This is a genomic window from Acidovorax soli (genome assembly GCF_014207955.1).
Lineage (GTDB): Bacteria > Pseudomonadota > Gammaproteobacteria > Burkholderiales > Burkholderiaceae_C > Acidovorax > Acidovorax soli_A.
On record NZ_JACHLK010000015.1, the window covers coordinates 1 to 56944 of the forward strand.

A 56944-nucleotide genomic window follows, 5' to 3' on the forward strand; every position below is an offset into this window, starting at 1 on the left:
GCCGTCAGATGCGAGACCCCACTCACTTTGTGGCAAGGGCTACGGACTGCGCTGCGCATCATCGGCAGGGGGGGAGGCGTCCATACCATCTCGCTACGTTCTTCGAACTCCGCTCAAACAGCATCGACGAGCTAGAAGACGAAGCGTGTGTGTCCTTCGGCACACACGCCCACCCCAGCTCCTGCGCTTCTCGGCGCAGCCAGAGGGGTGGGGAGCGGGCTCAGGGACGGCTGCTGCGCAGCTGCGCCTGGGGTCGATTCGCGCTGCGCGCTGCCGACGGGCGGCGAGCCGAGCGCAGCGAAGGACCACAGGCCGAGCGACGCGATGGCCCGTGTGGGGCCCCCAATCCCTTCTGGACGTGCCGAGAAGCGCAGGAGCTGGGGTGAGCGCGTGCCGAAGGACACGCGCATCGTTGTCTAGCTCGCCGAAGCTGTTTGACCGGAGCTGCCTCTAAGAGGCAGCGCAGGGAGTTCTTCGGCGCACCCCAGCTTCGAGCATCGCAGGTTGCCCGTAGCGGAGCGAAGGGACACGGACAGCAGGGTCGCTTTCTCTTTGGTGACTTTCTCTTGGCGAGACAAGAGAAAGTTACTGCGCCGCCGGGCGCACATCCCGGCTCCCGCCCTGCGAAGAGGCATGCCAGCGGCAAGGGCCGAAGAAGCTCGCTCAGAACGGATAGTGCCGCGCCGCAGTCTGCACCGTAATCCAGCGCAACTCCGTGAACTCCCGCACCCCCGCCATCCCCCCAAACCGTCCCCATCCCGAGTTCTTGACCCCGCCAAACGGCATCTGGCCTTCGTCGTGCACTGTCGGTCCATTGACGTGGCAGATCCCCGACTCGATGCGCGCAGCCACGTTCCAGGCACGGGCGATGTCGCGGCCGAAGACGGCGGCAGACAGGCCGAACTCGTTGTCGTTGGCGCAGGCGATCGCTTCCTCCACGCCCTTCACGCGCACGATGGGTTTGAGCGGGCCGAAGGATTCCTCGCGGTAGACGTCCATCTCGGGCGTCACATGGTCCAGGATGGTCGCGGGCATCAGCGTGTTCTCGCTCTTGCCGCCGCACACCAGCTTGGCACCCTTGGCCAGGGCGTCGTCGATCAGCGCGTTGCAGCGCAGCACGGTGGCCATGTCCACCACCGAGCCCAGCACCACCGGGCCCTTGCGCGGATCGCCCAGCGGCAGCGCCTGGGCACGCGCCGCGAAGCGGGCCACGAAATCGTTGGCGATGGCGTCATCCACCACGATGCGCTCGGTGGACATGCAGATCTGGCCCGAGTTGGCGAACGAGCCGAAGATGGCCGCATCCACGGCCGCGTCCACATCGGCATCGTCGAGCACCACCAGCGGCGCCTTGCCGCCCAGTTCCAGCACCGTGGGCTTGAGGTACTTGGCGCAGGTCTGCGCGACGATGCGGCCGACCTTGGTCGAGCCCGTGAAGTTCACGCGGCGCACGGCCGGGTGGGCCACGATGGCCTCGACCACTGCGCCGGCATCGGCCGGTGCATTGGTCACGAAATTCACCACGCCTGCGGGGAAACCGGCCTCCTGCAGGGCCTCGATGATCAAACCATGCGTGGCGGGGCTCAGTTCCGAGCCCTTGAGGATCACGGTGTTGCCGCAGGCCAGCGGCGTGGCGATGGCGCGCGTGGCCAGGATGATGGGCGCATTCCACGGCGCGATGCCCAGCACCACGCCTGCCGGCTGGCGCACGCCCATGGCCAGGCTGCCTGGCACGTCGGAGGGGATCACCTCGCCCGCGATCTGCGTGGTCAGGGCGGCGGCCTCCTGCAGCAATCCTGCCGCCAGGTGCACGTTGAAGCCGGCCCACAGGCCCGAGGCGCCGGTCTCGGCCGCCATGGCGGCGGCAAAGGCCTCGCCCTTGGCTTCGAGCGCATGCGCAGCCTTGAGCAGCAAAGCCCGGCGCGCATTGGGGCCCAGCGCCGACCAGGCGGGGAAGGCCTTGGCGGCGGCATCGGCAGCCGCCTTGGCGTCGGCCACCGTGGCGGCCGGGGCGGTGGTGGCCACGGACCCGTCCAGCGGGTTGCGGCGCTCGAAGGTGGCGCCGCCCGTGGCCTGCACGCGCTCGCCGTTGATCAGCATGGAAATGGCAGTCATGGAATCAATCTCCTGAACAACAAGGAAAGAAAGAACAAGAAGGAAGAAGAAAAAGGAAGGACGGGGAGTGATCAGGCCACGCCCAGATAGGCCTGCCGCACTGCATCCGATTGCAGCAAGCTCGATGCCTCGCCCGAGGCCACGATGCGCCCGCGCTCCAGCACATAGCCGCGCTGCGCCACCTGCAGCGCCTTGCGCACGTTCTGCTCCACCATGAGCACGGTGACGCCCTGCGCGGCAATGCGCTGCACGATGGCGAGCAGCTCGTCCACCATGCGCGGTGCCAGGCCCAGCGAGGGCTCGTCCAGCATCAAGAGGCGCGGGCCGCTCATCATGGCGCGGGCCACGGCCACCATCTGCTGCTCGCCGCCGCTCATGGTGCCGGCCAACTGCTGGGCGCGTTCCCTCAGGCGCGGAAAGTCTTCGAAGGCCTGGGCCAGGCGCTCGGCGCGCACGCGCGCCGGCACCAGCCAGCCACCGAGCTCCAGGTTCTCGGTCACCGTCATCTGCGGGAACAGCTGGCGCCCTTCGGCCACCAGGGCCAGGCCGCGCTGCACGCAGGCCGTCGCGTTCAGGGCCGGTACGGCCTGGCCGTCGAGCTGCACCGTGCCCTGGCGCGGCAGCAGCCCCGCCAGCGCCTTGAGCAGTGTGGTCTTGCCCGCGCCATTGGGGCCCACGATCACGGTGATGCCGGGCTGGGCTTCCAGCGACAGGTCCTGCAGCACCTGGAAGCCGTTGTAGCCGGTGGTCAGGCCCTGTACGGAAAGCTGTGCGCCGCTCATGCCGTTGCTCCTTCGCTGCTGGCCGCCATCTCATCGCCCAGGTAGGCCTCGATGACCTCCTTGTTGCGCACCACCTCGGCGGGTGTGCCGTCGGCGATCTTGCGGCCCTGGTGCAGCACCAGCACGCGCTCCACGTACTTGAGCAGGGTGGTCACCGCATGCTCGATCCACACCACCGTCAGGCCCCAGTCATCGCGCAGGCGGCGGATGCGCTGGGCCATGGCGTCCACCTCGGCCTCGGTCAGGCCGGCAGCCACCTCGTCGAGCAGCAGCAGGCGCGGGCGTGTGCCCAGGGCCATGCCGATCTCCAGCAGGCGCTGCTGCGAGGGCGTCACGTCGGCGGCGGGCCGCTCGGCCAGGGCCGACAGGCCCAGCATGGCCAGGATCTCGTCCTCGCTGCGCAGGCCCGCGGGGCCCTGGCGATGGCGGCCCGCGAACTGCATGCCGAAGCGCACGTTGTCGCGCACCGTCATGTCGGGGAACACGCGCGGCGTCTGGAAGGTGCGCGCGATGCCATGGGCCGCATAGTGGTGCGGGCCCTTGCCGGTCAACTCGTCAGCCCCGCTCACCAGCCGGCCCGAGGTGGGCGGCTGCACGCCCGAGATGGCGTTGAAGAACGTGGTCTTGCCCGCACCGTTGGGGCCGATGATGCCGATCAGTTCGCCCGCATGCAGCGCGGCGCTCACGCCGTCCACGGCGGTCAGCCCGCCAAAGCGCACGGTCACGCTGTCAATGGTCAACAGGGCTTCAGACATGGCCGGCCTCCGCAGCAGCTGGGGTGGTTCGCTTGCGTTGCCACAGCGTGGCCAGCCCGTTGGGCAGGTACATCACGCACAGGATGAGCAGCAGGCCCAGCACCATCATGTAGCCGTACGGCAGTTGCAAGCGCAGCGTCTCGGCCAGCAGGCTGAACACGATGGCCGCGAGCACCGGGCCGCCGATGCTCGCCGCGCCGCCGATCAGCGCGATCAGCACCGTCTGGAAGCCGATGAAGGGGCTGAACACCGCGGCCGGCTCGATGTAGGTCCAGCGCACGGCCATGGCGGCGCCCACGGCGCCGGCAAAGGCCGCGGTGATGCCGAAGCCCGCGATCTTGGCCAGGCGCGTGTCCACGCCCAGGGTCTGGGCGCGCTGCTCGTCGGCACCGATGCCCGAGAGCGCCAGGCCGAAGCGGCTGCGCTTCACGGCAATGGCCGTGGCGACGGAGCCCGCCGCGATCAGCAGCACCGTGAGGTACACCGTCTCGTTGCTGGGCACCACGGTGAGCACGCGGCCCACGGTGCCAGAGACCTGTTTCTCGACAAAGGTCACCGCGTGGCGGATCAGCTCCGTCATGCCGAAGGTCAGCACCGCGAAGTAGGTGCCGCGCAGGTGCAGCACGGCCGCGCCCATGACCACGGCCACCACGGCGGCGATCACGGCGCCCGCCACGATCACCAGCGGCCAGGGCAGGCTGCCCAGCAGCGTGGCGCTGGCGTACGCGCCGATGCCGAAGAAGGCCGAGGTGGCCAGCGACAGGTAGCGCGTGGCGCCGCAGAACAGCGACCAGCTCGTGGCCAGCGCGATGTACATCAGGCAGCTGAGCAGCACCGAAGCCACGAACTCGGACACCAGCCAGGGCAGGGTGCCGACCACGGCCGTGCCCGCGGCGAGCGCGAGCCAGGGCTTGTTGGAATGGATCGTCATTTTTTCGAGAAAAGACCGTTGGGGCGCCAGATCAGCACGCCGATAAACACCGCATAGCTCAGCAGCATCTTGAGAGAGGGGCTGCTGAAGTGCATGCCCAGGGCCTCGACCACGCCCAGCAGCAGGCCGCCGGCCAGGCTGCCCGCCAGGCTGCCGAAGCCGCCCAGCGTGATGACGATCAGCGCCGTCACGGTATAGGGCTCGCCCATCGAGGGAGAGATCTCGTAGGTCATCGACAGCAGTGCCCCCGCCACGCCCGAGAGGCCGAGGCCAATGCCGAACATCATGGGGTGCAGGCGCCGCGTGTTGATGCCCACCAGCTGTGCGCCCGTGGGCGACTGCATCAGCGCCCGCACGGCCTTGCCCAGCAAGGTGAGCCGAAGCAGCGCGATCAGCGCGGCCGACAGCGCCAGCGCCACGCCGAACAGCACCAGCTTGTTTTCGGTGAAGCGCATGCCCGCCACCTGCACCGGGTCGGCCAGGTACTCGTAGCCGCGCAGGTCGCCGCCCCAGATCACCAGGGCGGTGTTCTGCACCAGGAACATCAGGCCGAAGCCCACCATCAGGCTGCGCGCCTCGAACACGTCCACGTTCGGCGCGCGCGCCGCCAGGCGCTTGAAGCACAGCGCGTGCACTACCACACCCAGCACGAACAGCGCGATGAAGGCGATGGGCATCAGCAGCAGGGGCGACCAGCCCCAGGCCGTGTGCGCCCACCAGGTGATGAAGGCGCCGAGCATCAAAAACTCGCCATGCGAGATGTTCATGATGCGCATCAGCCCGTACTGCAGGTTCAGGCCCATGGCCACCAGCGCATAGATGCCGCCGGTAATGAGGCCACTGGCGACCAGTTCGGCCCAGGAAGTCAAAGACACTTTGTTATTTCCACGCAGGTTTGTTGGTGTTGAGCTGCGCCGTGGCGCGCTCCTTGGGCCAGACCACCTCGAAGTCGCTGCCCTGCCACTGGCTCACGGTGCCGGGGATGGAGGCGTTCTCGCTGCCCGCGAAGCGGATGCCGCCGAGGATGGTCTTGAACTCGTTCTTGGCGATGTGTTCGCGCAGCGCCTTGCGGTCCAGGCCCACCTTCTCCACGGCCTGCTGCAGGATCTGCAGGCCCGCCCAGGCATGGCCGCTGGCCCAGCGGTCGGGTTCCTTGCTGAACTTCTTCACGTGGGCGTCGAAGTAGGCCTTGGCCTCGGGGCTGGTCTTCACGCTCCACGAGCCCATGCCGATCACGCCCTCGGTGTTGGCGGCCATCACGTTCTTGTACAGCTGGAAGGCCGTGCCCACCGAGGCGTAGAAGAACTTGGGGTTGAGCCCCACCTCGCGCGCCTGGCGGCTGGCCAGGATGGTGTCGGGCGGGTAGGTGATGCCGATGAAGGCATCGGGGTTCAGGTCCTTGATGCCGCGCAGCACGGGGGCCAGGTCTTTCACGCCCAGCGGGTAGCTCTTGCGCTCCACCACCTGGATGCTGGTCTTCTTGAGCGCGTTGTTCAATGCCGCGAAGTTTTCGAGGCCGAACAGGTCGTCCATGTAGACGATGGCGACCGATTTGACGCCGTTGGCCACCAGCATGTCCACCAGCGCGCCCATCATCTTGTCGGGCTGTTGCAAGAGCGAGAAGAAGTAGGGCAGGTTCATGTCGATCAGCTTGCGCGACAGCGCCGTGGGCGCCAGCAGTGGGTAGCCGAAGCGGTTGGCCAGCGGTGCGATGGCGAAGTTGGCGCCCGAACCCCAGGGCGGCAGGATCAAATCCACCTTGTCGCTGCCCATGAGTTTTTCGAAGGTGCGCACACAGGTCTCGGTTTCGCTGCGGTCGTCGTAGCCGATGAGTTCGATGGGGCGCTTGGTGCCCTTGACGGACAGGCCGCCGGCCGCGTTCACCTGTTCGGCCCACAGCAGGTAGTTGGGTTCCTGGCTGACCTGGGCGCCCGCGGCCCAGGGGCCCGTGCGGGCGATCGCGTAGCCGATGCGCACGGGGCCCGACTGGGCCAGCAGGTGGGGGGCCACCGACAGTGCGCCCACCGTGGCGGCGGCGCCCTTGATCCATTGGCGCTTGGATTGTTGAACCATTTTTCTGTCTCCTCGGATGGGCAGCCCGCGCAGTGCAGGCCGTTGACCGATGGTAGGAAGAAGGGTTCTGGCCTGCTGTGCTGAGCGTGCACAAAACGCTGGTCCCAGCGTGCACGGGCCAGCGGGTTTACCCGGATTTCCGCAATGCGCAAGGGATTAGCCTGCCGCCGATAATCGCGGGGAACCCGCCTCTGCACTGGAGACACCATGGCCCACCCCCTGACCGAGGTATCCACCGACACCGTGGCACCGCGCGACCGCCTGCACCTGTGGGGCGATGCGGTGTGGCGCCTCATTGGCGGGCTGGAGTCCGATGCCTTCGGCGACGAGGCCTTTGCGGGCCACATCACCTCGGGCCAGGCGGGCTACGTCAACCTCTGCCAGCTCGACGTCAGCCGCCACCGCGTGGTGCGCACCCCCAGCCTGATCCGCGGCAGCGACCGGGCCTACATCAAGGTGGTGGCCCAGCTCGAAGGGCGTGCCTGCTTCGAGCAGAACGGCCGCCAGGTCTGGTTGTCTCCGGGCGAATGGAGTGTGTACGACACCACGCGCGCCTATGCCGTGAGCAACCCCGATGCCGTGCGCCAGATGGTGCTGATGATCCCCAAGGAGCACCTGCCCGAGCGCCGGATGCGGCTCGACGACCTCATGGTGCAGCGCTTTTCGGGCACCACCGGCGTCTCGCGCCTGGCTTGGGACACCATGCGCGCAGCCTTCACCGAGCTGCCCACCATGTCCGACGCGGCCGCCGATGGCGTGGCCGACGTCATCACCCACCTGGTGCAGCTGTCGCTGCTGGAGCGCAATGGCCAGCACAGCGCCATGTCGCAGCGTGAGGCGCTGCGCGACCGCATAGGCCAGTACATCGACCGCCACCTGGCCGACCCCGACCTCAGCATCGACCGCATCGCCCAGGCCCTCAACTGCAGCCGCCGGCACCTGTACAACGCCATGTCCGACGATGGCGACACACTGGCCGCCACCATCCAGCGGCGCCGGCTGGAAGCCTGTTTGCGCGAGCTGTGCCACCCTGCGCACACGCACCGCTCGGTGACGGACATCGCCCTGGCCTGGGGCTTTCGCAACAGCGGGCATTTCAGCCGCGTGTTCAAGGCCCACACGGGCTGCAGCCCGAGCGAGTACCGGGCACGGGCTACACAGCCCCACTGAACAGCACAGGCCCTTTTTCAGGGCTTTCTTTTTGCGTTGCAGCAATTCTTTACATAGGCTTGACGCATTGACTATCTTCGCGAAGGCGTGGCTCCGCACAATGGACGCAACAACCCGGAGCACAGCTTTTCATGCGTCTTTCTTCCCCGACCGGTTCCCGCCGCCATGCACCACCCCGCTGGCCAGTGCTGGCGCTGGCCGCCGCCCTGGCGGGCTGCGCCGGCCTCACGCCGCAGGATGCGCGCCTGCCCGATGCGCCCGTGCCGGCCACCTGGTCCACGGGCAACAGCACCACCGCCCCCGCCACCCCGCTCGCCCAGTGGTGGCAGCGCCTGGGTGATGCGCAACTGACGGCGCTGGTCGAGCAGGCCCTGGCGGCCAACACCAGTGTGCGCACGGCCCAGGCCGCACTGCAGCAGGCGCGCGCCCAGGTCGATGTGCAGGCTGCGGGCCTGGCACCCCAACTGGGCGCCTCGGCCTCGGCGCAGCGCAGCCGCTCGGGCAACAGCGGCACGGGCAACAGTTTCCAGCTGGGCTTTGACGCGAGCTGGGAGCCCGATGTGTTTGGCCGCGTGCGTGCCGGCGTGAATGCCAGCGAAGCCGATGCCCGCGCCGCCGAGGCCAGCCTGGCCGACGTGCAGGTGTCGCTGGCGGCCGAGGTGGCTGTCAACTACATCGAGCTGCGCAGCCTGCAGCAGCGCCTGGCCATTGCGCAGAGCAACCTGGCCAGCCAGGGCGAGACGCTGCAGATCACCCAGTGGCGCCTGCAGGCGGGGCTGACCACCTCGCTCGTGGCCGAGCAGGCACGCGCAGCATCGGAACAGACCGCTGCGCAGATCCCCGCGCTTGAGGCCAGCCTGGCCCAGTCGCGCCACAGCTTGGCCGTGCTGACGGGGCAGGCGCCCGCCGCGCTCGATGCCCAACTGGCCGCCAGCGCCGCCGTGCCCCAGGCGCCCGAAGGGCTGGCCCTGGCCATCCCTGCCGAAACCCTGCGCCAGCGCGCCGATGTGCGCGCGGCCGAGCAGCGCGTCCGCGCCGCGCTGGCCCGCGTTTCACAGGCCGAGGCGGCGCGCTACCCGGACTTCGGCATCAGCGGATCCGTGGGCCTGCGCGCCCTCACGCTGGGGGCATTGAGCGGCGGCAGCGCGGTGGCGGCATCGCTGCTGGGCAGCGTGTCGGTGCCCCTGCTCGATGGCGGTGCCAACCGCGCCCAGGTGCGTGCGCAGGAGGCCAGCCTGGAGCAGGCGCGCATCGCCTACCAGGCGGCGGTGCTCGCCGCGCTCAAGGACGTGGAAGACGCCCTGGTCTCCCTGCGCGGCAACCGCGAACGCCTGGTGCGCCTCACGGCCGCGGCCGACGCGGCCGGCAATGCCGCGCTGCTGGCCCAGCAGCGCTACCGCAGCGGGCTGATCGACTTCCAGGCCGTGCTGGAAACCCAGCGCACCCTGCTTTCCACGCAGGACGGCGTGGCCACCACGGTGGCCAGCGTGTCTGCAGACCATGTGCGCCTGTACAAGGCGCTGGGCGGCGGCTGGCAGCCGCAGTAGCCGCCTACCGCTTCTCTTTTCGCCAGCCACCTGGAGGCCCCGCGCACGCAGCGCGGGCACCTGGCAGCCATAGCCCGCCGACCCGGCGCACCGCGCGTGCGCGGGCGGTGCCGGCCTCTTTTTTCCTGCATTTCACCCGAGGCGATTGATTGCCATGACCGATACCCCCCAGGATGCGCAGCCCCGTACGGCTGCTGCCACCACCACCGCCAGCCGACCCCCCGCCGACCTGCAGGCCCTGCTGGGCGGCGAGCCGCCGCGCCGCTGGTACCGCCGCACCTCGCTCTGGCTGGGCGTGGCCGCCATCGCGCTGGCAGGCGCCGGCTTCTATGCCTGGCAGCAGCACAAGGCCGCCAATGCCGCCCCCGTGTACGTGACCGAAGAAGCGAGAAAAGGCGACCTCACGCTCACTGTGGCGGCCAATGGCACGTTGCAGCCCACGCGGCTCGTGACCATCGGCAGCGAGCTTTCGGGCACGGTGCGCCAGGTGATGGTGGACGTGAACGACAAGGTCAAGAAGGGCCAGGTGCTGGTGGAGCTCGATACCGCCAAGCTCGACGCCCAGGTGCTGCGCTCGCGCGCCTCGCTGGCCTCGGCCCAGGCGCGCCTGGCCCAGGCCAGCGCCACCACCAAGGAGTCCGTGGCCGCACTGGGCCGTCTGGAAGAGGTGGCGCGCCTGTCGGGTGGCAAGGTGCCGTCCGCCGCCGAACTGGACACCGGCCGCGCCACACTGGACCGGGCCCGCGCCGACGAGGCCAGCGCCCGCGCCACGGTGGACGATGCGCGCGCGGCCCTGTCCACCGACGAGACCAGCCTGTCCAAGGCCTCCATCCGCTCGCCCATCGACGGCGTGGTGCTCACCCGCTCGGTGGAGCCAGGCAATGCCGTGGCGGCATCGCTGCAGGCCGTGACCCTGTTCACCGTCGCCGAGGACCTCACGCGCCTGCGCCTCGATGTGAGCGTCGACGAAGCCGACGTGGGCACCCTGCAGGTGGGGCAGAAGGCCAGCTTTACCGTGAGCGCCTACCCCTCGCGCCGCTACCCGGCCCAGGTCACGCGCGTGTCCTTCGGCTCCACCAAGACCGACAACGTGGTCACCTACGTCACCTGGCTGGAGGTGGACAACACCGACATGAGCCTGCGCCCCGGCATGACGGCGGCCTCCACCATCACCTCCACCGAGCGCAAGGACGTGCTGCTGGTGCCCAACACGGCGCTGCGCTTCACGCCTGCGCAGGCAGGCGCGGCGGGCGGTCCGGGTGCGGGCGGCGGCAAGCCGCCGTCGGCCCAGAGCCCTCAGCAGGGTGGGGGCATCATGGGCCAGCTCATGCCGCGCATGCCGCGCCCGGGCGGGCAGGGCGGGCGCCGCCCTGGGGCCGGCGGCGCGCTGGGCGAGGATGCTGCGTCGAAGATGAAACAGGTCTGGGTGCTCAAGGATGGCGCGCCGCAGGCCATGAAAGTGCGCGTAGGCATCAGCGACGGCCGCATGACCGAGGTGGTGGGCGAGGGCCTCACCCCCGGCATGGCCGTGATCACCGACCAGCGCAGCAGCGGGGCCGCGCGATGACGGAGGCCATGCCACTGATCCGCCTGCGCGCAGTCACCAAGGTCTACGGCGAAGGCGCGCTCGCCTTCCAGGCGCTCAAGGGGGTGGACCTGGACATCGCCCAGGGCGACTTCGTGGCCATCATGGGCCCCAGTGGCTCGGGCAAGTCCACGGCCATGAACACCCTGGGCTGCCTGGACCGGCCGACCACGGGCGACTACCTGTTCAAGGGCGTGCATGTGGAGGCCCTGCAGCGCGACGAACGCGCGCGCCTGCGCCGGCGCTACTTCGGCTTTGTCTTCCAGGGCTTCAACCTGCTGGCGCGCACTTCGGCGCAGGAGAATGTGGAGCTGCCCCTGCTGTACCGCGGCGAGCCCGCCGCGGCGCGCCACGCGGCAGCGGCCAAGGCGCTCGCGGCCGTGGGCCTCAAGGGCTGGGAGCACCACACGCCGGCCGAACTCTCGGGCGGGCAGCAGCAGCGCGTGGCCATCGCCCGTGCCATCGTCACCGAGCCCGCCGTGCTGCTGGCCGACGAGCCCACGGGCAACCTGGACACGCAGCGCAGCCACGAGATCATGGAGCTGCTGTGGCGCCTGAATGCCGACCTGGGCATCACCGTGCTCATGGTCACGCACGAGGGCGACATGGCCGCGTACGCGCGGCGCATCGTGCGCTTCGTCGACGGCGTGGTGGGCAGCGACGAGATCAATCCGCAGCCACGCGGCCTGGCCGCGCCCGCTGCAGCCCTGCAGGGGGAGGTGCACTGATGTTCCTCAGTTCCATCCTGCTCGCGCTGCGCTCCATCCGGCGCAATCTCATGCGCTCCTTCCTCACGGTGCTGGGCATCGTGATCGGGGTGAGCGCGGTGATCACCATGGTCACGCTGGGCAATGGCGCCACTGTCTCCATCCAGAACCAGATCGCGGGCCTGGGCACCAACCTGCTGCAGGTGCGGCCCGGCCAGCGCATGGGCCCGGGCGGCGGCACCGGCGCGCCGGCCTTCAAGGACACGGACTCCGACGCCATCGCGCAGCAGATCGGCGGCATCCTGGCCGTGGCGCCCGAGTCGCGCGCCTCGGCCACCGTGGTGGCGGGCGGGCGCAACTGGTCCACCAGCATCATCGGCAGCACCAATGCCTGGCTGCAGACGGGCAACTGGACGCTGCGCATCGGTCGCGAGTTCAGCGACGACGAGCTGCGCGCCGGCGCCGCCGTCTGCGTGATCGGCGAGACCGTGCGGCGCGAACTCTTCGGCACGCGCGATGCCGTGGGCGAGCAGCTGCGCGTGAAGGCCTTCTCGTGCGAGGTGGTGGGCGTGCTCGCTTCCAAAGGCCAGGGCGCCTTCGGCAACGACCAGGACGACACGGTGCTCGTGCCCCTGCGCACCCTGCAGCGCCGCGTCACGGGCAATGTGCGCGTGAACACCCTGCTGGTGTCCATGAAGGACGGCAGCGAGCCCGAGCGCGTGAAGGCCAGCCTGACCCAGTTGCTGCGCGAGCTGCGCAAGCTCTCCGACACCGACGAGGACAACTTCAACGTGCTCGACACCAAGCAGCTGGGCGAGGCCCTTTCGGGCACCACCAAAGTCATGACCACGCTGCTCGGCGCGGTGGCGGCCGTGAGCCTGCTGGTGGGCGGCATCGGCATCATGAACATCATGCTGGTCAGCGTGACCGAGCGCACGCGCGAGATCGGGCTGCGCCTGGCCATTGGCGCGCTGGAGCGCGAGGTGCTGCTGCAGTTCCTCATCGAGGCGGTGGTGCTGGCCGCGCTGGGCGGGCTGGCCGGCATCGTGCTCGCCACCGTCGCCTCCGTGGGGCTGTCGGTGCTCATGGGCGTGCCCTACCTGTTCAACCCGGGCGTGAACCTGCTGTCCTTCGTGTTCTCGGCCGGCATCGGCGTGGTGTTCGGCTACTTCCCGGCGCGCCGGGCCGCGCGCATGGACCCGATCGACGCTCTGCGCCACGAGTGACGCGCTTGCCCCGGGACTCACCGGCACCGGGGCAGGGCGGCGCCCGGCCAGGCGCCCGCCCCAAGTTGGTGACGTGTTGCACCGCAGCGAGGCGCTGGCGGGAGACGCCCCTGGGGACGGGGCATGAACCCCCTTCAAAAATCCAGGCACGCTTATTGCTGAGTAGAGCCTGTCCGCCGGTAAAGCTGCCTGCGGTCCGATAAACAACCCCTCCGCTAATGATGGCGGAACACCGGGCAAGCCGCGGCCTTCGCCGCCCGTTGCCTGGAAGTTCCAACCCACGCCCGTGGTTCCGCGGAGGGTGTGCCGTGCCGCCAGGCGCCGCACATCCTGCACCCAGGTTCCCCGGGTCCTTGCAGGATGAGCAAGCATGATGAAGATCGTTCTCATTGGCCACGGCATGGTCGGCCACAAGTTCCTCGAAAGCCTGGCCGAGACCGGCATGACCGGCGTCGAGGTCACCGTGCTGTGCGAGGAGCCACGCCCCGCCTACGACCGGGTGCACCTGTCGGCCTTCTTCAGCGGCACCACGGCCGAGCAACTCTCGCTGGTCGAGCCCGGCTTCTTCGAGCGCACCGGTTTCACGCTGCGCCTGGCATCCCGCGCGGCCTCGGTGGACCGGCGCATCCGCACCGTGACCACGGTCGACGGCGAGGTGCTGCACTACGACAAGCTGGTGCTGGCCACCGGCTCCAACCCCTTCGTTCCCCAGGTGCCCGGGCGTGACCGCGAGCACTGCTTCGTCTACCGCACCATCGAGGACCTGGAGGCCATGCAGGCCTCGGGCGCCAAGTCCAGGACTGGCGTGGTCGTGGGCGGCGGCCTGCTGGGCCTGGAATGCGCCAAGGCGCTGAGCGACATGGGCCTGGAGACCCATGTGGTCGAGTTCGCCCCGCGCCTCATGGCCGTGCAGGTCGACGAGGGCGGAGGCCGCGTGCTGCGTTCCAAGATCGAGGAACTGGGCGTGACGGTGCACACCAGCCGCAACACCCAGGAGATCACCGACGGCGCCCGCGCGCGCCACCGCATGGTGTTTGCCGACGGCACCTACCTGGAGACCGACATGATCGTGTTCTCCGCCGGCATCCGCCCGCGCGACGAGCTGGCGCGCCAGAGCCTGCTGGCCATCGGCCCGCGCGGCGGCGTGGCCATCGACAGCGCCTGCCGCACCAGCGACCACGATGTCTATGCCATCGGCGAATGCGCGTCGTGGAACGAGCAGACCTTCGGCCTGGTGGCCCCGGGCTACGACATGGCGCGCGTGGCCGCCCGCCACATCGCAGGCGAGACCGACGCCGCCTTCGTCGGCGCCGACATGAGCACCAAGCTCAAGCTCATGGGCGTGGACGTGGCCAGCATCGGCGACGCCCATGGCAAGACCCCGCACAGCCGCACCTGCCAGTACGTGGACGAGCGCCGCCAGGTCTACAAGAAGATCGTCATCAGCGAAGACGGCAAGCAACTGCTGGGCGCCGTGCTGATCGGCGACGCCACCGAATACGGCACGCTGCTGCAGATGGCGCTCAACGGCATCACCCTGCCCGAAGACCCCGAGTTCCTGATCTTCCCGTCCAGCGATGGCAAGGCCAAGCCCGGCCTGGGCGTGGACGCCCTGCCCGACACCGCGCAGATCTGCTCGTGCAACAACGTCACCAAGGGCGGCATCTGCGCCGCCGTGGGCGAGGGCGCCTGCACCATCGCCGAGATGAAGGCCTGCACCAAGGCCGGCGCCACCTGCGGCGGCTGCGTGCCCCTGGTCACCCAGGTCATGAAGGCCGAGATGGCGCGCCGCGGCATGGCCGTGAACAACCACATCTGCGAGCACTTCGCGTATTCGCGCCAGGAGATCTACCACCTGGTGCGCGTGGGCCAGATCAAGAGCTTCGAGGACCTGCTGGCCAAACACGGCAAGGGCATGGGCTGCGACATCTGCAAGCCCGTGGCGGCCAGCGTGTTCGCCTCGTGCTGGAACGAGTTCGTGCTCAAGAAGGAGCTGGCGGGTCTGCAGGACAGCAACGACTACTACCTGGGCAACATCCAGAAGGACGGCACCTACTCGGTGGTGCCGCGCATGCCCGGCGGCGAGGTCACGCCCGACGGCCTGATCGCCGTGGGCCAGGTGGCCAAGAAGTACGGCCTGTACACCAAGGTCACGGGCGGTGCGCGCGTGGACATGTTCGGTGCGCGCCTGGAGCAGTTGCCGCTGATCTGGGAAGAGCTGATCAGCGCGGGCTTCGAGTCGGGCCATGCCTATGGCAAGTCGCTGCGCACGGTCAAGAGCTGCGTGGGATCGACCTGGTGCCGCTACGGCGTGGGCGACAGCGTGGGCCTGGCCGTGGAGCTGGAGAACCGCTACAAGGGCCTGCGCGCCCCGCACAAGATCAAGTTCGGTGTCTCGGGCTGCACGCGCGAATGCGCCGAGGCCCAGGGCAAGGACATCGGCGTCATCGCCACCGAGAAGGGCTGGAACCTCTATATCTGCGGCAACGGCGGCATGAAGCCGCGCCACGCCGAGCTGTTTGCGTCGGACCTGTCCAAGGAAGACCTGGTGCGCATGATCGACCGGGTGCTGATGTTCTACGTGCGCACGGCCGACCGGCTGCAGCGCACCAGCACCTGGCGCGAGAACCTCGAAGGCGGCCTCGACTACCTCAAGGATGTGCTGCAAAAGGACAGCCTGGGCCTGTGCGCCGAGCTTGAAGCGCAGATGCAGCATGTGGTGGCCACCTACCAGTGCGAGTGGAAGACCGCCGTGACCGACCCCGAGACGCGCAAGCGCTTCCGCTCGTTCGTGAACAGCGACAAGGCCGATGAGAACGTGCTCTTCGTCGAGGAGCGTGGCCAGATCCGCCCGGCGCGCGCCGAAGAGCGCAGCCCCACCAAGATCATTCCCATCCGCCAAGCCGCCTGAGAGGACATGACATGAGCGCACTCCCCATGAACAGCACTGACTCCCTCGCCTGGACCGACATCTGCGCGGTCGACGATATTCTGCCCAGCACCGGCGTCTGCGCGCTGGTGGCCGACCGCCATGTGGCGGTGTTCCGCACCCGCGGCGACGAGTTCTTCGCCATCGACAACGTGGACCCCAAGTCCGGTGCCAGCGTGCTCTCGCGCGGGCTCATCGGCAACCTGGGCGAACGCGTCGTAGTGGCCTCGCCGCTGTACAAGAACCATTTCGACCTGCGCACCGGCGAGTGCCTGGAGGCGCCCGAGCATTCGGTGCGGGCGCACGGCGTGCGTGCCGAGGGCGGGCGCATCCGCGTAGCCCTGGCTTGAATGCGGTGGCACGCGTCCCGGCGGGGTTAGCATCGGGCGTCCTGTTCGAATCCTGGAGACCCTGAATGCCTGAGCTGGCTGCCGCACCCCTGTCCGTTTCGAGCCTCCTGCTGCGCTCGCGCCAGCTCGAGATCGATGCGGTGCGCCACCTTGCCAGCCGTGCGGCGCTGGTGGACGTGGTGGGCCAGTTGATTGAGGGCCTGCAGCGTGAGCGCGGTGCCTCGGGCGTCTACCTGGCGTCCAAGGGCCAGCGCTTTGCCGACCTGCGTGGCCGCGTCGTGCAGGAGGTCGTGGCGCTGGAGGTGCAGCTGCGCGCGGAATTCGCCCTGCATGTCGAGCCTGCGCAAGGGGCCACGGCCAAGGCCTTGTCCTTGATGGCCTGGGCGCTGCTGGGGCTCGATTCGCTGCCCGCCCTGCGCAGCCAGATCGACAAGCAGGCCATGACGGCCCACGACTCCATCGCGGCGTTCAGCCACCTGATCGCGGGGCTGATCGAGCTGGTCTTCCACGTGGCCGATGCCGCCGGCTTGCCCAGTGTTTCGCGCCAGCTCGTGGCCCTGGTGCACCTGGTGCAGGCCCAGGAGGAGGCGGGCCAGGAGCGGGCCATGGGCGCCTTGCTCTTCGCTTCGGGCCAGGGCAGCGAGGCGCACCAGCAGCGCGTGCTGCACCTGATCGACGCGCAGGAGCGCAGCCTGGGGGCGTTCGCCGAGTTTGCCGACCCGGCGCTGCGTGCCCGCTGGGAGCAGCTGCAACTGGCCCCCGGTACCGCACAGCTGGAGCGCCTGCGGCGCACCCTGGGCGTGGCGCGGCCCGGTGCCGCGCTGGACAGCAACCAGAGCGATACCTGGTTCGAGGTGTGCACCCAGCGCATCACCGCGCTGTGGCAGCTGCAGGTGGACCTGGTGCAGCGCCTGCGCGAGGACTGCGCAGCGCTCATCGTGCAGGCCCAGCAGGACCTGCAGGACTCCACGGGCCTGCTGCGCGGCCTGCGTGACAACCCGCCCCAGCGCACGCATGCGGTGGACCGCTTCTTCGACATCGCCGTCGCACCGGCGGCGGTGCAGTCGCCCGCGGCGGGTGCGCAAGGGAGCGAATCGGCGTCATCGCTGCTGGAGCTGTTGCGGGCCCAGTCGGCGCGCATGGCCAGCATGGAGACCGAGCTGGAAACGGCCCGGCGCACGCTCAACGAGCGCAAGGTGATCGAGCGTGCCAAGGGCGTGCTGATGGCCCGCCTGGGCATGAACGAGGAGGTCGCCTTCCGCGTGCTGCAAAAGACCTCCATGGACCAGAACCGCCGCCTGCTCGACGTGGCCGAAGCCACGCTGTCGCTGCCGGACCTGGCGTTTGGCCACCCCGAGCGCAAGGGCGACAAGCCGGTCTGATCCAGGCTGGTGCCTGGCATGCACTGATCTGAGGCCCGCGTCCGCGACGCCCGCGCAAAGCGCACGGTTTCCGGGCATTTTCAGGGCGTGGAATACCCCAGAGAGGGTACGGAAATTGCAAGGATCTGGTGGACGGGAGCTGACGATGGCCTGCCCGTCACCCGCCTGCGGCATGCCGCAGGCTCGGGAATCGCGCTTCCGAGGATAACGGCGTCCCTTGCATCTCCCCTTGACCGGGGGTGCAGCGGACGCCGTTTTCCTTTTGCGCGCTGCCCCGGTGAGCCAGCTGGGGGCGCAGTCCTGTCCTACCGCCCCAAGGAAAGTCAAATGGCCTATCTCGCCCCCACCGAGTTCGTGACCAAGATGGTCGATTCCGGTGAATCCAAGCTCCTGATGTCCACCCGCGACACGCTGATCCGTTCCTTCATGGCCGGCGCCATGCTGGCGCTGGGCGCCGCCTTCGCCGTGACCATCACGGTGAACACCGGCAACGCGCTGCTGGGCGCCTTGCTTTTCCCGGGCTGCTTCATCCTGCTGTACCTGCTGGGCTATGACCTGCTGACCGGCGTGTTCACGCTGGCCCCGCTGGCCGTGCTCGACAAGCGCCCGGGCGCCACCTGGGCCGGTGTCTTTCGCAACTGGGCGCTGGTGTTCTGCGGCAACTTTGCCGGTGCCTTCATGGTGGCGGTGTTCATGGCCATCATCTTCACCTTCGGATTCAGCGAGGCGCCCAACGCCGTCGGCGTGAAGATCGGCCACATCGGCGAGGGCCGCACGGTGGGTTACTCCGCACACGGCGCCGCCGGCATGCTGACCCTGTTCATCCGCGGCGTGATGTGCAACTGGATGGTGTCCACCGGCGTGGTCGCGGCCATGATGTCCACCTCGGTGTCGGGCAAGGCCATCGGCATGTGGATTCCCATCGCCCTGTTCTTCTACATGGGTTTCGAGCACAGCATCGTCAACATGTTCCTGTTCCCCTCGGGCCTGCTGCTGGGTGGCAACTTCACGGTCATGGACTACCTGGTCTGGAATGAAATCCCCACCGTGATCGGCAACCTGGTGGGCGGCCTGACCTTTGTGGGCGCGATGCTGTACTCCACGCACTACAAGACCGCGCCCAAGCGCAAGATCGCCTAAAGACGAGGCTGAACGGGTCCCTCACGCGCCGCGCACCCTGCTTTGGGCGGTCTGCGGCGTTGCAAATGCTCGCCATAGCACGGGCTATGGCTGCGCTTTGCGCCTAGCATCCCATCCCAAATCAGGGCACGCGCCATCGTGAAGACCCATTCATCCTCGCCTTCCTGTCCGCCCTCCCTATGAGTGACAGCCATAGCTTGAACATCACGCTCGGCCAGCATTCCGAGGCTGGGCACAAGGGCAGCAACCAGGACTTTCACGGTGCCATGCTGCCTACCGGGCCGCTGCGCAGCACCAAGGGCATCGCGCTGGCGCTGGCCGATGGCATCGGCTCCAGTGCGGTGAGCCAGGAGGCCAGCGCCGCGGCGGTGCGCGGCTTCCTGGACGACTACTACGCCACCTCCGAGGCCTGGTCGGTGCGCCGCTCGGCCCAGCGCGTGCTGGGTGCCACCAATGCCTGGCTGCATGCGCAGACCCAGCGCAGCCATGCGCGCTTCGACAAGGACCGCGGCTACGTCACCACCTTCAGTGCCCTGATCCTCAAGGGGCGCGAGGTGCACCTGCTGCACGTGGGCGATGCACGCATCTACCGTGTGCATGCCACGGCCCTGGAGCAACTGACCGAGGACCACCGCGTGCACCTGTCCTCGGTCGAGTCCTTCCTGGGCCGGGCGCTGGGCATGGGTCCCAATGTGGAGATCGACTACCGCAGCCTGCCGGCCGGGGTGGGCGACCTCTACCTGCTGGCCACCGATGGTGCCTATGCGCACCTGGATGCGGCCGCCGTGCACCAGGCCATTGCCGACAGTGCCGGCGACTTCGATGGGGCTGCCCAGGCCTTGGTCGCCACCGCACGCACGCGCGGCGCCACCGACGACATGACGGTGCAACTGCTGCGCATCGACACCCTGCCCGAAGCGCGTGCCGGTGCGCTCCCGGCGCCGCATGCTGGGCTGGCCCTGCCGCCACCCCTGGCGCCGCGCATGGCCTTCGAGGGCTACACCATCGTGCGCGAACTGCACGCCAGCGCGCGCAGCCAGGTGCACTTGGCCGTGGACGATGCGACGGGCCAGCAGCTGGCGATCAAGACGCCCTCGGTGGACATGGCGGGCGAGGCGGGCCACCTCGACCGCCTGCTGCTCGAGGAATGGGTGGCACGGCGCGTCCACAGCCCGCATGTGCTGCGCGCCGCGGCGGATGAGCGGCCGCGCCGGCATGCCTTCGTGGCGATGGAGTATGTGGACGGGCAGACGCTGGCGCAGTGGATGACCGACCACCCGCAGCCCGACCTGGATGCCGTGCGCAGCCTCGTCGCCCAGATCGGCAAGGGGCTGCAGGCCTTGCATGCGCGCGAGATGCTGCACCAGGACCTCCGGCCCGAGAACCTGCTGATCGACCGCAGCGGCACGGTCAAGCTCATCGACTTCGGCTCGGTGCATGTGGCGGGACTGGCCGAGGGCACGGCGGCAGCGCGGGCCGATGCCATCGAGGGCACGCTGCAGTACACGGCGCCTGAGTATTTCGTCGGTGGGGTGGGGGATGCGCGCTCGGACCTGTTCGCACTGGCCGTGCTCACCTACCAGATGCTCACGGGCCAATTGCCCTATGGCCTGCAGGTGGCGCGCCTGCGCTCACCGGCCCAGTTGAAGGCGCTGCGCTATGTGCCTGTGCGCCATCTGCGGCCCGAGCTGCCGGCCTGGCTCGACGGGGTGCTGCACAAGGCCTTGCAGCCTGAGGCGGCCAGACGCCAGGAAGCAGTCTCGGAATTCCTGCACGATCTGCAGTCGCCAGGCGCACAATTCCAGCGTATGCGCGCGCCGCCGCTGGTGGAGCGCAATCCGGTTCGGTTCTGGCAGGCGGTGTCGGGCCTGCTGGGGCTGGCGGTGCTGGTGCTGTTGGGAATGCGCGCGTACGGAAATTGAATGTGAACCCTTGCGGTTCGGCGCGTGAGAAAACGGGGGCATGCAAAGCCCTGATGGGATAAGGCCTTTGCCAGACAGGGGCAAAAGGCACGCACGGGGTGGAGCACGGCCGCCAGGCCGCACTCCACTGCGCCGTGTAGGGACTTACTGGATGCTCAGCGAGGTGACCTTGCTGACGGGCTCCACGCGCACCAGGGTGAGCGTGAGCACGCCGTTTTCGAGCTTGGCGCTGCTGGCCGCGGCATCGATGTCGGTGGCCAGCTCCCAGGCGCGCTGCACCTGGCGGGGCGCGCCTTCCACGCTGGACAGGCGCACCACATTGCCTTCGATGGCGATCTGCAGCTGCTCACGGGTGAGACCGGGCACATCGAGCTGCAAGGTGGTGGCCTTGTCGTCCTGGGTGACGGTCACGCCGGCAGAGCGGGCAGGGGTGGCGAAATTGCCCAGCAGAAAGCGCTGCAGTGCCAGGTCGGCGGAGCGGGGGGCGTTGAAGGTGGAACGGCGGGCAACGGGGGCGAAGATCATGAAAAGGACTCCTATACACTGCGCGGCTCTCGACGTGGTCGCCGCATGGACAGAACTTGTGTACGGCCGCAAAGGTTTTCAAGGGGAAAAAGAGCATGAATAAATTGCGGTTCGCGGGCTTGAAATCAGGCGCTGCGGCATTACGTCATTCCGTTTTGGCGGTTGCCGCCACACTGGCCTGCGCGCTGGCGCCGGCATCGGTCAGCTGGGCGCAGACCCCCACCGCGGCCGTACCTGCGGCCACGGGCAAGCCGGTGAAGATGGCGCTGATCGAGAGCCTCTCGGGCGCGTTTGCCAACACCGGTGAAGCGGTCTACCGCAACATCTACTGGGCCATGGAGCGCGTGAACGCGCGCGGCGGCGTGGCCCTGTCGGCCAGCGCCGGCGGTGCGCGCCCGCTGGCACTGGAGCGCTATGACAGCAAGGGCCAGAACGAGGAGGCCCTGTCGGCCCTGCGCGCGGCCATCGACGATGGCGCGCAGGTCATCCTGCAGGGCAACTCCTCGGCCACGGCCGCGGTGCTGATCGAGGCGATCAACAAGCACAACGAGCGCGAGCCGAACAAGCGCGTGATCTTTCTCAACTACTCGGCGGTGGACCCCATCCTCACCAATGAGAAGTGCAGCTTCTGGCATTTCCGCTTCGACGCCCATGCCGACATGCGCATGGCCGCGCTCATGGAAGTGATGCGCGACGACAAGGCCTTGAAGAGCGTCTACCTGATCGGCCAGGACTACAGCTTCGGCCAGGCCGTGCTGCGCGAGGCCAAGAAGCAGCTGTCTGCCCAGCGCCCCGATGTGACCGTGGTCGGCGAAGAACTGCACCCCGTGGGCCGCGTGAAGGACTTCGCGCCCTACGCCGTGAAGATCAAGGCCAGCGGCGCGCAGGCCGTGGTCACGGGCAACTGGGGCAACGATCTCACGCTCTTGGTGAAGGCCGCGCGCGAGGTGGGCTACGAAGGCAGCTTCTACACCTTCTACGGCAATGCGCTGGGCGCGCCCGCGGCCATTGGCGATGCCGGCATCGGCAAGGTGGTGGCCGTGGCCGACTGGCTACCCAATGTGCCGGGCGCACAGAGCGAGGCCTTCTACCAGGCCTTCCGCGAGCGCTTTCCCAAGCCCCAGGACGACTATGTGCACATGCGCATGCAGCTCATGGTGGAGGCGCTCGCGCAGTCCATCGAGCGCGCGGGCAGCACCGATCCGGTGGCCGTGGCGCGGCAGATGGAAAAGGCCAGCGTGCAGCTCTCGGGCCAGGGCGGCAGCATGCGCGCGGCGGACCACCAGTTCCAGCAGGCGCTGGTGGTGGGCGTGATGGACAAGAAGGGCGCCAACGGGGTCAAGTTCGACGTCGAAGGCTCGGGCTATGGCTTCCGCGTGGTGCGCCAGATCGCTCCCGCCAAGGCGCAGCAGCCCCATACCTGCACCATGCAGCGCCCCTGATTGGAAGCCCCCCTGAGTCGCTTCGCGCCACGGTGCGTCCGCCAGAGACGGCCGCTCTTCGTCGCCGTCCAAGCCTGCGCAGGCAGGCTTGGAGCCGCGGCACTCAGTCCCCAGGGGGACGCACCCAGCGCGGCGGGGCGGCCCTGGCGCGGGTGCGCTGGCCACGTGCATGCCTATGGAAGGCTGCCGTAGCTGCACTGGCCGGGGGGGATTTGGCCCAGTGGAAGGCCGCGCGGACACAAGGCTGGGGCGCCTTTTGTCCGTATATCGATATGACAAGTTAGCGCAACGCGCGCCGGCCCGGGGCCACAGAATTTGCAGCATTGATCACCCATGCGCGAATCGCCCCGACCGTGTCCTATGCCCTGTCCCTGCTCGACAAGAGCCCTGTCCCTGAAGGCGCCACCGCGGCCCAGGCCCTGCAGCGCACCGTAGCGCTGGCGCAGCGCGCCGAGCAGCTGGGCTACCGCCGCTTCTGGGTGGCCGAGCACCATGGCAACCCGGGCCTGGCCGGCTCGGCACCCGAGGTGCTGGTGGCCCACCTGCTGGCGCGCACCACGCGCATCCGTGTGGGTTCGGGCGGCGTCATGCTGCAGCACTACAGCCCCTTCAAGGTGGCCGAGGCCTTCAAGCTGCTGGCCGCGCTGGCCCCGGGCCGCGTGGACCTGGGCGTGGGCAAGGCGCCCGGTGGGCTGCCGCTTTCTACTCGCGCACTGCAGGCCGCGCGCGACCCCGCACGCAAGCCGGACTTCGCCGCGCAACTGGCTGAGCTCGACGCCTTCGTCTCCAACACCTTGGCAGCCGACCACCCGCTGGCCGGTGCCGTGGCGCTGCCCGAGCCGCCGCACCTGCCTGAGCGCTTTCTGCTCGGCGGCAGCCCCGACAGCGCGGCGCTGGCCGCGCGCCATGGCTGGCAGTTTGTCTATGCCGGCCACTTCAATGGCGACCCGGTGAACATCGAGCGCTCGCTGCAGGTCTACCGCGAGGCCGCAGGCCGTGCGCCGCTGCTCGCGCTGTATGCCCTGGTCGCAGAGACGCAGCAAGAAGCCGAGCGCCTGGTGGGCGCGCTGCGCATCGTCAAGCTGCACCTGGCCACCGGCCAGAGCGTGAACCTGCCCAGCGAAAGCGCTGCGGCCGAGTTCGCACGCCAGGCCGGCGTGAGCGACTACCGCCTCGAAGAAACGCGCCCGCATGTGATCGCCGGCTCGCAGGCCTTTGTGCGCGATGCGCTCGACGCACTGGCCGAGCGCTATGGCATCGGGGAATTCGTGGTCGACACGCCCGTCACCGGCTTTGCCGAGCGCCTGGCTTCGGTGGAACTGCTGGCCGGTGCCCTGCAGACCGCCGAAGCCTGACCCCGTCTCAGAAGGAAGAGAAAACATGAGCAAGAACACCACCCCCATCCGGTTCGGCCTGATGCTGCACGGCGCAGGCGGCCACATGAATTCGTGGAAGCACCCCGCCGGCCCGGCCGATGCGAGCGTGAACCTCTCGTTCTACATCGACACCGCGCGCAAGGCCGAGGCCCACGGCATCGCCTTCGCCTTTGTGGCCGATGGCCTGTTCATCAACGAGAAGTCGATCCCGCATTTCCTCAACCGCTTCGAGCCCATTTCCATCCTCTCGGCGCTGGCCGTGGCCACCTCGAAGATCGGCCTGGCGGGCACCATCTCCACCTCGTACAGCGACCCGTTCACGGTGGCGCGCCAGTTCGCCTCGCTCGACCTCATCAGCCAAGGGCGCGCGGGTTGGAACGTGGTGACCACGCCGCTCGAAGGCACGGCCAGCAACTACAGCCGCCAGCACCCCGACCACGCGCTGCGCTACGAGATCGCCGACGAGTACCTGGAAGTGACCCAGGGCCTGTGGGACAGCTGGGACGACGATGCGGTGGTGCGCAACCGCGAGACGGGCCAATTCTTCGACCCGGCCAAGCTGCACACGCTCAATCACAAGGGCCGCTTCTTCCAGGTGGCCGGGCCGCTGAACATCGGCCGCTCGGCCCAGGGCCAGCCCGTGATCTTCCAGGCCGGTTCGTCCGATGCAGGCGTGGGCCTGGCGGGCAAGTACGCCGACGCGGTGTTCACCCATTCGCCCAACCTGGAGGCCACGCGCGCCTTCCTGCGCCAGGTCAAGGCCAGTGCCGTGGCCCAGGGCCGCCAGGGCAGCGACGTGAAGATCTTCCCGGGCATCGGCCCGGTGGTGGGCGCCACGCAGGAAGAAGCCGAGGCCAAGTACCAGGCCATCCGCGAGCTGCTCACGGTGGAAGAAGCGCTGGCCTACCTGGGCCGCTATTTCGACCACCACGATTTCAGCCAGTACCCACTCGACGAGCCTTTTCCCGAGCTGGGCGAGATCGGGCGCAACAGTTTCCGCTCCACCACCGACCGCATCAAGGCCGATGCCAAGGAGCGCGGCCTCAGCTTGCGCCAGGTGGCGCTGGAGGCCGCAACGCCGCGCTCGCAGTTCGTGGGCACGGGCGAGCGCGTGGCCGGCGAAATCATCCGCTGGGTGGACGAGGGCGCGGCCGATGGCTTCATCCTCGGCTTTCCGGTGCTGGCGCAGGGGCTCGAAGATTTCGTGACCCATGTGATCCCCGTGCTGGAGGCACGCGGCCGCTATGAGCGCACGCTGCCCGGCGCCACGCTGCGCGACCACCTGGGCCTGCCGCGCAAGGCCAGCCGGTATGCCGCTGCGCCAGAGCAGGGCGCTGCCTCCGACCGGAAGGCTGCCTGATGGGTGCCGCATTGCCGCTGGTCGGTGCCGATGATGTGGCGCGCGTGGAGGAGGGCATTGCCGCCTTCATCGGCGAGTTCAAGGCTCTGCGCCAGGATCTGCACCGCCATCCCGAACTGTCGTTCCAGGAGCACCGCACCGCGGCCATCGTGGCCGAGCGTCTCACAGCGTGGGGCTACGAGGTGACCCCCGGCATCGCCGGCACGGGCGTGGTGGGCCGGCTTAAGCGCGGCCACAGCGGCAAGTCGCTGGGCATCCGTGCCGACATGGATGCCTTGCCCATCACCGAGGCCACGGGCCTGCCCTACGCCAGCGAAAACGCGGGCGTGATGCATGCCTGCGGGCACGACGGGCACACCACCGTGCTGCTCGCGGCGGCGCGCTTTCTGGCCGAATCGGGCCGCTTCGACGGCACGCTGAACCTGATTTTCCAGCCCGCCGAGGAGAACGGCGGCGGCGCCAACCGCATGATCGCCGAGGGGCTGTTCGAGCGTTTTCCCTGCGATGCGGTGTTCGGCCTGCACAACTGGCCCTGCGTGGGCGAAGGGCACTTCGGCTGCGTGACCGGGCCGGCCATGGCCTCGGTGGACCAGATCACCATCACCGTGCGCGGCAAGGGCGGCCATGGCGCCGTGCCGCACGAGACGGTGGACCCGGTGGTGGCCAGCGCCCACATCATCACGGCGCTGCAGACCGTGGTCTCGCGCAATGTCGATCCGCTGGACATGGGCGTGGTCACCGTGGGCTCCGTCCACGGCGGAGCGGCGCCCAATGTGGTGCCCGAGAGCGTGGAATTGAAACTCACCGCGCGCGCCTTCAAGCCCGAGGTGCGCGAAGTCCTGCGCGCGCGCATTCCCGCCGTCGCCCGCGCCCAGGCCGAGAGCTTTGGCGCCACAGCCGAGGTGCAGTACCGCCCGGGCTACCCCGCGGTGCTGAACCACGATGCCGAGACCGCGCTGGCGCGCAGTGTGGCCGTGGACACCTTCGGCGCCGCGCGCGTGGACGCCGGTTTTCGCCCGCGCACGGCCAGTGAGGACTTCGCCTTCATGCTGCTCAAGCGGCCCGGCAGCTATGTCTTCGTGGGCAATGGGGACGGCGCCTCGCTGCACAGCCCGTACTACGACTTCAACGACGCCATCCTCGCGCCCTCGGCCACCTACTGGGTGCGCCTGGCCGAGCGCTTTCTTGCTCCCTCCGTCTGACCTGTCCTGGATGCACACCATGAGCGAACGATTCGTCTATACGACCCCGCTGGATCCGCTGGCGCGCCCGCTGGTCGAGGAACTCAGCTACGAGTACGAAACCCGCTACGGCGATTTCTACGAGCGCGAGGGCGGCCCGCGCGAGATGGAGAAGTACCCGGCCGAGCTGTTCTCGCCGCCCGAGGGCGGCAACTTCGTGCTGCTGCTGCGCAATGGCGAGGCGATTGGCGGTGGGGCCTTCAAGCGCCACCCGGACCCCGGCACGGCCGAGCTCAAGCGCGTGTGGGCGCACTCGGCCTTGCGCCGCCAGGGCCTGGCGCGCCGTGTGGTGCAGGAGCTGGAGGCCCAGGCGCTGCGCCAGGGCTATACGCGCATCTACCTGACCACGGGTTTCCGCCAGCCCGAGGCGGTGGCACTGTACCTGGGCCAGGGCTATTCCGCTCTGTTCGACCCATCGGCGCCGGAAGGCACCTACCGCTCGCTGCCCTTCGAAAAGATCCTGGTGCAGGCGCCTGCGCTGGCCCGTGCCGCCTGAGTTTCCCATCCCCTTCACACACACCACGATGTCGACCACCACCACGCTCGATGCCCATGCACTGCCAGCCGGCCCGGTGCCTGCTGCAGCACCCCCTTCCGTACCCAGGGCGCCGACGGCCAAGGGCGACTACTCACACTACAAGGTGGTGCCTGCACGCTACCGCGCGCGCACGGTGGGCACCGTGTTTGCCGCCGCGGTCATCGCGCTGGTGCTGTACTCGGTGCTCACCAACCCGCGCTGGGGCTGGGGCGTGTTTGCCGAATGGTTCTTTGCCGAGCCGGTGCTCGTGGGCTTGGGCCGCACCCTGCTGCTCACCGCGCTGGGCGCGCTGTTCGGTTTCACGCTGGGCACGGCGCTGGCGCTGGCCCGGGTGTCCCGCTCGCCGCTGCTCGCAGGCCTGTCGTGGACCTTTGTCTGGATCTTCCGCTCCATCCCGGTGATCGTGCTGCTGCTCATCATCAACAACCTGGGCTACCTCTATGAGTCGGTGAGCCTGGGCGTGCCGTTCACGGGCTGGACCTTCTTCTCCTACCCCACCACGCAGCTCATCAGCCCCTTCGTGGCGGCGCTGATCGGGCTCACACTCAACCAGGCGGCCTTTGCCTCGGAGATCGTGCGCGGGGGTATCCTGTCGGTGGACCAGGGCCAGCTCGAGGCCGCCGCCGCGCTGGGCCTGCCGCGCCGGCGCCAGGCCTTTCGCATCGTGCTGCCGCAGGCCATGCGCTCCATCCTGCCCAGTGGCTTCAACGACATCATCGGCCTGGCCAAGGGCACGTCCAATGTCTACATCCTGGCGCTGCCCGAGCTGTTCTACACCATCCAGATCATCTACCGGCGCAACCTGGAGGTGATCCCTCTGCTGATGGTGGCCACCGTCTGGTACCTGGTGATCCTCACGGTGCTGTCCATCCTGCAGCACTACATCGAGCGCCATTTCGCCAAGGGCGCGCTGCGCAACCCGCCGCCTTCTCTATTCACCGCGATTGCGCAGCGCCTGGGGCGCGCACCCCGGGCGGTACCTGCTGCAGCCGTGCCCGCCGCGGCACCGCAGGCCACGGACGCCGTGCCGCGCTGGAGTGGTGGCTTCACGCGTGGCGGCGAGGTCACCATCCACGGTGTCTCCAAGCACTACGGCGCGCTGCAGGTGCTCAAGGACGTGACGCTCACCGTGCCATCGGGCAGCGTCACCGTGGTGCTGGGCCAGTCGGGCTCGGGCAAGTCCACGCTGCTGCGCAGCATCAACCACCTGGAGCGGGTGGACGGTGGTTTCATCGCCATCGACGGCGAGTTGATCGGCTACCGCCAGGATGCCGACACCCTGTACGAGCTGGGCGAAAAGGACATCTTGCAGCGCCGCGTGGACGTGGGCATGGTGTTCCAGAACTTCAACCTGTTCCCCCACCTCACGGTGCTGGAGAACCTCATCGAGGCGCCGATCAGCGTGCGCGGCGTGCCACGCCCCGAGGCCGAGGCCCTGGCCCATGAGCTGCTGGCCCGGGTCGGCCTCTCCGACAAGGCCCACAGCTACCCGCGCCAGCTCTCGGGCGGCCAGCAGCAGCGTGTGGCGATTGCGCGCGCCCTGGCGCTCAAGCCCAAGGTGCTGCTGTTCGACGAGCCCACCTCGGCGCTGGACCCCGAACTGGTGGGCGAGGTGCTGGCCGTGATCAAGGAGCTGGCGCGCTCGGGCACCACGCTGGTCATCGTCACGCACGAGATCGGCTTTGCCCGCGAGGTGGCCGACACCGTGGTCTTCATGGAGCAGGGGCAGGTGCTGGAGACCGGCACGCCCGAGCAGGTGTTCAACCGCCCGCAGCACCCGCGCACGGCGGAGTTCCTGGCCAAGGTGCTCTAGACCCCCACGCTTTTTCTTTTGTTTCCCCGCAGGCGCAGCGCCCGGCTGGGCGCCAGCGTGCCTGCATTTCCCTTTCCTTCAGAAAGCATCCGATGAACTTCTCTCGCCGTTCCACCTTCTTCGCCCTGGCGCTGGCCGCTGCCACCCTGGTCCCCCTGCAGGCAACGGCCCAGGCCGTGGACCTGAGTCCCGAACAGCCTGGCCGTCCTCGCTCGGCCAAGGTCGACGAAGCGCTCAAGCTCGTGTCCAGGGATTTCAAGTTCGCCAAGGAGGGCGTGCTCACCGTGGGCACGACCACGGGCCGCCTGCCCTTTGGCGCCTATGCCAACGACAACAAGACCCCGGTCGGCAATGCTCCGGACATCGCGCAGCTGGTGGCCGACAGCCTGGGGCGCAAGCTCGAACTGGTGTCCGTGGCCTGGGCCGACTGGCCGCTGGGCCTGCAGTCGGGCAAGTTCGACGTGGTGATCTCCAACGTCACGGTGACCGAGGAGCGCAAGGAGAAATTCGACTTCTCCACCTACCGCAATGACCAACTCGGCATCTACGTCAAGGCCGACAGCAAGATCGCCGCGATCAAGGAGCCCAAGGATGTGGCGGGCCTGAAGATCATCGTGGGCGCCAGCACCAACCAGGAGCAGATCCTGCTGCGCTGGAACCAGCAGAACGTGGCCGCAGGCCTGAAGCCTGTGGAGGTGCAGTACTACGACGACGATGTGGTGCTCTACCTGGCGCTGGCTTCGGGCCGGGCGGACGCCTACCTCGCGCCCAACGGCATCGCCGCGCACAATGCGCGCGACGGCAAGACCAAGCTGGTGGGCACCTTCTCGGGCGGTTGGCCGCAGACGGCCGAGATCGCCGTGACCTCGCGCAAGGGCTCGGGCATTGCCGATGCCATCACCACGGCGCTCAATGCGCAGATCCAGAACGGCAACTACACCAAGGCGCTGGAGCGCTGGAACCTGCAGTCCGAGGCGATCCAGGTCGCGCGCACCAACCCCCCTGGCCTGCCCAGGAAGTGAGGCACCGCATGCGCACCCTCTCTTCATCCCTTCTGCGCGGGCTGGCGGTCGTGGCCATGTTCGCATGGGGCACCACCGCCTTCGCGCAGGCCTTCGATTTCACGCCCGAGCAAAAGGGCCGGCTGCGCACCGAGCGCAATGCCGCCGCCATCGCGGCCATCCCCAAGGACTTCAGGTTCGTCAAGGAGGGCACGTTCACCGTGGCCATCGCGCCGTTTGCGCCACCCATCTCCACCTACGCCAGCGATGCCAAGACCGTGGTCGGCTTCGACCCGGACTACGCCCAGCTCATCGCCGATGCCTTGGGCCTCAAGTTGGAGCTCCAGCCCATTGCCTGGGCCGACTGGCCACTGGGCCTGTCCTCAGGCAAGTACGACGCGGTGATCTCCAACGTGGGCGTGACCGAGCAGCGCAAGGAGAAATTCGACTTCTCCACCTACCGCCTGGGCCTGCACGGCTTTTACGTGCGGGCGGACAGCAAGATCGCTTCCATCAAGGAGCCCAAGGACGTGGCGGGCCTCAAGGTCATCACCGCCTCGGGCACCAACCAGGAGCGCATCCTGCTCGAATGGAACCGCAAGAACGTGGCGGCAGGCCTCAAGCCTGCGGAGCTGGTCTACTTCGATGACGACGCGGCACGTCTGCTGGGCGTGGTCTCGGGCCGGGCCGATGCCAACTTCAACCCCAACGCCCCCCAGGCCTACCATGCGGCCAAGGACGGCAAGATCAAGCTCGTGGGCACGGTGAACGCGGGCTGGCCGCTCAAGTCCGACGTGGCCATCACCACGCGCAAGGGCAGCGGCCTGGCCGATGCGCTCACGCTCGCGGCCAATGGCCTGATCCAGGGCGGCCTGTACGGCAAGGCACTGGCGCGCTGGGCCTTGGCGGAAGAGGCGCTGCCCCGGTCGGAGACGAACCCCCCGGGTCTTCCGAAGTTCTGAGCCATGGCCATTCGCCACCTCGCCTTCCTGTCGCCGGGCAACTTCCCGGACACCGATCCCTTCGACGGCCTGGAACACACCCTGCAGCTGTTTGCCTACGGGGAGGCCCTGGGCTTTGACAGCGCCTGGGTGCGCCAGCGCCACCTGGAGCGCGGCGTGTCCTCGGCCGCCACCTTTCTGGCAGCGGCCAGCCAGCGCACCCTGCGCATTGGCCTGGGCACGGCCGTGGTGCAGATGGGCTATGAAAACCCGTTCCGCCTGGCCGAGGACCTGGCCACGGTGGACGTGCTCTCGCGCGGCCGCCTGCACGTGGGCCTGAGCGCCGGAGCTCCGCCTTTTGGCGCGCTGCTGGGCGAGCGCCTGTTCGATGGCGATGCGGGCAGCATCGACTTCTCGCACGCGCGGGTGGAGCGGCTGCGCCGCAACCTGCAGGGCGACCTGCTCGGGGACGAGGAGACCTTTGTCGAATCGCCCGCGGGCCGCCAGCGCCCGCGCCTGCAGCCCTACGCACCGGGTCTGGCGCAGCGCCTGTGGTACGGCGGCGGTTCACTGCGGTCGGCCCAGTGGGCGGGCGAGCAGGGCTACCACCTCTTGATCGGCAACATCAACCGGGGTGAGCAGACGGACCATTTCTTCGAGGCGCAGCGCGCGCAGCTGGCGCTGTTCCATGCCCGCTGGGCGGCGCACCAGCCACCAGGCAGCCTGCCCCGCGTGGCCCTGGGCCGGGTGATCGTGCCGCTGGACGGGGCCGATGCCTCGACCCGTGCCCGCTACCTGGCCTGGGCCGCCACGCGGCAGGCGCGCACCCTGGCACCCCAGGGCGAGCGGCGCACGCTGTTCGCACGCGACCTGGTGGGCCACAGCGAGCAGATCCTGCAGTGGCTGCGCGAGGATCCCATCGTGCCCCTGGTGCAGGAGCTGCGGCTGGAGCTGCCCTACGATTTCGCGCCCGAGGAGTACCGGCAGATCCTGGAGGACACGGCGCGGCGCATTGCGCCGGAACTGGGGTGGCGGGCAGGAGCGGTGCAGGCTACCTCGGCCGGAGCGGGAGAAGCCTGGGCTGCCTGAGTCCCAACCTTGCGGGCGCTGTGGATTCAGCGCTTGGGTTCACCGCCCGCAGGCGCCGCCGCATTGCTCTCGGCACTGGCCATGGCGCCCAGCAGTTCGGGGAAGATCTCGGTGCGGATCTTTTCCTGCAGGCGGGCGCTCAGGGCATCGTTGGCGGCTGTGACCTTGGCGCGCTGGGCCTTGCGCGCGGGGCTGCGTTCGCTGTCCAGCAGCAGGCGCAGTTCGTCCGGGCTCAGGTGCGTGCGCAGGCGCTGCACGATCAGGGGCAGCACGCTGTCGAAGCGGATCTCGGCGCGCATGCGCTGCGCGATGTTGGCCAGCCATTGCTGCTGCTTTTTGTCGGGAGCGCTGGACTGCACCATGCCCATCTGCTGGCGCATCGCGGACTCCATGCGCTGCATGCGCGCGTTGAACTCGCTTTGCATCAGCAGCCGGGCCAGGTCGGCGGCCAGGGCCTCATGGGCGTCTGCCGCCACCCAGGCCACGGGCTTGGGTGGCTTGGGTCCCTTGGCGCGGCCCTGGTCGTCGCTGGCATCGAAGAGGGCGTCCACGCGCTCGTCCATGAACTTGGCGAGCGCCAGGGCGGCCTCGAGCATGGCAGGCTGCAGCTTGTTCAGGTGCACCTGGCCCGGCGCCGTGCCATAGAAGGCCAGCAGGGCCTGGGCATCGGCCTCGGTGTACTGGGCTCGGTAGACCTCGGTGACCATCGGGGCCATCCGCTCCCACTCGAAATGCTGTTGCAGCACCGGCTGGGCCGCTGTGTAGGCCTTGCGCTTGCGCTCGCGCGCATCCGTGTCGGGAATGGCGTCGATGGCATCCAGCTGCGCCTGGTTCACGGCCTGCATCATCTGGCGCATGCGCTCGGGCTTCTGCTCGGCGTCGAAGATGGCCTGCAGCGTGGCATCGCCCACGGCAGCGGCCGATGCGTTGGGCGCTGCAGGCGGCTTTGCGGCGCGGGTCTGGCCCACGGCTGCTGCCAGGGGCGCAAGTGCGGCCATGGCCAGAAGCACAGCGGCGGCCAGGGGCCGGGCGCTGGCTGGCTGGGTGCGGAGAAAGGGGGGCATCGGTGCAGTTCCTGGGAAACAAAGGCCGCCATGGTACCTGCGGCCCCGGCACCGGGTGTCAGCGCGCCGCCGCCACCTCACGCCCCAGTTCGATCACGGCCATGGCGTAGTAGCTCGACCAGTTGTAGCGCGTGATGGCATAGAAGTTTTCCGTGCCGGCCACATAGGTCGGTGCGTCGCCGCCGTTCTGCAGCTCCACCAGCGCCATGGGGCCCGTGTGCCGGGCGCCATCCGCATCGAGCACGACGCCCTTGGCCTGCATGCTGGCGGCGCTGAAGCTGGGCAGGATGTCCGGGGCGAGCAGGGTGTCGAGCTGCAGGCGCGCGGTGTCGAACTGCACGGCGTAGTGCGTGGGCATGCCCGTGGTCCAGTTGTGGCCCTTGAAGTAATTGGCCACCGAGCCGATGGCATCCACCGGGCTCTTGAACAGGTCGATGCGGCCATCGCCATCGAAGTCCACCGCATAGCGCACCCAGCTCGATGGCATGAACTGGCCCAGGCCCATGGCACCCGCATAGCTGCCGCGCGGCTCGAAGGGGTCGATGTTGCTGCGGTTGCTGAGGCTCAAAAACTGTTCGAGCTCGCGCTGGAAGAACTCGCGGCGCTCCTTGGCACGGGGGTGGGCATTGGGGAAGTCGAAGGACAGCGTGGCCAGTGCATCCATCACGCGGAAGTTGCCCATCTGCTGGCCGTAGATGGTCTCCACGCCGATGATGCCGACGATGATCTCCACGGGCACGCCGTACTCGGCTTCGGCGCGCTCCAGCGCTTCGCGGTGCTCCTGCCAGAAGCGCACGCCAGCGCGGATGCGCACCGGGTCGATGAAGCGGCTGCGGTACACGCGCCAGTTCTTGGGCGTGCCCACGGGCGGCGGCAGCATCAGGCGCGGCACCTGGGACAGCAGGCGCGCCTGGCCGATGGCCTGGCGCACCCATTCGCGGTCCAGTCCGCGGCGGGCGGCCAGGTCGTCGGCAAAGGCCATGGCGTCAGGCCGGCCGGCGTAGGGCGCGCCGCCCTGCACGGTGGTAGTGTTCGAGGCAGTCTTCTTCGGGCTGGCTGGCTTGGCGGGCTTGGGAGAGGGGTTGGCGTGGGCGGTCAGGGCACAGGCCATCGCCACCCAGGCGATGGCAACGGATTTCAAAAGGCGCATGGGCTTCGGGTCATCGGCCCCGTACGGACGGGGGCCAGGGCAGGGTGTTGAATTCGCGGCGCAGGGCGCCGAACTGCTGGGCAGGCTCGGGGGCATAGCGTACCTGCTCCAGCCGCAGCAGCCAGGCGGCCACGCCGCTGGCGCTGTCGCCGAAGTGGGCGGTCACCTGCTGGGCCATGGAGCGCGGCGGCAGGGTTTCGGGCAGCGTGAGGCCGGCTTGGGCCAGGCGCTGGCGCACGCGCGCCAGCAGGCGCAGCCAGGGGTCGTGCTGGCTGCGCTCCCACAGTGTCCACAGCCCGCCGCCACTGGCGGCGATCACGATGAGGATGCCCAGCACGGTGGACAGGTCCTGCCAGCTCGGCGATTCGAAGCCCAGGGCCTTGAGCAGGTCGAACTGGCGGCTCTGGCTGTAATTGAGCACCCACTGGCTCCAGCTGTTGTTCACGGCCTCCCAGACCGCGCGCAGGGTCTGTACCATGCCCGGGCTCAGCGTGCCCATGGCGGCGGCGATGGCGCCTTCGGGGGCGCGCAGGCGCTGGAACTGGCCCACGCGGCCCGGCGACACGGCACCCGTCGGGTCCACGCGCACCCAGCCGCGCCCTTCCATCCAGACCTCGGCCCAGGCATGGGCGTCGGCATTGCGCACGGTCCAGTAGCCGTCCACGGGGTTGCGCTCGCCACCCTGGTAGCCGGTGACGATGCGTGACGGAATGTCCATCGCCCGCATCAGGACCACGAAGGCCGAGGCAATGTGCTCGCAAAAGCCTTCCTTGCGGTAGAACCAGAATTCATCGGCCGTGTGCTCTCCGAACACGCCGGGCTCCAGCGAATAGTTGTAGCCGCCTGTGCGCAGGCGCTGCAGCACGGCATTGACCAGCGCCTGCGTGCTGGCGCCGGCCAATGCCGGATCGGAGCGCATCTGCGCTGCCAGCTCCAGGGTGCGGGGATTGAAACCGGGCGGCAGTTCGGTGTACACGCGCAGCTGGCGGATGGACTCCACCGGGCCATGGCGGAATTCGGGGTAGCTCACGGCCTGGTAGCGCAGCGCCTCGGTGATGGGGCGCGTGGTCATCCACTGCAGGTCCTGCGTCATGTAGGCCTGCATATTGGGCAGCTCAGGTGCCTCGGGCGTGGCTTCCAGCACCATCAGCCAGGGCTGGCGCTGGGGCTCCAGCGTCACCTCGTAGCGCACGGCCGGGCCGCTGGTCTTCAGGTTGGCCGGGACCGCCACACGCGCCGCCCAGGCGCTGTCCTCGCGGAAGGGCTCGGCCACCCATTGCCGGCCATCGAAGGCCGCCATGACCGGGCCGCGGAAATACAGCGTGGACTGCGGGGGGATGTCGGTGGGCCCACCCTCGAAACGCAACCGGATCGCGACGCGCTCGTCCAGGGCGATCTCGGCCATGTCGCCGATCTTCATCGTGCCCGACAGGCCGCTGCGCCCAGTGAGGTTGTCGCTGGGCATGCCCCACAGTGGCGACATGCGCGGGAACAGCATGAACAGCGCAACCATGATGGGCGCCCCCAGCAGCGCCATGGTGCCCGCCATGCGGAAGGTCTGCAGCAGCGGCGGGCGCCCCACCGGCATGTGGGCATTGACCAGGGCCATGAGCAGGCCCAGCAGCGCCACCAGCATGGCGGCTGCGGTGAGCAGCGACTGCGAAAAGAAGAAATTGCTGAGCATCGTGAAGAAGCCCAGAAAGAAGACCACCATGGCATCGCGGCGCGCACGCAGCTCCAGGGTCTTGAAGGTCAGCATCATCACCATCAGCGTGACGCCCGCGTCGCGCCCGAGGATGGTGCGGTGCGTGAGCAGTGTGCCCGCTACCGCCACGATGACCAGCACCGTGAGCAGCCAGCGCCCGGGCAGGGGCCGGGCCCTCCAGGCCATCCAGCCGCGCCACAGCAGCATGCCAAAGGCCATGGCGCTGGCCCAGCCAGGCAGGTTGGCCACCTGGGGGGCGATCACCCAGGCCGTGGCGAACAGCAGGAACAGGGTGTCCCGCGTGTCGCGTGGCAGGGAGACGAGGGTCTGGCGCAGGCTCATGGAGCGTCGGGGTTCAGGAAGAAGGGATGCTGAAGCGATGGAGTTTGGAGAGCAGGTCACCGGCCAAAGTTCAGCACAGGGCCAGGGCTTCCAGGCAGCGGCGCCGGTGGGCGCTGCCGGTGTCCGGTGCGATCTCCACGCCGGGCAGGCGCAGGCCATAGTCCAGGCCCAGCCGGTCGGCCTGCAGCACCCAGGCGGTCAGGCGCGAGATCCGGGCCTCGGGGTCGGGCATTCCGGTCAGCGCGGGGTCCAGCCAGAGTTCGTGGCGCTGGGCCTGCTGCGAATCGCGGCTCACCAGGTCGTCGGTGCCGGTGCCCAGGGTCTTGGCGGCCTTCTTCCAGACCACGAGCTTGAGCGGGTCGCCGCGCCGGTAGGCGCGCACCCCGTCGAACTCGCCGATGCCCTGGGATGGCGCGCTGCCGGTGCCGGCACCGCGGGGCTCGCCCGGGGGCAGCGGTGGTGCCGGGATCTCGGGTGCGGGGTAGACCAGCACCTGGGCCGCCGGGCGCCAGTAGGTCCACACACGGAAGGTGCCCAGGGGGAATCGGGTCTCGGCAGTGAGCACCGGCACACGGTGCAGGCCCCGGCGACTGGGGGCGAACGCCACATGCACAATGGACCGGCCTTGCGCGGGCACATCGGTCCAGGCCCAGTGGTGCGTTTCACCCGCGCCGCCATGCACGGCCAGGCCGATGCCATAGCGCGGCGTCTTGCGTTCGCTGGAGACCTGCACCTCGATCGTTGCACTGGTGCCCATGAAATGGGGCTCCGGCTCCTTGAGGTGCAGCGTGATGCCGCGCAGCGTGGCATGGCAGATGTGCATGCCCACCACGGCGCTGCCCGCCAGCAGAAAGGTCAGCAGGTAGCCCAGGTTGAGCTGGTAGTTGATGGAGGCGACCAGCAGGATCAGCAGGGTCAGCAGCAGCATCCATCCCGCCCCCGTGGGCAGGATGTAGACATTGCGCTGGGTCAGCGTGAGCGTGTCGTTGAGCGGCCGGCGCACCATCCACCAGGCTTCGAAGCGCTTGCGCACGCGCGTGAGCGGGTTGAGCGCTGCCAGGGCAGCGCGCAGCCGGCCAGGCGATGCAGCCGTGGACGATGGAGCGGTGGTGGCCATGTCCCTCGGGTTCAAGGCAAAGGCACGGAGTCGACCATGGCCCGCACCTGCTCGACCGCGCCGCGGCCGGCATCGCCGACGGGCACCAGGCGGTGCGCGATGGTCTGGGGCAGTATGGCCTGCACGTCGTCGGGCGCCACGTAGTCGCGCCCGCTGATCAGCGCCTGCGCCTTGGCCGCGCGCACCAGCGCGATGCCGGCGCGCGGTGACAGGCCCTGCAGGAACCAGCGGCCCGAGCGCGTGGCGGCGATCAGGTCCTGCACGTAGTTGAGCAGTGGATCGGCCGTGTGCACGGCCAGCACCTGGCGCTGCAGTTCGGCCAGTTCCTCGTCGGACAGCAAGGGCAGCATGGAGTCCACCATGTCGCGGCGGTCGGCGCCGGCCAGCAGCACGCGCTCGGCCGCGCGGTCGGGGTAGCCGATGGAGATGCGCATCAGAAAGCGGTCCAGCTGCGACTCGGGCAGCGCAAACGTGCCCAGTTGGTCGTGCGGGTTCTGTGTGGCGATCACGAAGAAGGGGTGGGGCAGGGAACGGGTCTCGCCCTCCACGGAGACCTGCTTTTCCTCCATGGCTTCGAGCAGGGCGCTCTGGGTCTTGGGGCTGGCGCGGTTGATCTCGTCGGCCAGCAGCACCTGGGCGAACACCGGCCCAGGGTGGAACACGAAGGACTCCTTGCCGCGCTCGTAGACGGACACCCCGGTCAGGTCGCTGGGCATCAGGTCGGCCGTGAACTGCACGCGCGAGAACTGCAGCCCGAAGGTGCGCGACAGCGCATGGGCCAGCGTGGTTTTGCCCACGCCCGGAACGTCCTCGATGAGCAGGTGGCCGCCGGCCAGCAGGCAGGCCACACAGTCCTGGACCTGGGGCTTCTTGCCCACGATCACCGTGTTAAGCTGGTCCAGAAGCGATTTGATTTTGTGCTGTGCATCCATAGCGCGACGTTATCCGAAAAATCTTGACGCGACGTTATCCGAAAAAGACGAGACACGGGGATTGACTGTGAGCAAAACGGGCTATTTCACCCACCGCGACTGCTGGAAGCATGAAATGGGCCCCGGGCACCCCGAATGCCCCGAGCGGCTGGACGCCATCGAAGACCGGCTGCTCATCACCGGCGTGGGCGATGCGCTGGACCGCCGCGAGGCGCCCGAGGCCTCGCTGGCCGACATCGAACTGGCCCACGACCGCCTGCATGTGGCCGCGATGCGCGGCCTGTCCGACCGGCTCAACGAAGAGATCCTGGCCGGCGGCCCGAGCTATTCGCAGCTCGACCCGGACACCTCCATCAATGCCCACACCTGGAAGGCCTCCTTGCGCGCCGCAGGGGCCGCACTGGCCGCCACCGATGCCGTGATGGCCGGCGAGCTGGAGAACGCCTTCTGCGCCGTGCGCCCCCCGGGCCACCATGCCACGCGCAGCAAGGCCATGGGCTTCTGTTTTTTCAACAACGTGGCCGTCGCCGCCAAATACGCACTGCAACGCTACAACCTGCAGCGCGTGGCCGTGGTCGACTTCGACGTGCACCACGGCAACGGCACCGAGGACATCCTCGCCAATGACCCGCGGGCGCTGATGGTCAGCATCTTCCAGCACCCGTTCTATCCCTACAGCGGCGACCAGGACCCGGCCCCCAACATGGTGAACGTGCCGGTGCCAGCCTACACGCGCGGCATGGACATCCGCGAGATCATCGAGATGATGTGGATCCCCCGGCTTGAAGCCTTCAAGCCCGAGATGATCTTCGTGAGCGCCGGCTTCGATGGCCACCGCGAGGACGACATGGGCCAGCTGGGGCTGACCGAGCCCGACTATGCCTGGATCACCCAGCGCGTGAAGGACATCGCGCGGCGCTATTCCAAGGGCCGCATCGTGTCCTGCCTGGAAGGGGGCTATGTGATGGGGCCACTGGCCCGCAGTGTGGAAGCGCACCTGCGTGTGCTGGCCGATTTGTGAGAGAGATATGACCGACCAAGAAACCCCCCTGCGCGTGGCGCACGATGCGCGCGGCGTGGTGACCCTGACGCTCAACGACCCGGCACGTTTCAATGCCCTGGGTTCGGAGATGCTCACCGCGCTGCAGCAGGCGCTCGACGCGGTGGCCCGCGATGAAACCTCGCGCGTGGTGGTGCTGGCCGCCGAGGGCAAGGCCTTTTGCGCCGGCCACAACCTCAAGGACATGGCGGCCCACCCGGACCTCGCCTGGTACCAGCAGCTGTTCGCCCAATGCAGCCGCATGATGCTCGCCATCCACAAGCTGCCCGTGCCGGTGATCGCGCGCGTGCAGGGCATGGCCACGGCGGCGGGCTGCCAGCTGGTGGCGCAGTGCGATCTGGCGGTGGCGGCGGACAGCGCGACCTTTGCGACCAGCGGGATCAACTACGGCCTGTTCTGCGCCACGCCCAGTGTGCCGCTGGTGCGCAATGTGCCGGCCAAGCGGGCGATGGAGATGCTGCTGACGGGGGACTTCATCGATGCGGCCACTGCGTTGGAGCAGGGGCTGGTGAATCGGGTGGTGTCTGCTGCCGAGCTGGATGCCGAGGTGGAGAAGTTCGTGGTGTCCATCCTGCAGAAGCCTCGGGTTGCTGTGGCCATGGGCAAGGCGCTGGTGTACCAGCAGCGGGAGTTGGGGATGGATGCGGCTTACCAGTTGGCGGGGCAGGCCATGGCGGTGAACATGATGGATGCGTCGGCCCAGGAAGGGGCTCGGGCGTTTGTTGAGAAGCGGGCTCCGGCCTGGAAATGATGGTCGACCGACATGGGTCTTTATTGCTTCAGTTTCGTTGCTGAAGGCGGAGGCCGGGTCTCGGCCCGGCGGCCGAGGTACTTGTTCTTTGCTTCGCCAAAGAAAAGTACCCAAAAGAAAGGCGACCCCGCTGCCCGTGTCCCCCTCGCCCGGGGGCGAGGGGGCAGCCTGCGATGCTCGGACCTGTGGTGTGCCGCAGAACTCGCTGCGTTCTTCGAACTCCGCTCAAACAGCTGCGGCAAGCTAGACAACGATGCGCGTGTCCTTCGGCACGCGCTCACCCCAGGCCCTGCGCTTCTCGGCACGGTCAGAAGGGGTGGGGAGCGGGCTCCACACGGCTGCTGCTTTCGCAGCCGCGCCGAGGGTCGGTTACGCGCTGCGCGCTGCCGACGGCCGACGCGCAGCGAGGCCAATGGGGCCGAGCGAAGCGATGGCCCGTGTGGGGCCCCCAATCCCTTCTGGACGTGCCGAGAAGCGCAGAAGCTGGGGTGGCGCGTGTGCCGCAGGACACACGCGCTTCGTCATCTGACTCGCCGAAGCTGTTTGACCGGAGCTCCCTCGAAGAGGGAGCGCAGGGAGTTCTTCGGCGCACCCCAGCTTCGAGCATCGCAGGTTGCCCCGGAGCGCAGCGCAGGGGACACGGACAGCAGGGTCGCCTTCTCTTTGGTGACTTTCTCTTGGCGAGACAAGAGAAAGTTACTGCGCCGCCGGGCGCACACCCCGGCCCCCGCCTTCCAACCAAGCAAACCGTCACCACCAAACCCCGAGTGACACGGACCCTCCCCGAATGGAAATCCTCGACAAACTCCTCACCGACTTCAACCATTCCAGCGTCTGGCTGGAACTCGGCGTCCTGGCCGCCGCCATCGCCATCGCCCTCTTCGCCGCCAGACTGATAGGCCGCAACCAACCCCCCGATTCGGTCTGGATCGGCCGCAACACCATCGACGGCCTGCTCTTCCCCCTGATCGCCCTGGTCCTGACATTCGCAGGTCGCCTGGCCGTCGAGCACTACCACCCGGTCTTCGTGCTGCGCATCGCAGTCCCGATGCTGGTGTCCCTCGCGCTGATCCGCTTCATCGCCCGCGTGCTGCGCGTGGCCTTCCCCAACTCGGGCCTGGTGCGCCTGCTCGAAGGCCTGTTCTCCTGGGTCATCTGGGGTGCGGCCGTGCTGTGGATCGTGGGCCTGCTGCCCGCCGTGCGCAGCGAGCTCGACAGCATCACGCTCAACTTCGGCAAGTCCACCGTCAGTGTGGCCACGCTGATCGAAGGCGCGCTGTCGGCCAGCCTGGTGATGGTGGCCGCGCTGTGGATCTCGGCCACCTTCGAGCGGCGCGTGCTCAGCACGGCAGTGACCGACCTGTCCATGCGCAAGGTCGCGGGCAATGCCGTGCGCGCTGTGTTGCTGCTCGTGGGCATGCTGTTCGCGCTGTCGGCCGTGGGGGTGGACCTCACCGCCCTGTCGGTGCTGGGCGGCGCGGTCGGCGTGGGCCTGGGCTTCGGTTTGCAGAAGCTCGCCTCCAACTACGTGAGCGGCTTTGTCATCCTGCTCGAGCGCTCGCTGCGCATCGGCGACAACGTGCGCGTGGACGGCTTCGAGGGCCGCATCACCGACATCAAGACGCGCTACACCCTGATCCGCGCGGGCAACGGGCGCGAGTCCATCGTGCCCAACGAGACCCTGATCACCCAGCGCGTGGAAAACCTCTCGGACGCCGACCGCAAGTTCAACGTCACCACCAACATCATCGTCGGCTACGACAGCGATGTGGCCCAGGTGCAGGCCATTCTGTGCGCTGCGGCCGCCGCGCAGCCGCGCGTGCTCAAGGAGCCCGAGCCCGTGGCGTTTCTCATCAACTTCGCGCCCGACGGGCTGGAATTCAGCCTCAACTTCTGGATCAGCGACCCCTCGGCCGGATCGCTCAACCTGCGCTCGGCCATCAACATCGCCATCCTGGATGGCTTGCGCGCGGCGAACATCGACATCCCTTACCCGCAGCGCGTGGTGCAGTTCAAGGAGGGCGGCGCAGTGCCTGCCGGGCTGCCTGCAGGCGCTGCGCCGGCCAGTGCCTCCGGCGAGACATCGGGCCCTTCGCCAAGTGCCCTATAATCACGAAAAAGCACGATCGTTCTTTTTTATGCCCCTGCTGCCGGTGGCCCCGGCCTGGACCCTCTTGGGTGCACTGCGGCATAGAATGTTCCAGTTTACGTAAACGTCAATTCAACCAACTCTACTAACCTAGGAGCCGCAGCAATGAAGGTCTTGGTCCCTGTCAAGCGCGTGGTGGACTACAACGTCAAGGTCCGCGTCAAGTCGGACAACACGGGTGTGGACATCGCCAACGTGAAGATGAGCATGAACCCCTTTGACGAAATCGCCGTCGAAGAGGCCGTGCGCCTCAAAGAAAAAGGCCTGGTCACCGAAGTCATCGCCGTCTCCTGCGGCGTGGCCCAGTGCCAGGAAACCCTGCGCACCGCCATGGCCATTGGCGCCGACCGCGCCATCCTGGTGGAAACCCCCGCCGACCTGGATCTGCAGCCCCTGGCCGTGGCCAAGCTCCTCAAAGCCCTGGTGGACAAGGAACAACCGGGCCTGGTGATCCTGGGCAAGCAAGCCATCGACGACGACGCCAACCAGACCGGCCAGATGCTGGCGGCCCTGGCCGACCTGCCCCAAGCAACGTTTGCCAGCAAGGTGGAACTGGCTGCCGACAAGGTCAGCGTCACCCGAGAAATCGACGGCGGCCTGGAGACCCTGTCGCTCTCCCTGCCCGCCGTCATCACCACCGACCTGCGCCTGAACGAGCCCCGCTACGTCACCTTGCCCAACATCATGAAGGCCAAGAAAAAGCAGCTGGACACCGTCAAGCCCGAAGACCTCGGTGTGGATGTGGCCCCGCGCCTGAAGACCCTCAAGGTCAGCGAACCGCCCAAGCGCGGTGCCGGCGTCAAGGTGGCCGATGTGGCCGCCCTGGTCGACAAGCTCAAGAACGAAGCCAAAGTCATCTAAGGAGAACAACAAATGACCGTACTCGTTATTGCTGAACACGACAACGCATCCATCAAGGGCGCAACCCTGAACACCGTGACCGCCGCAGCCGCCTGCGGTGGCGACGTGCACGTGCTGGTGGCCGGCCACAACGCCGCTGGTGCCGCCGCAGCAGCCGCACAGATCGCGGGTGTCGCCAAGGTCATCCATGCCGACGCCGCCGGCCTGGCCCACGGCCTGGCAGAAAACGTCGCCGCCCAGGTCCTCGCCATCGCCGGCAACTACAGCCACATCCTGTTCCCCGCCACCGCCGGTGGCAAGAACGTGGCTCCCCGCGTGGCCGCCAAGCTCGATGTCGCCCAGATCAGCGACATCACCAAGGTCGTCTCCCCCGACACCTTCGAGCGCCCCATCTACGCCGGCAATGCCATTGCCACCGTGCAGAGCCAGGATGCGACCAAGGTCATCACCGTGCGCACCACGGGCTTTGATGCTGCAGCAGCCTCGGGTGGCAGTGCAGCCACGGAAACCGCCACCGCCACGGCGGATGCCGGCAAGAGCAGCTTTGTGGGCAGCGAGATCGCCAAGAGCGACCGACCCGAACTGACGGCCGCCAAGATCATCGTCTCCGGTGGCCGGGCTTTGGGCAGCAAGGAAAAGTTCGACGAAGTGATGACCCCGCTGGCCGACAAGCTGGGGGCTGCCATTGGCGCCAGCCGCGCGGCGGTCGATGCGGGCTATGCCCCGAACGATTTGCAGGTGGGGCAGACGGGCAAGATCGTTGCGCCGCAACTCTACGTCGCAGCCGGCATCTCTGGAGCCATCCAGCACTTGGCGGGCATGAAGGACTCCAAGGTGATCGTGGCGATCAACAAGGATGCGGAGGCGCCGATCTTCAGTGTGGCCGACTATGGGCTGGAGGCGGATCTGTTCACGGCGGTGCCGGAGCTGGTCAAGGCGCTGTAAGGCGGCCTGACGGCACCACAACCCGCCACACAAAGGCATCGCTTGCGGTGCCTTTTTTTTGAGAATTTTTTGATACCCCGGAGACATCCATGAGTTACACCGCCCCGGTCAAGGACATGCTGTTCGACATCGAGCACCTGGCCAACATTGAACAGATCGCACAGATTCCCGGCTTCGAAGACGCAGGCCTCGATACCGCCCAGGCCGTGCTCGAAGAGTGCGCCAAGTTCAACGAGGGCGTGCTGGCTCCGCTCAACTTCGAGGGCGACAAGAACCCCTCGAGCTGGAAGGATGGCGTGGTCACCACCACCCCGGGCTTCAAGGATGCCTTCCGCCAGTACGCCGAAGGCGGCTGGCAGGGCCTGCAGCACCCCACCGACTTCGGCGGCCAGGGCCTGCCCAAGACCATCGGTGCGGCCTGCGGCGAAATGCTCAACAGCGCCAATATGAGCTTTGCGCTGTGCCCGCTGCTGACCGACGGCGCCATCGAGGCGCTGCTCACGGCCGGCAGCGATGCGCTCAAGGCCACCTACCTCGAAAAGCTGGTGACCGGCGAGTGGACCGGCACCATGAACCTCACTGAACCCCAGGCCGGCTCCGACCTGGCCCTGGTGCGCACGCGCGCCGAATCGCAGCCCGACGGCAGCTACAAGATCTTCGGCACCAAGATCTTCATCACCTACGGCGAGCACGACATGGCCGCCAACATCGTGCACCTGGTGCTGGCCCGTGTGCAGGGCGCTCCCGAAGGCGTCAAGGGCATCAGCCTGTTCGTCGTGCCCAAGTTCATGGTCAACGCCGACGGCAGCCTGGGCGCGCGCAACGATGCGCACTGCGTGAGCATCGAGCACAAGCTGGGCATCAAGGCCAGCCCCACGGCCGTGCTGCAGTTCGGCGACCACGGCGGTGCCGTGGGCTATCTGGTGGGTGAAGAAAACCGCGGCCTCGAATACATGTTCATCATGATGAATGCGGCGCGCTACGCCGTGGGTGTGCAGGGCATCGCGATTGCCGAGCGCGCCTACCAGAAGGCGGTGGGCTATGCGAAGGACCGCGTGCAGAGCCGCCCCGTGGACGGCTCCATCGCCGCCAGCGCGCCCATCATCCACCACCCCGATGTGCGCCGCATGCTCATGACCATGCGCGCCTACACCGAGGGCTGCCGCGCCATGGCCACCGTGGCCGCATCGGCCTACGATGCCGCGCACCACCACCCCGATGCCGACGTGCGCAAGCAGAACGCGACCTTCTACGAATTCATGGTGCCCCTGGTCAAGGGCTACAGCACCGAGATGAGCCTCGAAGTCACCAGCCTCGGGGTGCAGGTGCATGGCGGCATGGGCTTCATCGAAGAGACGGGCGCGGCACAGTACTACCGCGACGCCAAGATCCTCACCATCTACGAGGGCACCACCGCCATCCAGGCCAACGACCTCGTGGGTCGCAAGACCGCACGCGACGGTGGCCAGACCGCCAAGGCCCTGGCGGTGCAGATCGAGAAGACCGAGGCCGAACTGCTGGCCAACGGCAGCGACGCCGCCAAGGCCGTGGCACGCCGCCTCACCGCCGCGCGCCAGGCCTTCCTGGACGTGGTGGGCTTCGTGGCCGGCGGCACCAAGAGCTCGCCCAACGCCGTGTTCGCGGGCAGCGTGCCCTACCTCATGCTCGCGGGCAATCTCGTGGCCGGCTGGCAGCTGGCGCGCAGCCTGCTGGTGGCGCAGGAGCTGTTGCACAAGGGACAGGATGCGGCCTTCATGCAGGCAAAAATCACCACGGCGCAGTTCTATGCCGAGCACATCCTGGTCAAGGCACCGGGCCTGCGCGACAGCATCGTCGAGGGCGCCGCGAGTGTGACCGAGCTGGCGCTCGAAGCCTTCTGATTGCGCAGGGGGAGACAAGGGAGGGCGGCGCCGGCGGCGCTGTTCTTCGCCCCGCAACCGATCTGCTGCCCATCCATCCCTTCATTCTTTTCATCGGAACGAACCTGCCATGTCCAAGCTGCCTCCCGTCCTGCAGAACCTCTCGCTGCCCGTCATCGGCTCGCCGCTGTTCATCATCAGCAACCCCAAGCTCGTGATCGAGCAGTGCAAGGCCGGCGTGGTGGGTTCCATGCCCGCGCTCAATGCACGCCCGGCCGAGCTGCTCGAGGAATGGCTGGCCGAGATCACCGAGACCCTGGCCGCCTACAACAAGGCCAACCCCGACAGGCCGGCCGCGCCCTTTGCCATCAACCAGATCGTGCACAAAAGCAATGACCGCCTGGAGCACGACATGCAGGTCTGCGCCAAGTACAAGGTGCCGATCATCATCACCAGCCTGGGCGCGCGCGAGGACGTGAACCAGGCCGTGCACGGCTGGGGTGGCGTGGTGCTGCACGACATCATCAACAACAAGTTCGCGCACAAGGCCATCGAGAAGGGCGCCGACGGCCTGATTGCCGTGGCTGCGGGTGCCGGTGGCCATGCGGGTGTGAAAAGCCCGTTCGCGCTGATCCAGGAGATCCGCCAGTGGTTTGACGGCCCCATCGCGCTCAGCGGCTCCATCGCCAGCGGCGATGCGGTGCTGGCCGCGCAGGCCATGGGCGCCGACTTCGGCTACATCGGTTCGGCCTTCATCGCCACGCACGAGGCGCGCGCGAGCGAAGAGTACAAGCAGGCCATCGTCGCCGGTTCGTCGGATGACATCGTCTACAGCAACCTGTTCACGGGCGTGCACGGCAACTACCTGGCGCCTTCGATCCGCGCTGCCGGCATGGACCCCGACAACCTGCCCGAGTCCGACCCGAGCAAGATGAACTTCGGCGGCGATGCCAAGAAGGCCTGGAAGGACATCTGGGGCTGCGGCCAGGGCATCGGCGCCATCGACGCCGTGACCAGCACGGCCGAGCTCGTGGCGCGCCTGCGCCGCGAATACCAGGCCGCCCGCGCACGCCTGGCGCTCTAAGAGGCTGAGAATATTTCGTCCATGCCCGCCTTGCACGCCAAAGCACCCCGGCTCGTCGTTGCAAATGCTCGCCATAGCCCGCGCTATGGCTGTGCTTTGCGCCTAGATCCGCGGCGTTTTGGCGCGCCTTTCGGGTACGGCCAAAAAATTCCCAGCCTCTGATCCCAGCCCGCTGCTCCCCCTGCGCCCGGGCTTGCCCGGGCTTTTTCTTGGCCCTCGGCAGCCTGCCCTGCAAAGCGGTTCCAAGCGCAAATTTCTGTAACAAGCGACAATAGGCGGTTTTTGCCCGCATCGGCGGGCGGGTCATTCCATTTCGCTCCTTCCGTCTCCCATGTCCTCCGCCACCTCCCGCATGCCCCTGATCGACATGGTCAAAGGGCTGGCCTGCGCCGCCATCGTCTGCCACCACCTGGCGTTCTACGGCCCCATGTCCGACATCGCTGCGCCTTTGGCACCGCTGCTGATGGCCTGGCTGTACGACTACGGCCGCATGGCCGTGCAGGTGTTCCTGGTGCTGGGCGGCTACCTCGCGGCCGCCAGCCTGGCGCCCCAGGGGGTGGCGCGCTTCGACAGCGCCGGCGCGGCGATCACCCGGCGCTTTGTGCGCCTGGTCGTGCCCTATGCCGTGGCCCTGCTGCTGGCGGTGCTGGTGGCGGCCCTGGTGCGCCCGTGGCTGGACCACCACTCCGTGCCCGATGAGCCCACCCTGGCCCAGCTGCTGGCCAATGCGCTGCTGCTGCAGGACATCGTGGGCGAGGATGCCCTCTCGGCCGGCGTCTGGTACGTGGCCATCGACTTCCAGCTGTTTGCACTCAGCGTGCTGGTCTGGGCCGGTGTCCGCTCGCTGCCTGGCGACTGGGCACGCCGACATGGCTCGGTGATCGGCCAGGGCCTGCTGGTGGCGCTCACGGCCGCATCGCTATGGGTGTTCAACCGCGACAGCGCGCTCGACATGTGGGGCTGGTACTTCTTCGGCGCATACGGCCTGGGCATGCTGGCCTACTGGGCCGTGAAGTCGCCCCGCCCCGCCGGCTGGCTGGCCCTCATGCTGCTGCTGGGCGGTGTGGCGCTGGCCCTGGAGTTCCGCGGCCGCATCGCGCTGGCCCTGGCGGCCGCCATGCTGCTGGTGGCCGCCCTGCGTTCGCCGCAACTGCTGCGCTGGCAGGGCTCGGCGCCGCTGGTTCGCCTGGGGCAGATGTCGTACTCGGTCTTCCTCGTGCACTTCGCCGTGTGCCTGCTGGTCAACGCGGTCATCGGCCACCTGTTTCCCGAGGCGCCCGTGGTCAATGCCCTGGGCATGGCCCTGGCGTTCACCCTGTCGCTGATGGCGGGGCGTGAGCTCTACCAGCGCGTGGAGCGCCATGTGCCCACCTGGTCCATGGCGCTGCGCTGGCAGGCCGGGCTGGTGGGGGCTGGCATGCTGGTCGCCGTCAGCAGCCACTGGGCGTAGCTGGTCTCAGACCCAACTGGCGGCGTTGCGCAAGCGGATACCACTGGCGTGCAGACTGCTGCCCCAGAGCGGGCGCAGGGGGGCGAGCGAATCCACCACGCGCAGTTCCGTCCGGCTGGCACGCAAGGCGGCCGGCAGGTCGGCCAGGAGCTCTCGGGCCACGGGCAGCACCGCCTGGCGGCTCACGCGCATGCCGGCATCTTCCAGGCTCTCGAACGGACCGGGCGGCAGTTCGTAGCGGTGGATCTGCCCCTGGCACACCCGCTCGGCCCAGGCGCTTTCGATGAAGGCCATGGCCCGCATGCCCGGCTGCAGGCCGCCCAGCCAACGGTCCTGGTCGGCCGGGGCCGAGTCAGGCCGTGTCCAGATCACGATGCGCGGGCATTCCCGCGGAAACAGGTACAGCTGCTGGTGCGCCTCATCGATGGCCCACACCAGCGGGCCATTGAGCCATTCCTGGCCTGGCGGGCGCGCAGCCGGCATGCGGACCGGGCGTGGTTCGAAGGAGGCGATGTCCGGGTCGTCGCTGAAGTGGAACAGGCGCATGCCTGGCGGCACCGCCATCAGGCCGGTGGCAGGCCTTCGCGCCGCTTGCGCTGCTTGTCCAGGAACCAGGCCATGAAGGGCAGCAGCAACATCGAGCCGGGGATCACCCAGATGAACAGGTAGGGGCTGACCGACGAGGCCGAGCGCATCACGTCGCGCAGTTGATCGCGCTCTTCGGCCGTCCAGTTGCCCTCGCGGCGCTGCTTCATGAGCCAGGCGACGGAGCCCTTCATGGTCGCGATCTCGCGCTTCAGGCGGCTTTTCTCGCGGCTGTTGCCGGCCAGGAAGGAGCAGAACCACTCGGGCGCGCGCTCCATGCGCTGCTGGAAGGCGGTGGTCGAATCCGGGTCGAACGCGGGCACGGTGGCGCTTGCCGGTGGCGTGGCATGGCGTTCGTCGGGTAGATTCTGGGGCGCGGTCATGGCCCGCAATTGTCGCTGCTCGCTTCCGATGCCGCAAAGCACTGTTGCAAATTGCCGCCAGCGATGGCGGCGGCGTGGGCTCAGCGGTGCAGTTCGCCCGCCGCCTCGGGCTGGTACAGGATGGCCTTGACCCGCACCGTCATGGGCTTGCCGCCCGGGCCGGGCCAGACCAGCGCGTCGCCCACGGACAGGCCCAGCAGCGCGCTGCCCACGGGCGCGAAGATCGACAGCCGGTCGGCGCTGCCGTCCATGTCGCGCGGGTACACCAGGGTCAGGCAGAACTCCTTGCCCGTCTCCTCGATGGCGAACTGCACCGTGGAGTTCATGGTCACCACGTGCGGCGGAATCTCCTCGGGCGCCACCACCTCGGCGCGGTCGATCTCGGCCTGCAGATCGGCCTTGCCCGGGAAGACGCTGGCCGGAATGGCGGCCAGCAGGGCCTCGATGCGGTCAACGTCCAGGGACGACAGGATGATCTGGGGCTTGCGCGCCATGGCAGTACCTCGCTTGGTGATGGTGGTTGCAAAGCGCGGGACTATAGGCCGGACTGCGGGCTTTGCCCGCAATCTCGCACTGCACCGTGCGGACATTCACCGGCGTTCAGTCGCCTGTGATGTTGCGCGCCTTGATCAGTGCGCCAAAGCGCTTGCTGTCGCTCATCGCCCGGTCGTGGAAGGCCTTGGGCGCCATGGGTGCGGGCTCGCCACCCAGCGCGGCAATGCGCTCCTGCACGGCAGGCGTGGCCAGGATCTTGTTGATCTCGCGGTTGAGTTTCGTGACCACCTCGGCCGGCGTGCCCGCAGGGGCATAGAAGCCGAACAGCGTGTCGGCATCGAAGCCCTTCAAGCCCACCTCGTCCAGTGTGGGCACGTCGGGGAACTGCGGCGAGCGCTTGGCGCTACCCACGGCCAGCAGGCGCAGCTTGCCCGCCTTCACATGCTGCAGGCCGATGCCGGGGTCGAACATGAAGTCCACCTGCCCGCCCAGCAAGTCCTGCATGGCGGGTGCCGCGCCGCGGTAGGGCACGTGCACGGCGAACACATTGGCCTGGGTCTTGAGCATCTCGGCCGCCAGGTGGGGCGAGCTGCCATTGCCCGGTGTGCCGAAGCTCACCTTGCCCGGGTTGGCCTTGAGGTAGGCCAGGAACTCCTGGATGGTGTTCACCGGCAGCGTGGGGCGCACCTCCAGGAACACCAGCACGCGCGCCGCCGCGGCCACGGGCATGAGGTCCTTCACCGGGTCGAAGGGCATCTTGGGGTAGATGTGCGGGTTCACCGAGACCATGCCGCCCGAGCTCATGAGCAGGGTGTAGCCATCGGCCGGCGACTTGGCCACCGCCTCACCACCGATGTTGCCGCCCGCGCCGCCGCGGTTCTCCACCACCACGGGCTGGCCCAGGGCCGCTTGCAGCGGCACCGTCACGGCCCGCGCGATCTGGTCGGCGGCACCGCCCGCGGGGAAGTTCACCACCACCTTGATGGGCTTGGCCGGATAGGTCTCCGCATGGGCGCCCATGGGCAACAGGGCCGTACCCGCCAGGGCGGCCAGGGCCAGGGCGCCCGCCAGGCGGCGGCGCGGGGAGGAATGCTGGGGTGCGGTTGGATGCGTTGTCTTCATGCTCATGTCTCCAGAAATCGGGGTGCCCGGTGCTCCGGGTCTGTGCAGGCGAGGGGCGGGGTGGTCAGGCCACGTCGACCTCCACCAAAATGGGCCGGGGGTGCGCCAGCGCATCGCGCAGCACCTGGTGCAGTTGCGCGGCATCGGCCACGTGCACGGCATCGCAGCCCTGGCCGCGCGCCAGCGCCAGAAAATCCAGGTCCGGCAGGTCCGTGCCTTCGAGCTTGTCCTCAGGGCCGAAGCCGAAGGTCGGCGCAAACTCCTGTAGCGCTGCATAGCGCCGGTTCTTCAAGATGATGAAGGTGATGGGCAATTGCAGCTGCGCCGCGCTCCACAGCGCCTGGATGGAGTACATCGCCGAGCCGTCACCCAGGAGGCCGATCACCTTGGCCTCGGGCCGCGCCAACGCCACGCCCACGGCGGCCGGCATGGCATAGCCCAGGCCGCCGCTGCACATGGTGTAGAAGGTCTCGCTGTGCAGAATGGGCAGGTAGGCATGCATGGCGGCGCGCGAACTCGGTGCCTCTTCCACCACGATGGAGAGGGCATCGCGCACCTCGGCCAGGGTCTGCATCACATAGGGCACGCTCATCAGCGCCGAGGGCTCGGCGCGCGGCCGCGCTGCGCGAAGCGGTGGAGCAGGGCGCTTGCGCGGTGCCGGGCGGGCCAGCAGGTCCTGCACGCCCAGGCGCACACCGCCCACGGCCGAGGTGCCCTCGGGCGTCCAGGCCGCCGTGCCCGGGTCCTCGATCAATTGCACCAGTTGCGCGCCCGGCGGCACATGCGGGCCCTGGCCCTCCACGTGGTAGGTAAAGGCCGCGGCGCCCAGCGCGAACACCAGGTCGTGCCCGCCGAGCAGCGCCACGATCTTTTCGCGCATGGCGGGCAACAGGCCCATGAAGAGCCGGTGGTCCTGCGGAAAGCCGCAGCGCCCCGACATGGGGGCGATCCACACGGCGGCGTTGTGCCGCTCGGCCAGGGCCACCACATCGTCCCAGGCACCATCGCGGTCCACGGCTGCGCCCACCACGAACACCGGGCGCTCGGCTGCATCGAGCGCGTCGCCGATGGCGCCCAGCACGCGCGGCTCGGGCCGGCTCTCGGTGCTCACCGTGCGCGCGGCCAGCGGTTCGCAGGGCTTGCTCCAGTCGTCCGCGGGGATGGACACCAGCACCGGCCCGCGCGGCTGCTGCATGGCGATGTAGTAGGCACGGGCAATGGCCAGCGGCACGTCTTCGGCGCGCGCGGGCTCGATGCTCCACTTCACATAGGGCTTGGGCAGCTCGGTGGCCTGGCCCGAGAACAGAAAGGGGTCGAACGGCAGGATGGAGCGCGCCTGCTGCCCGGCCGTGATCACCATGGGCGTGCGGTTCTTGTGCGCCGTGAAGATATTGCCCATGGCATGGCCCACGCCGGCCGCCGAATGCAGGTTCACGAAGGCCGCGTTCTGCGTGGCCTGGGCATAGCCGTCGGCCATGCCCACCACCACGGCCTCCTGCAGGCCCAGGATGTAGCGAAAGTCTTGGGGGAAGTCGAGGAACAGCGGCAGCTCGGTCGAGCCCGGGTTGCCGAAGATGGTGTCGATGCCGAAGCCGCGCAGCAGGTCGAGCACGACCTCGCGCACGGTGGGGCGCAGGTCGGTGGCAGAAGGTGCGGCGTCGGTGGCACGGGGCGCGGTGGCCTGGAGCATGGGGAAGGTCGGTGCAGGTGGAAAACACCGATCTTCGGGGGGCGCGGAATATCCATCAATACAATGGATTGACTAAGTGGTATTCGCTCAATGCATATCAAGGACATCGACCTCAACCTGCTGCGCCTGTTCGATGCGGTCTACCGCACGCGCAGCGTGAGCCGTGCAGCCGAGCTCATGGACCTGACCCAGCCGGCCGCCAGCCAGGCGCTCACGCGGCTGCGCCTCTTGATCCAGGACCCGCTGTTCGTGCGTGCCGGCGGCGGCGTGCAGCCCACGCCCCGGGCCGACCGTCTGGCCGACGCCGTGCGCAGCGCCCTGGGCACCCTGGAGGAGGCGCTCAACGAGTCCGCGCTGTTCGACCCGCTGCAGTCGCGCAAGGTGTTCCGCATCCACATGAGCGACATCGGCGAAGGCCGCTTTCTGCCCGAGCTGATGCGCGCACTGCGCCAGCAGGCCCCTGGCGTGCGGCTGGAGACGCAGCCCGTGCCCGGGGACCAGATCGCGCCCCTGCTCGACAGCGGCCGCATCGACTTTGCCTTCGGCTTTCTGCCCGCCGTGCGCGACACGCAGCGCGTGCAGCTGCTGCGTGACCGCTATATCGTGCTGCTGCGCGAAGGCCACCCCTTCGCGCGCCGCAAACGCAGCGGCGCGGCATTGCTCGACGACTTGAAGCAACTCGAATTCGTCGCCGTGCGCTCGCACTCGGACACGCTGCGCATCCTGGCGCTGCTGCAGCTCGAAGACCGCCTGCGCCTGACCACCGAGCATTTCATGGTGCTGCCCTCCATCGTGCGTGGCACCGACCTGGCCGTGGTCATGCCGCGCAACATCGCCCAGGGCTTTGCCGCCGAGGGCGGCTACACCCTCATCGAGCCCGCGCTGCCGCTGCGCGACTTCACGGTGTCACTGCACTGGAGCAAGCGCTTCGAGGCCGACCCGGGCAACCGCTGGCTGCGCGGGGTGATCGAGGGCTTGTTCCGGGAATAGGCGGTCCAACGCCGCCCCCCTTGCCGCACTCAGCGGAAGTCGAAGGCGCTGAACAGGCGCGTCCACCGTTCGCCGTCGTACAGGCAGGCGCCATAGGGTCCTGCGGTGAGCATATGCCTGCCATCGGGGCTGATGTCGATGCGCCCGGTCACCATGGAGCTGGGGGCGTGCTCGTCCACCTCGCCCAGCGGCACCAGCTCCTTGTCGGCGCTGATGACGTAAACCCCCTCCTGCGCGCCAAAGTACATGCGCCCCTGGAACCAGTGCGCGTCCACCGGTTGTGAGCCCCAGGCCAGCTCGCTGCTGGCGACCTGCTCCCAGTGCGCCTCCCGACCTGCCCAGACATTGCCATGCAGATCGCTCACATAGACCTTGCCATCGCCAGCGCAGCACACGGTTTCCAACTGCGCCTGGGTGGGCAGGGGGCACGGGTGCCAGTGGGTTCCATCAAAGCGCCACAGGTCGCCCTCGCCACCGGCGGCATAGAAGTCGGTATCGCTGAACGCGCTCAGGTCGTTGAAGCCCATGGCACGGCTGCGGGCATCGCTTTGCCAGGGCGCGCCCCAGCCCTCGCCGTGCAGATCCACCCACTGGTCCATGCCTTCGCGCCGGTACAGGCGCCGGTTGCTGCCCACGGCATACAGCTTGCCGGCGGCGCGTACCACCCGGCGGATGGTCACCATGGTGTCCGCGGGCGTCTTCAGGCTGATGAGGTCTTCGATGGACGCTTCCATGCCGCGCCGCCTGGAGTCCGAGGAATACACCTGGCTGGCCGTGTCCACGGCCACGTACTCTTCGGGAGCATACCCGCGTGCAATCGTGGAAAACCGCATGTCCCCCGTGTCGAAATACCCCAGGCGCGGCGCCGTCGGTCCATCCAGCCCCACCACCAGAAACCGGGTTCTCGGCAGGGTGTCGCGTGAATCCTTTTCTTCGACCAGAAGAAAGCAGAACCGGTCGACGGTGTTGAAAGCACAGTCGTAGACCGTGTAGCCCTCGACATGGGATTTGAACGTGGCCTTGGAAAAAATCTTCATGTGCTCCATCCCTGCTCCATGCGCATCGGGCATTCAGCGAAAGTCGAACGCACTGAACAAACGCGTCCACCGCTCGCCGTCGTACAGGCAGGCGCCATAGGGCCCGGCGGTGAGCATATGCCTGCCATCGGGGCTGATGTCGATGCGCCCGCTCACCATGGAGCTGGGCGCGTGCTCGTCCACCTCGCCCAACGGCACCAACTCCTTGTCGGCGCTGATGGCATACAGGCCTTCCTGCGCGCCAAAGTACATGCGCCCCTGGAACCAGTGCGCATCCACTGGCTGGTAGCCCCAGGCCAGTTCGCTGCTGGCCACCTGCTCCCAGTGAGCCTCCCGTCCCGCCCAGACATTGCCATGCAGATCGCTCACATAGACCTTGCCGTCGCCGGCGCAGCACACGGTTTCCAGTTGCGTCTGGGTGGGTAAAGGGCATGGGTGCCAGCGGGTTCCGTCAAAGCGCCACAGGTCACCCTCGCCGCCGGCGGCATAGAAGTCGGTATCGCTGAACGCGCTCAGGTCGTTGAAGCCCATCTTGCGGCCCCAATCGGCGTGCGGTGCTTCGGTGTAGTCCGTTGGCATGGGCGCACCGCGGCCTTCGCTGTGCAGGTCCGCCCACTGCTCGATGCCTTCGCGCCGGTACAGGCGCCGGTTGCTGCCCACGGCATACAGCTTGCCGGCAGCCCGCACCACCTTGCGGATGGTGACCATGGTGCCTACCGGCGTCTTCAGGCTGATCAGGTCCTCGATGGCGGCTTCGAACTGCTTGGACTTCGCGCCCGTGCTGTAGACATTGCTCACACTGTCCACGACGACATACTCTGCTGGGTGGGTGCCGCAGGCAATCGCCGAGAAGCTGAAGCGCTCCGTCTGTGCAAACGGAATGCTGCCGGCCGCGATGGGGTGGTCTGTGATGATGGTGACGGCGCGGGTCTTGGGGTAGGTGTCCCGGTCGTCCTTCTCTTCCACCAGCAGAAAGCAGTAGCCCTGCTCCCGAAAAATGGCACAGTCGTAGATCGTGTACCCGTGGAAGTACTTCTTCCACACCTTTTTGTCAAAAATCATGCTCACTCGTTGGTCGCGCGGCGCGGGCCGGCCCGATATTGTTGCCACTCCCGGTCGGCGCCGCTGACTCCTTGCCATCTGTTACATGATCTTCGACCGCGAAACCTACAAGCGCTTCTTCCTCGGCTACGACATCATCGACTGCACCATCGGCTTCGAAGACGGCCGCCTGGGCTTTCTGCTCGCCGAAATCAAGGAGGGCAAGGCGCACGACGACCACTACCAGTTGCGCCTGCTCGCGGTCAAACGCACGAACCCGGTCGACACGCGCTTTTTCTCGATGTCCACCAATGCCCTGAGCCACTGGTCCGACCTGTGCAGCGCCTGGGAGCCAGGCCATGCGGAGTTCGTCGGGGTCGATACCGGGCGCACCGTCTATGGCTACAGGCCCAAGGTCCACAAGGGCCAGGAAGCGCGCATTCCATTCCACCGCGTGCCGGCCGGTGCTGAGGCGCGCTACGACAGCATCGTGCGGCGCACCGTGCGCGCCGGCACCACTGTGTTTGCCGTGGGCTGGCCGTTTCGCGTGTACGAACGGCTCGGGCCTGATCAATGGCGTGAGCACACCGACATCCCTTTGCCCGAGGGCCTGGACAGCACGGACGAAGATACCTTCGATGAGGCCATGGGCCTGGACCAATCCAGCTTCCACTATCTGGCCGGCCGCTCGGCGCTGGACCTGTACGTGGTCGGGTCCAGGGGCGCGGTGTGGCGGCGGCAGGGGCAGGCCTGGCGGCAACTGGCCTTCCCATCGGACCTCTCGCTGCGCACCGTCGCCGTCGCACCCAATGGCATGGCCTACATCACCGACGAGAATGGCCGGGTCTGGAAGGGCCTGGACGACGGCTGGCGCTGCCTTACCCCGGTCTGGAAGCACCACGAAGGATTCAAGGACAGCGCCTGGTTCGCCGGCCGGCTCTGGTGCACCGGGGACAAGGGCGGCCTGTATGTGCTGCAGGGCCGCCGCATGGTGCTGGCCCAGGACGCCCGCGCCCAGCCCATGCCGTGGGAGTTTTCATCGGCTGCGCGGCGGCTGGACGTGTCGCCCGATGGCCGCGTGCTGCTGATTGCAGGCGGGGTCTGGGCGGCGCAGTTTGACGGGAGCGACTGGAAGTGGCTGATCCGGGAAATGCCCAAGGCCAGGGACATTGCGGATGGCGCCATCGAAGTC

General features: G+C 68.2%; 48 protein-coding genes (1 of these 48 cut by a window edge). 29 read left to right on the forward strand and 19 right to left on the reverse strand.

The annotated features are described in order from the left end of the window. Positions 1-663: 663 nt before the first annotated feature. From HNP48_RS27500 to HNP48_RS27525, 6 genes are all read right to left on the reverse strand, one after another. Entirely contained in the window at positions 664-2115 is a 1452-nt protein-coding gene (locus tag HNP48_RS27500) for an aldehyde dehydrogenase (RefSeq protein ID WP_184863236.1), read from the reverse strand. Positions 2116-2186: 71 nt separating this feature from the next. Continuing rightward, entirely contained in the window at positions 2187-2897 is a 711-nt protein-coding gene (locus tag HNP48_RS27505; protein ID WP_184863238.1) for an ABC transporter ATP-binding protein, read from the reverse strand. Next, positions 2894-3652: an ABC transporter ATP-binding protein gene (locus HNP48_RS27510; RefSeq protein ID WP_184863240.1), complete on the reverse strand. Its 759-nt coding sequence runs from the start codon at positions 3650-3652 to the stop codon at positions 2894-2896. The genes HNP48_RS27505 and HNP48_RS27510 overlap by 4 nt, the downstream gene beginning before the upstream one ends. After that, positions 3645-4583 (reverse strand): branched-chain amino acid ABC transporter permease, encoded by a 939-nt coding sequence (locus HNP48_RS27515; protein ID WP_184863242.1) that lies wholly within the window; start codon positions 4581-4583, stop codon positions 3645-3647. The genes HNP48_RS27510 and HNP48_RS27515 overlap by 8 nt, the downstream gene beginning before the upstream one ends. Further along, positions 4580-5458 carry a branched-chain amino acid ABC transporter permease gene (locus tag HNP48_RS27520; RefSeq protein WP_184863244.1) on the reverse strand — a complete coding sequence of 293 codons (879 nt, stop codon included), beginning with the start codon at positions 5456-5458 and terminating at the stop codon, positions 4580-4582. The genes HNP48_RS27515 and HNP48_RS27520 overlap by 4 nt, the downstream gene beginning before the upstream one ends. Before the next feature lie 4 nt (positions 5459-5462). Then, positions 5463-6656, reverse strand: a complete 1194-nt coding sequence (locus HNP48_RS27525; protein ID WP_184863246.1) for an amino acid ABC transporter substrate-binding protein — start codon at positions 6654-6656, stop codon at positions 5463-5465. A gap of 207 nt (positions 6657-6863) precedes the next feature. Between HNP48_RS27525 and HNP48_RS27530 the strand changes: the two genes are divergently transcribed. From HNP48_RS27530 to HNP48_RS27575, 10 genes are all read left to right on the forward strand, one after another. Beyond that, entirely contained in the window at positions 6864-7826 is a 963-nt protein-coding gene (locus HNP48_RS27530) for a helix-turn-helix domain-containing protein (protein ID WP_184863248.1), read from the forward strand. Between the two features lie 131 nt (positions 7827-7957). After that, a complete protein-coding gene (locus HNP48_RS27535) occupies positions 7958-9373 on the forward strand; it encodes an efflux transporter outer membrane subunit (RefSeq protein ID WP_184863250.1) in 1416 nt (471 codons plus the stop codon). 154 nt (positions 9374-9527) lie between these two features. Further along, positions 9528-10940, forward strand: a complete 1413-nt coding sequence (locus HNP48_RS27540) for an efflux RND transporter periplasmic adaptor subunit (protein ID WP_184863252.1) — start codon at positions 9528-9530, stop codon at positions 10938-10940. Positions 10941-10948: 8 nt separating this feature from the next. Further along, on the forward strand, positions 10949-11686 hold the full coding sequence (locus HNP48_RS27545) for an ABC transporter ATP-binding protein (RefSeq protein ID WP_409362587.1): 738 nt from the start codon (positions 10949-10951) through the stop codon (positions 11684-11686). Continuing rightward, complete coding sequence (locus tag HNP48_RS27550) at positions 11686-12891, forward strand: ABC transporter permease (protein WP_184863256.1); 1206 nt, start codon at positions 11686-11688, stop codon at positions 12889-12891. Before HNP48_RS27545 ends, HNP48_RS27550 begins: the two co-directional genes overlap by 1 nt. Positions 12892-13264: 373 nt before the next feature. Next, positions 13265-15802, forward strand: coding sequence for a nitrite reductase large subunit NirB (nirB, locus tag HNP48_RS27555; protein ID WP_184863537.1), 2538 nt, complete (start codon positions 13265-13267; stop codon positions 15800-15802). An 11-nt stretch (positions 15803-15813) separates the two neighbouring features. Next, positions 15814-16170 carry a nitrite reductase small subunit NirD gene (gene nirD / locus HNP48_RS27560; RefSeq protein WP_260420407.1) on the forward strand — a complete coding sequence of 119 codons (357 nt, stop codon included), beginning with the start codon at positions 15814-15816 and terminating at the stop codon, positions 16168-16170. A gap of 65 nt (positions 16171-16235) precedes the next feature. Further along, positions 16236-17552, forward strand: a complete 1317-nt coding sequence (locus HNP48_RS27565) for a nitrate regulatory protein (RefSeq protein ID WP_184863258.1) — start codon at positions 16236-16238, stop codon at positions 17550-17552. 327 nt (positions 17553-17879) lie between these two features. Then, positions 17880-18692 carry a formate/nitrite transporter family protein gene (locus tag HNP48_RS27570; protein WP_184863260.1) on the forward strand — a complete coding sequence of 271 codons (813 nt, stop codon included), beginning with the start codon at positions 17880-17882 and terminating at the stop codon, positions 18690-18692. Positions 18693-18871: 179 nt separating this feature from the next. Further along, on the forward strand, positions 18872-20614 hold the full coding sequence (locus tag HNP48_RS27575; protein ID WP_184863262.1) for a bifunctional protein-serine/threonine kinase/phosphatase: 1743 nt from the start codon (positions 18872-18874) through the stop codon (positions 20612-20614). A 144-nt stretch (positions 20615-20758) separates the two neighbouring features. Here HNP48_RS27575 and HNP48_RS27580 read toward each other — a convergent pair whose 3' ends face one another. Beyond that, a complete protein-coding gene (locus HNP48_RS27580) occupies positions 20759-21139 on the reverse strand; it encodes an Hsp20/alpha crystallin family protein (protein ID WP_184863264.1) in 381 nt (126 codons plus the stop codon). A 95-nt stretch (positions 21140-21234) separates the two neighbouring features. Between HNP48_RS27580 and HNP48_RS27585 the strand changes: the two genes are divergently transcribed. From HNP48_RS27585 to HNP48_RS27625, 9 genes are all read left to right on the forward strand, one after another. Continuing rightward, positions 21235-22581: a branched-chain amino acid ABC transporter substrate-binding protein gene (locus HNP48_RS27585; protein WP_184863266.1), complete on the forward strand. Its 1347-nt coding sequence runs from the start codon at positions 21235-21237 to the stop codon at positions 22579-22581. Between the two features lie 353 nt (positions 22582-22934). Next, positions 22935-23936, forward strand: a complete 1002-nt coding sequence (locus HNP48_RS27590; RefSeq protein ID WP_184863268.1) for an LLM class flavin-dependent oxidoreductase — start codon at positions 22935-22937, stop codon at positions 23934-23936. A 25-nt stretch (positions 23937-23961) separates the two neighbouring features. Further along, positions 23962-25317, forward strand: coding sequence for an LLM class flavin-dependent oxidoreductase (locus tag HNP48_RS27595; protein WP_184863270.1), 1356 nt, complete (start codon positions 23962-23964; stop codon positions 25315-25317). After that, positions 25317-26519, forward strand: coding sequence for a M20 aminoacylase family protein (locus tag HNP48_RS27600; RefSeq protein ID WP_184863272.1), 1203 nt, complete (start codon positions 25317-25319; stop codon positions 26517-26519). The genes HNP48_RS27595 and HNP48_RS27600 overlap by 1 nt, the downstream gene beginning before the upstream one ends. 19 nt (positions 26520-26538) lie before the next feature. Further along, positions 26539-27054, forward strand: a complete 516-nt coding sequence (locus tag HNP48_RS27605) for a GNAT family N-acetyltransferase (protein ID WP_184863274.1) — start codon at positions 26539-26541, stop codon at positions 27052-27054. 28 nt (positions 27055-27082) lie between these two features. After that, the gene (locus tag HNP48_RS35710) at positions 27083-28909 is read left to right on the forward strand and encodes an amino acid ABC transporter permease/ATP-binding protein (RefSeq protein WP_221480377.1); all 1827 of its coding nucleotides are present in this window, start codon (positions 27083-27085) and stop codon (positions 28907-28909) included. 92 nt (positions 28910-29001) lie between these two features. Beyond that, on the forward strand, positions 29002-29931 hold the full coding sequence (locus HNP48_RS27615; protein ID WP_184863276.1) for an ABC transporter substrate-binding protein: 930 nt from the start codon (positions 29002-29004) through the stop codon (positions 29929-29931). Between the two features lie 8 nt (positions 29932-29939). After that, positions 29940-30872, forward strand: coding sequence for an ABC transporter substrate-binding protein (locus tag HNP48_RS27620; RefSeq protein WP_184863278.1), 933 nt, complete (start codon positions 29940-29942; stop codon positions 30870-30872). Positions 30873-30875: 3 nt separating this feature from the next. Next, a complete protein-coding gene (locus tag HNP48_RS27625; RefSeq protein WP_184863280.1) occupies positions 30876-31940 on the forward strand; it encodes an LLM class flavin-dependent oxidoreductase in 1065 nt (354 codons plus the stop codon). Positions 31941-31966: 26 nt separating this feature from the next. On the opposite strand, the gene HNP48_RS27630 is transcribed toward HNP48_RS27625, so the two are convergent. The 5 genes from HNP48_RS27630 to HNP48_RS27650 all read right to left on the reverse strand — a co-directional run bounded on the left by HNP48_RS27630 (position 31967) and on the right by HNP48_RS27650 (position 38250). Further along, positions 31967-33004: a DUF2059 domain-containing protein gene (locus tag HNP48_RS27630; RefSeq protein ID WP_184863282.1), complete on the reverse strand. Its 1038-nt coding sequence runs from the start codon at positions 33002-33004 to the stop codon at positions 31967-31969. Positions 33005-33062: 58 nt separating this feature from the next. Further along, positions 33063-34154: a lytic murein transglycosylase B gene (mltB, locus tag HNP48_RS27635; protein WP_184863284.1), complete on the reverse strand. Its 1092-nt coding sequence runs from the start codon at positions 34152-34154 to the stop codon at positions 33063-33065. Positions 34155-34164: 10 nt separating this feature from the next. Further along, the gene (locus tag HNP48_RS27640; protein WP_184863286.1) at positions 34165-36201 is read right to left on the reverse strand and encodes a DUF3488 and transglutaminase-like domain-containing protein; all 2037 of its coding nucleotides are present in this window, start codon (positions 36199-36201) and stop codon (positions 34165-34167) included. A gap of 70 nt (positions 36202-36271) precedes the next feature. Continuing rightward, entirely contained in the window at positions 36272-37318 is a 1047-nt protein-coding gene (locus HNP48_RS27645; RefSeq protein ID WP_184863288.1) for a DUF58 domain-containing protein, read from the reverse strand. 11 nt (positions 37319-37329) lie between these two features. Next, positions 37330-38250: a MoxR family ATPase gene (locus HNP48_RS27650; RefSeq protein ID WP_184863290.1), complete on the reverse strand. Its 921-nt coding sequence runs from the start codon at positions 38248-38250 to the stop codon at positions 37330-37332. 67 nt (positions 38251-38317) lie between these two features. Between HNP48_RS27650 and HNP48_RS27655 the strand changes: the two genes are divergently transcribed. The 8 genes from HNP48_RS27655 (at position 38318) to HNP48_RS27690 (ending at position 48409) form a co-directional block, all read left to right on the forward strand. Next, positions 38318-39271, forward strand: a complete 954-nt coding sequence (locus tag HNP48_RS27655) for a histone deacetylase family protein (RefSeq protein WP_184863543.1) — start codon at positions 38318-38320, stop codon at positions 39269-39271. Positions 39272-39278: 7 nt separating this feature from the next. Next, positions 39279-40061 (forward strand): enoyl-CoA hydratase, encoded by a 783-nt coding sequence (locus HNP48_RS27660; protein ID WP_184863292.1) that lies wholly within the window; start codon positions 39279-39281, stop codon positions 40059-40061. A gap of 787 nt (positions 40062-40848) precedes the next feature. Next, positions 40849-42171, forward strand: coding sequence for a mechanosensitive ion channel family protein (locus HNP48_RS27665; RefSeq protein ID WP_184863294.1), 1323 nt, complete (start codon positions 40849-40851; stop codon positions 42169-42171). 144 nt (positions 42172-42315) lie between these two features. Then, positions 42316-43071, forward strand: a complete 756-nt coding sequence (locus HNP48_RS27670) for an electron transfer flavoprotein subunit beta/FixA family protein (RefSeq protein ID WP_184863296.1) — start codon at positions 42316-42318, stop codon at positions 43069-43071. Positions 43072-43083: 12 nt separating this feature from the next. Beyond that, complete coding sequence (locus tag HNP48_RS27675) at positions 43084-44016, forward strand: electron transfer flavoprotein subunit alpha/FixB family protein (protein WP_184863298.1); 933 nt, start codon at positions 43084-43086, stop codon at positions 44014-44016. A gap of 89 nt (positions 44017-44105) precedes the next feature. Then, positions 44106-45896: an acyl-CoA dehydrogenase gene (locus HNP48_RS27680; protein WP_184863300.1), complete on the forward strand. Its 1791-nt coding sequence runs from the start codon at positions 44106-44108 to the stop codon at positions 45894-45896. A gap of 109 nt (positions 45897-46005) precedes the next feature. After that, positions 46006-46959 carry a nitronate monooxygenase family protein gene (locus tag HNP48_RS27685; protein WP_184863302.1) on the forward strand — a complete coding sequence of 318 codons (954 nt, stop codon included), beginning with the start codon at positions 46006-46008 and terminating at the stop codon, positions 46957-46959. A gap of 331 nt (positions 46960-47290) precedes the next feature. After that, positions 47291-48409: an acyltransferase gene (locus tag HNP48_RS27690; protein ID WP_184863304.1), complete on the forward strand. Its 1119-nt coding sequence runs from the start codon at positions 47291-47293 to the stop codon at positions 48407-48409. Positions 48410-48415: 6 nt separating this feature from the next. Here HNP48_RS27690 and HNP48_RS27695 read toward each other — a convergent pair whose 3' ends face one another. From HNP48_RS27695 to mdlC, 5 genes are all read right to left on the reverse strand, one after another. Then, on the reverse strand, positions 48416-48955 hold the full coding sequence (locus tag HNP48_RS27695) for a DUF6886 family protein (protein WP_184863306.1): 540 nt from the start codon (positions 48953-48955) through the stop codon (positions 48416-48418). Positions 48956-48972: 17 nt separating this feature from the next. Continuing rightward, complete coding sequence (locus tag HNP48_RS27700) at positions 48973-49377, reverse strand: hypothetical protein (RefSeq protein ID WP_184863308.1); 405 nt, start codon at positions 49375-49377, stop codon at positions 48973-48975. A gap of 80 nt (positions 49378-49457) precedes the next feature. Continuing rightward, the gene (gene rnk, locus HNP48_RS27705) at positions 49458-49871 is read right to left on the reverse strand and encodes a nucleoside diphosphate kinase regulator (RefSeq protein ID WP_184863310.1); all 414 of its coding nucleotides are present in this window, start codon (positions 49869-49871) and stop codon (positions 49458-49460) included. A 106-nt stretch (positions 49872-49977) separates the two neighbouring features. Beyond that, positions 49978-50994, reverse strand: coding sequence for a tripartite tricarboxylate transporter substrate binding protein (locus tag HNP48_RS27710; RefSeq protein ID WP_184863312.1), 1017 nt, complete (start codon positions 50992-50994; stop codon positions 49978-49980). 64 nt (positions 50995-51058) lie between these two features. Then, on the reverse strand, positions 51059-52684 hold the full coding sequence (gene mdlC, locus HNP48_RS27715) for a benzoylformate decarboxylase (RefSeq protein ID WP_184863314.1): 1626 nt from the start codon (positions 52682-52684) through the stop codon (positions 51059-51061). Positions 52685-52774: 90 nt separating this feature from the next. Here mdlC and HNP48_RS27720 point away from each other — a divergent pair, with 90 nt between their 5' ends. Then, the gene (locus tag HNP48_RS27720) at positions 52775-53674 is read left to right on the forward strand and encodes a LysR family transcriptional regulator (protein ID WP_184863316.1); all 900 of its coding nucleotides are present in this window, start codon (positions 52775-52777) and stop codon (positions 53672-53674) included. Positions 53675-53703: 29 nt separating this feature from the next. Here HNP48_RS27720 and HNP48_RS27725 read toward each other — a convergent pair whose 3' ends face one another. Together HNP48_RS27725 and HNP48_RS27730 are read right to left on the reverse strand one after the other, a co-directional pair. Beyond that, positions 53704-54711, reverse strand: a complete 1008-nt coding sequence (locus HNP48_RS27725; RefSeq protein WP_184863318.1) for a hypothetical protein — start codon at positions 54709-54711, stop codon at positions 53704-53706. A gap of 33 nt (positions 54712-54744) precedes the next feature. Further along, on the reverse strand, positions 54745-55773 hold the full coding sequence (locus tag HNP48_RS27730; RefSeq protein ID WP_184863320.1) for a hypothetical protein: 1029 nt from the start codon (positions 55771-55773) through the stop codon (positions 54745-54747). An 85-nt stretch (positions 55774-55858) separates the two neighbouring features. On the opposite strand from HNP48_RS27730, the gene HNP48_RS27735 reads away from it, so the two are divergent. Then, positions 55859-56944, forward strand: partial view of a hypothetical protein gene (locus HNP48_RS27735; RefSeq protein WP_184863322.1) — the 5' portion only. 15 nt of this gene lie beyond the right edge of the window; the window shows 1086 of its 1101 coding nt (coding positions 1-1086); its start codon is at positions 55859-55861; its stop codon lies beyond the right edge, outside the window.

What these genes read in the sequence shown, in the direction of transcription:
- HNP48_RS27500 (WP_184863236.1), bottom strand. Translation starts at nt 2,115, where the DNA reads ATGACTGCCATTTCCATGCTGATCAACGGCGAGCGCGTGCAGGCCACG.
- HNP48_RS27505 (WP_184863238.1), bottom strand. Translation starts at nt 2,897, where the DNA reads ATGAGCGGCGCACAGCTTTCCGTACAGGGCCTGACCACCGGCTACAAC.
- HNP48_RS27510 (WP_184863240.1), bottom strand. Translation starts at nt 3,652, where the DNA reads ATGTCTGAAGCCCTGTTGACCATTGACAGCGTGACCGTGCGCTTTGGC.
- HNP48_RS27515 (WP_184863242.1), bottom strand. Translation starts at nt 4,583, where the DNA reads ATGACGATCCATTCCAACAAGCCCTGGCTCGCGCTCGCCGCGGGCACG.
- HNP48_RS27525 (WP_184863246.1), bottom strand. Translation starts at nt 6,656, where the DNA reads ATGGTTCAACAATCCAAGCGCCAATGGATCAAGGGCGCCGCCGCCACG.
- HNP48_RS27530 (WP_184863248.1), top strand. Translation starts at nt 6,864, where the DNA reads ATGGCCCACCCCCTGACCGAGGTATCCACCGACACCGTGGCACCGCGC.
- HNP48_RS27535 (WP_184863250.1), top strand. Translation starts at nt 7,958, where the DNA reads ATGCGTCTTTCTTCCCCGACCGGTTCCCGCCGCCATGCACCACCCCGC.
- HNP48_RS27540 (WP_184863252.1), top strand. Translation starts at nt 9,528, where the DNA reads ATGACCGATACCCCCCAGGATGCGCAGCCCCGTACGGCTGCTGCCACC.
- HNP48_RS27545 (WP_409362587.1), top strand. Translation starts at nt 10,949, where the DNA reads ATGCCACTGATCCGCCTGCGCGCAGTCACCAAGGTCTACGGCGAAGGC.
- HNP48_RS27550 (WP_184863256.1), top strand. Translation starts at nt 11,686, where the DNA reads ATGTTCCTCAGTTCCATCCTGCTCGCGCTGCGCTCCATCCGGCGCAAT.
- nirB (WP_184863537.1), top strand. Translation starts at nt 13,265, where the DNA reads ATGAAGATCGTTCTCATTGGCCACGGCATGGTCGGCCACAAGTTCCTC.
- nirD (WP_260420407.1), top strand. Translation starts at nt 15,814, where the DNA reads ATGAGCGCACTCCCCATGAACAGCACTGACTCCCTCGCCTGGACCGAC.
- HNP48_RS27565 (WP_184863258.1), top strand. Translation starts at nt 16,236, where the DNA reads ATGCCTGAGCTGGCTGCCGCACCCCTGTCCGTTTCGAGCCTCCTGCTG.
- HNP48_RS27570 (WP_184863260.1), top strand. Translation starts at nt 17,880, where the DNA reads ATGGCCTATCTCGCCCCCACCGAGTTCGTGACCAAGATGGTCGATTCC.
- HNP48_RS27575 (WP_184863262.1), top strand. Translation starts at nt 18,872, where the DNA reads ATGAGTGACAGCCATAGCTTGAACATCACGCTCGGCCAGCATTCCGAG.
- HNP48_RS27580 (WP_184863264.1), bottom strand. Translation starts at nt 21,139, where the DNA reads ATGATCTTCGCCCCCGTTGCCCGCCGTTCCACCTTCAACGCCCCCCGC.
- HNP48_RS27585 (WP_184863266.1), top strand. Translation starts at nt 21,235, where the DNA reads ATGAATAAATTGCGGTTCGCGGGCTTGAAATCAGGCGCTGCGGCATTA.
- HNP48_RS27595 (WP_184863270.1), top strand. Translation starts at nt 23,962, where the DNA reads ATGAGCAAGAACACCACCCCCATCCGGTTCGGCCTGATGCTGCACGGC.
- HNP48_RS27600 (WP_184863272.1), top strand. Translation starts at nt 25,317, where the DNA reads ATGGGTGCCGCATTGCCGCTGGTCGGTGCCGATGATGTGGCGCGCGTG.
- HNP48_RS27605 (WP_184863274.1), top strand. Translation starts at nt 26,539, where the DNA reads ATGAGCGAACGATTCGTCTATACGACCCCGCTGGATCCGCTGGCGCGC.
- HNP48_RS35710 (WP_221480377.1), top strand. Translation starts at nt 27,083, where the DNA reads ATGTCGACCACCACCACGCTCGATGCCCATGCACTGCCAGCCGGCCCG.
- HNP48_RS27615 (WP_184863276.1), top strand. Translation starts at nt 29,002, where the DNA reads ATGAACTTCTCTCGCCGTTCCACCTTCTTCGCCCTGGCGCTGGCCGCT.
- HNP48_RS27620 (WP_184863278.1), top strand. Translation starts at nt 29,940, where the DNA reads ATGCGCACCCTCTCTTCATCCCTTCTGCGCGGGCTGGCGGTCGTGGCC.
- HNP48_RS27625 (WP_184863280.1), top strand. Translation starts at nt 30,876, where the DNA reads ATGGCCATTCGCCACCTCGCCTTCCTGTCGCCGGGCAACTTCCCGGAC.
- HNP48_RS27630 (WP_184863282.1), bottom strand. Translation starts at nt 33,004, where the DNA reads ATGCCCCCCTTTCTCCGCACCCAGCCAGCCAGCGCCCGGCCCCTGGCC.
- mltB (WP_184863284.1), bottom strand. Translation starts at nt 34,154, where the DNA reads ATGCGCCTTTTGAAATCCGTTGCCATCGCCTGGGTGGCGATGGCCTGT.
- HNP48_RS27640 (WP_184863286.1), bottom strand. Translation starts at nt 36,201, where the DNA reads ATGAGCCTGCGCCAGACCCTCGTCTCCCTGCCACGCGACACGCGGGAC.
- HNP48_RS27645 (WP_184863288.1), bottom strand. Translation starts at nt 37,318, where the DNA reads ATGGCCACCACCGCTCCATCGTCCACGGCTGCATCGCCTGGCCGGCTG.
- HNP48_RS27650 (WP_184863290.1), bottom strand. Translation starts at nt 38,250, where the DNA reads ATGGATGCACAGCACAAAATCAAATCGCTTCTGGACCAGCTTAACACG.
- HNP48_RS27660 (WP_184863292.1), top strand. Translation starts at nt 39,279, where the DNA reads ATGACCGACCAAGAAACCCCCCTGCGCGTGGCGCACGATGCGCGCGGC.
- HNP48_RS27665 (WP_184863294.1), top strand. Translation starts at nt 40,849, where the DNA reads ATGGAAATCCTCGACAAACTCCTCACCGACTTCAACCATTCCAGCGTC.
- HNP48_RS27670 (WP_184863296.1), top strand. Translation starts at nt 42,316, where the DNA reads ATGAAGGTCTTGGTCCCTGTCAAGCGCGTGGTGGACTACAACGTCAAG.
- HNP48_RS27675 (WP_184863298.1), top strand. Translation starts at nt 43,084, where the DNA reads ATGACCGTACTCGTTATTGCTGAACACGACAACGCATCCATCAAGGGC.
- HNP48_RS27680 (WP_184863300.1), top strand. Translation starts at nt 44,106, where the DNA reads ATGAGTTACACCGCCCCGGTCAAGGACATGCTGTTCGACATCGAGCAC.
- HNP48_RS27685 (WP_184863302.1), top strand. Translation starts at nt 46,006, where the DNA reads ATGTCCAAGCTGCCTCCCGTCCTGCAGAACCTCTCGCTGCCCGTCATC.
- HNP48_RS27690 (WP_184863304.1), top strand. Translation starts at nt 47,291, where the DNA reads ATGTCCTCCGCCACCTCCCGCATGCCCCTGATCGACATGGTCAAAGGG.
- HNP48_RS27695 (WP_184863306.1), bottom strand. Translation starts at nt 48,955, where the DNA reads ATGCGCCTGTTCCACTTCAGCGACGACCCGGACATCGCCTCCTTCGAA.
- HNP48_RS27700 (WP_184863308.1), bottom strand. Translation starts at nt 49,377, where the DNA reads ATGACCGCGCCCCAGAATCTACCCGACGAACGCCATGCCACGCCACCG.
- rnk (WP_184863310.1), bottom strand. Translation starts at nt 49,871, where the DNA reads ATGGCGCGCAAGCCCCAGATCATCCTGTCGTCCCTGGACGTTGACCGC.
- HNP48_RS27710 (WP_184863312.1), bottom strand. Translation starts at nt 50,994, where the DNA reads ATGAAGACAACGCATCCAACCGCACCCCAGCATTCCTCCCCGCGCCGC.
- mdlC (WP_184863314.1), bottom strand. Translation starts at nt 52,684, where the DNA reads ATGCTCCAGGCCACCGCGCCCCGTGCCACCGACGCCGCACCTTCTGCC.
- HNP48_RS27720 (WP_184863316.1), top strand. Translation starts at nt 52,775, where the DNA reads ATGCATATCAAGGACATCGACCTCAACCTGCTGCGCCTGTTCGATGCG.
- HNP48_RS27725 (WP_184863318.1), bottom strand. Translation starts at nt 54,711, where the DNA reads ATGAAGATTTTTTCCAAGGCCACGTTCAAATCCCATGTCGAGGGCTAC.
- HNP48_RS27730 (WP_184863320.1), bottom strand. Translation starts at nt 55,773, where the DNA reads ATGATTTTTGACAAAAAGGTGTGGAAGAAGTACTTCCACGGGTACACG.